Below are 46,334 nucleotides of genomic sequence, written 5' to 3' on the forward strand. Positions count from 1 at the left end.
GTAACTTTAGAGTAGATTACCATAGATAGATTTTTAGATTAATGAATTGAATTTCAACACTTTAATTTACTGAAAATCTATCTTTTTTGTTGCATAATAATCAAATATTATTAATCGAACTCAGGTTAAAAGCAACAACATCTGCAACCGAGCTAACTTTCACCAATTTCGAATTTGAGTTTGTTTTCAGATAAGCAGGCAAATCATTACGCATATCAATGTTCAAAATGCTTAGAAACCCATCCATATCCATTTCTGGCGGAGTAAACTCTATTATAGTGGCTCCCGCAGCTTTTAAGTTTTCTATAGTTTTCTTATAAATACGATCACTTTCCATTAATTCGGCAAAAGCCCCAAGCTTCATTTTCTTAAATGGCTCAGGATGCAAACCTGCGGATAAAATTCCCGGAAAATCTTCGTCTACCGATTTTGAGTCAGATACATCATAACCTAGCATAGCGGATAATAAAATAGCATTATCTACCACATTTTTTGTCATTGGACCAGGAGTATCTAACGTACTAGAAATAGGAACTATCCCAGAGCGACTTAACAATCCGATTGTTGGCTTCAAACCTACCACTGAGTTTTGACTACTTGGTGATAATATAGAACCTGAAGTTTCTGTGCCAACTGCAGCGACAGCATAATTAGCAGCAACAGCAGTACCACTACCTGAACTTGACCCACCAGTTTCAAAAACTCGACGACCATAAGGGTTCAACGTTTGACCACCATATGCGCTATACCCAACAGGACAGCCAGAACATAAAAAATAAGCCCATTCACTCAAATTGACTTTACCCAAAATTAGCGCACCATTCTTTTTTAACTCCTTTACTATAAAAGAATCCTCTACTTCATTATTCATTAAGGATATTGATCCAGCAGTGGTTTTCATACCAACCGTGTTGATGTTATCTTTTAATAAAATAGGCATGCCATAAATAGGATGTTGTATTTGTGAAGCTGTTCCCATCTTTTTTTCTACATCTAACTTACGTGCTGCATCTACTACATCTTTATTTAATGCTATAATCGTATTCAAGGTGGTAGCATTGTTTAATTCATATTTGTAAATACGATACAAATAAAATAGCACCAAGTCTTCATACGTAAGTTCATTCTCTTCAATATGATGACGAATAGTGAAAATATTCTGTTCCAAAATCATTGGAACCAATGCTTTATACTTTTCTTCACTTAACTTAGAAACCTCATCATATAAAGGCCTAAAGATTTCGTTTTTATCAAGCACTTTAGATTGAATCAATTTATACTGCATACGCCCCTTTTCATGATCTGCATTTGCCGCAACATCGACAGAATCATTATATGGAGTCCATAAAACAAGTTTTTCTTTCATAGTATTTTGCTTATCCTTGCAAGCACTTAACAAAATGATAGCCACCAACCCTAAAAGCTTTTTCATAAAGTTCATTTATTTTTTAATTGAATAATTTTTCCAATCGTTTAAGTTGTTCGTATTTAATCGCACAAACTCATCTTTCTTCTCTTTTTCCACTAATTCCATTGAAGCTTTAGCTGCTTCAATTGCACCGGAATAGTTATACATATCGGCTAAAATTAAAGATTTTACTCAATAAAAATAATACGTATCACCACACATTTTAATGGCTGTATTTACAAATTTCAGAGACTCGCCTTAACTCATTCCATGTTCCTGATAATACCTTGCTATTTCATAATAGGTCTAGGCCATTGGGGCAGTATTTATTTTAAATCTGTGCCTGCATAAACAACTGCGTATCCACTTTAATCAGAATAAATACTTTAGCTCCCCCTACTTCCAAACGATTTTGATTTCATCATAATTAATGGAATCAAACGAAATCAAAAAATACAATTGAAATGCTAAAGATTCAATCGGTGCCATACCTATTCTTAAGGCATCGCCCTTTTCATCATAAGTAGTTCTCCCATCTCCCCAATGCCTAGTATTTTATGGAATACAATTTGCCATTCTTTTTCTTTAGGAAAAGCATATAAGGCATACGTACCTTTTAGAAGTTTTTGGTCTCCAAGACGAACATCTGTGTCAAACGTTTTTTTGTTGATTCATTAGCGCTTAACCTCCAAATAGTACTATAAGGCACCAAACTAGGCTTGCCATTTGGCTGATAACCAAACAATAAAAGCTCTCGCACAGCTGTTCTAGAATATTCAACTGTAATTTTCGAGAGGCCAACTTCCTGTTCCATTACAGAAAAAAAATTGCTTTGGGGTGGCTCATCTGCGACCAGCAAAAGCAAAAAAGGGAAGAATGAATCTAACCAACTTAAATTTTAAAGAAAGAATCTACAAATTCGTGCTTATTGAACACTTGTAAATCTTCGATTCCTTCACCAACACCAATATACTTAACCGGAATTTTAAACTGGTCTGAAATACCTATCACCACCCCTCCTTTAGCGGTACCGTCTAATTTTGTAATGGCCAATGCTGTTACCTCTGTAGCCTTCGTAAACTGCTTAGCCTGTTCAAAGGCATTTTGACCTGTTGAACCATCCAACACCAATAATACTTCATGTGGTGTATTCTCAATAACCTTTTGCATTACGCGCTTAACTTTAGTCAATTCATTCATTAAATTAACCTTGTTATGTAAACGACCTGCCGTATCTATGATTACTACATCTGCATCTTGAACTAGGGCAGAACTCAACGTATCAAAAGCAACCGAAGCTGGATCACTACCCATCTGTTGTTTTACTATCGGTACATCTACACGATCCGCCCAAACCTGTAATTGGTCTATAGCCGCTGCCCTAAACGTATCGGCAGCACCCAAAACAACTTTTAAGCCTTGCTTTTTATATTGATATGCAAGTTTACCTATCGTTGTAGTTTTACCAACTCCATTTACACCAACCACCATAATCACATAAGGTTTCTTATCTGTTGGTAATTTTAAACCTGTATTGTCGTTGTCATGATTAGTTTCAGATAAAAGACCTGCAATCTCTTCACGTAGAATTCCATTAAGTTCATCGGTACCTACATACTTATCACGAGCTACTCTCGCTTCAATTCTTTCAATTATTTTCAATGTAGTATCTACTCCAACATCTGAAGAGACTAAAACTTCTTCTAGATTGTCCAGTACGTCATCGTCAACTTTAGACTTACCAGCAACCGCCTTTCCTAATTTTGAGAAAAAGTTGGTTTTGGTTTTTTCCAAACCTTTATCCAAGGTTTCTTTTTTCTGTGTAGAAAATATTTTTTTAAATAAGCTCATTGTCAAAACTATGGTTACTCAAATATAAAACTTAAAAAGCCCCTTTCGTATGAAAGGGGCTCACAATAACTATAAAAGTTATTTCTCTTATTTCTTGGCAATCCAAGCATCCACCGATTCTGGTGCCATTACTTGTTCAACAAAAATATAAGCACCAGATTTTGATGACTTAACCATTTTTATTGCTTTTGTCAATCTTTTCGAACTTGTCTGTAAACTTGCTACGGTCTTCTTAGCCATGACTTATTTTTTTATGATTTTCGCTAAACGAAAATCTATTTAATTTCTTTATGAACGGTCATTCTCTTAAGAACAGAGTTGAATTTTTTAATTTCCAACCTCTCAGGAGTGTTCTTCTTATTTTTGGTAGTAATATATCTTGAAGTACCTGGTTGTCCAGATTCTTTATGCTCAGTGCATTCTAATATCACTTGTATTCTATTGCCTTTCTTTGCCATCTTACGCTATATTTTCCAGATTACTTAATAACTAATCCTTTTGCTTTTGCTTCTTTCAAAACAGCAGATATACCTTTTTTATTGATACTCTTTAAAGCTCTAGTAGAGACCTTAAGCGTTATCCATCGGTCTTCTTCTGGAATGTAAAAACGTTTCTTTGATAAATTAACATCAAATCTTCTTCTTGTCTTATTGATTGAAAATGATACATTGTTTCCAAACATCGCCTTCTTCCCCGTAATTTCACATACTTTTGACATCGTGCTGACTTTTTCTTTTAAACAGGGTGCAAATTTATATTATTTTTATCGTTCAGGCAACATAAAATATCACATTTTTAAAATTTCTTTTTGAAGCATCTCAAACGCCTTATTTACAGCCTTTTCCACAATGCGCTCTCGATTGCTTCCCATTTGAAATTCTTGCACCACATGCAACCCCGCACCTTCAACGGCAATAAATATAGTTCCAACCGCTGCATTCGAATCACCTTTCGTCGGGCCAGCATTTCCTGTAGTAGCTATTGAAAAATCTGTTTTCATCAATTCCCTCACCCCCTTCGCCATTGCTGTCGCCACCTCTGCACTTACCACAGAATACTCCTCAATAACCTCAAAAGGGACCTTAAGAACGTCGATTTTTGTTTCTGTAGCATAACTTACCACACTACCTTTAAAGTACTTAGAAGCGCCCGAAATCGATGTTATGCTTTCCGCAATCTTACCACCCGTAAAACTTTCGGCGGTAGAAATCGTCAAATTCCTTTTTGTGAGCAATTTTGCTATTACTTCCGGTAGGGTTTCATCATCTTCTAAACCAAACATTATGTCTTTGATAAGCGGATAAAGCTTTTCACACTCTGTATCAACAGCAGCTGCCAAAACGGCATATTCAGGGCCTTTTGCCGATAATCGCAGTCTCACTTTTCCTAAATTAGGCAAATAAGCCAATTTTATATTCGGTGGAAGACTATCTTCCCATGACTCGATACGTTTTGCAATTGAGCTTTCACCCAAACCATAGGTTACGATTGTTCTATGAATGATATGTGGTCTTTTGTAAAATGCTGAAAGTTTCGGAATTACCGAGTCTACCATTAAACGCTTCATCTCGAAAGGAACCCCAGGCATAGAAATAAAGGTGACATTATCTTGATGCATCCACATACCAGGAGCAGTACCATTCGTATTATGCAATACCTCTGCCCTACTAGGCACCAAGGCTTGTTTTCGATTAATATCCGATATTGGGGTAGAAGTAATATATTTAGCAAAAAGCTCTTCGACATGAGCCAATACCGAAGCATTTTCAACAAGTTCATCATTAAAAAACTCACAAAAGGTATGTTTGGTAATATCATCCTTGGTTGGACCCAGCCCACCAGTTACGAGCACAATATCAACCCGCTTTGCAGCATCGCTAAACGCATTTAAAATATGGGTACGTTCGTCTTGAACAGAAGTTATCTGATATACTGAAATCCCAATCTTATTAAGCTCTTTAGCTATAAATGCAGAGTTGGTATCAACAATTTGACCAATGAGGATTTCATCGCCAATAGTTATTATCTCTGCAAACATTATAAATTGAAGTCTTTTTTCAACTCGGAAACAACCTGGTTGATATCGGTTTTAAGCAATGGAAACATTTTTTCCATTTCAGCCATATTACCTTCTTCCTTACCTAAAGATTCTAATTCTAAAGCAATTGCACGGGTTTGCTCCATTCCCAACAAATCAACGTTAGGCTTTATTTTATGCGCTAGCTGATACACTTGACCATAGTCTTTGGCAAGCAATGCCTTTTCCAATAAATCTAAATCCTCAGGAACTTCTTCTAAAAAAACAGATATTACAGAATTTATAAAATCCTGATCACCCTCTGCCATCTCATTAATTTTATCCAGGTTATAAATCATTATTTAATTTTTAAGGTAAAAAGCTCCTTGTTCTCCAAGCTACCCGAAAGATAGTCATTTGGACTTATTTTCCCAACACCGGCAGGAGTTCCAGTAAAAATTATATCTCCTTTTTTTAGCATGAAGAAAGTTGAAACGTAGGCGATAATCTCATCTATCTTCCAAAGCATCAAACTTGTATTTCCTTGTTGTACCACTTCATCGTTCTTTAACAACTTAAAATTTAAGTTATTAATATTCTCAAAAAGGGTTTTTGGAAGCCACTCACCTATCACGGCAGCACCATCAAATCCTTTTGCCTTTTCCCATGGCAAACCTTTTTCCTTTAATTTCGCTTGTAAGTCTCGCGCAGTGAAATCAATTCCCAATCCGATTTCATCATAATAAGACGGCGCAAACGCTTCACTAATATGCTTGCCTACTTTTTTTATTTTCACTAAAACCTCAACCTCATAATGAATATCATTTGAAAATTCAGGAATATAAAAGTCTTGTTTCTTAGGTAATACCGACGAGTCTGGTTTTATAAAAATGATTGGCTCCTCTGGTCTTTCATTTTCAAGTTCCGCAATGTGTGCAGCGTAGTTTCTACCGATACATAGTATTTTCATTGGGCGCTATTATAAAATTCAACTTAATTTATTATTGAGTTTGCTCAACTTAATTTGAGTAAGGATTTTTTTGGTGTACAATGGAAAATCAGCATTTAGCATCCAACCAAAATAACCAGGCTCTTTTTCAAGTACATCATGTACTTTTCTACCTTTATGTTTACCAAATGAAAAGACCTCTTCGCCATCTTCGTCCATGGCGATAAACCCTGCAAAATCTACCGATAGTTTTCTTCTTGAGAATTCAGAAAGTTTCTTTATGTTATTTTCCAAATCAGGATATCTATCCAATTGAGAAAGCAACACCTCATACGTTGCATTAGTATCAGCTGCAGCACTATGCGCATCTATCAAATCCTTATCACAATAAAATTTATAAGCAGCTTCTAACGTACGTTTCTCCATTTTATGGAAAATTGTCTGCACATCTACCGAAACCGTATTTTTCATATCGAAATCGATATCTGCACGCAATAACTCTTCTGCTAACAATGGAATATCAAATCGGTCAGAATTAAATCCGCCTAAATCAGCATCTTTAATTATCTGATAAATTTCTTTAGAAAGCTTCTTAAACGTTGGTTCATTTGCAACCTTTTCATTCGTTATGCCATGCACCGCAATAACCTCATCAGGTATCACCATTTCTGGATTTACCAACCACGTTTTACTTTCCTTATTTCCATTCGGATATACCTTTAATATTGCTATTTCAACAATACGATCCTTTGCTACATTGATACCAGTTGTTTCTAAATCAAAAAAACAAATCGGTCTGGTAAGTTTTAATTCCATACAAGTTTAACTTTTGACAAAGATACCTTTTCGTTCCTTGAACGCTAATAGGCTACATCTGTTTAAATTTATTTTAAAAATACAATTAATAGAGTGATAAAAATACCTAACAATTTATAGACGGGTATTAATTATGTTATTAAAGGCGGAACCAAACGTATAACTAATCCCTACTCGAAACCCAAGTTCATAATCTGTAGCAATTTGCTTTTGCTGTAATAATACATCTTCAATAGATGCATCACCTGCAGGCAAATTAATTTGATCGCGTATCACCTCAAAATTACCAGAAAAAGTGACTGCCAAACCCTTAAATACCCTTACAGACAATCTGCTGTACAACTGAATCCTGTTTTTCTTAAAATCCTCTAAAAAAGTGGAACCTCGCAATCTACTATAGACATTTCCCCATGGTTGCCTATACCTAAGTTGCACATCTAACGAGTGATTGAAAATCCCCTCTTCTTGCAATCCAAATACGGTGGCATCTATATAATCATTATAAAAATACCCAATACGATAGGCAAAAACAATCTCGCGGCGCAACACCTCTCGGTAAGGGAAAATATTATATTCTAAAGCCGGATTTAGATAGCCCCGAAAATTTAAATTAGTAAATGTATTATGAGTTGTACCACCAAAAACACCAACCGACCAATGATCCGTTAAACTTCGCACTACACTGGCGTCACCAGAATACCTTAAACGCTCACTGGTAAAGGTTTCACCATCTTGTTTGAACTCGCTTCTTGCTTCGTTCATTTCCAAATCTACCCTTATTCGCCATTTTTCAGTTACCCGATCACTTTCAAAACCCAGTTCATATTCAAACGCATTTCTACTCGTTTCCTTGTCCAACTCAGCCTCACCGTATACTTCAAAGAGCCAATTGTTCCAAGGATCTTCAATTTCAATATTCATGATTTCACCAATACCATCTGTATTAACAGAATAGGTGATTTCTTCAGCCACATTAGATTCCAAAAGATACTTTAACAATCCCGACTTAATTTTTGCCACTAAACCCTTTCTCACCTCATCGGAAGTCATGGTTGCAGTTGTTTCGTAAGCTAAGGTTCCAACGATATTTTCGAAAGTGCCTATTCCTTTAAAGTCCAACGAATAGGTTCTTCCCCCGCTACCGTTTGCTACATCGTAAATAAATAGTTGAACATTTGCTTGAGATTGGTCGCGTACGTGATTCACATAGCCAATTTCTTGACGTATATAATTTTTTTCGCAGTTACAATCGGTAAAAAGACGTACAGGTTCCTTTTCCAATTCTTGTGATCGAACTGAAATAGTGGATATAATGCAAAGTAATAAAAAGGTAATTGTACGATAAGAGTAAGAGAGCATAGGAAACAGATAATTAAAAAGTCGTAAAGATAATTGTATTCCAAAACGCAGCAAATACTACCACCGCTAAATAAGTCGACTTTAATTAAATTTCACGGTTTACATCCCAAGCTTCTAAATAATCTGCTATTGCTTTCGCAAACATACTACCTAATGCCCCATTAACAACTCTGTGGTCGTAACTGTGCGATAAGTACATTTTACTACGGATACCTATAAAATCACCCTCTGCCGTCTCAATAACGGAAGGTATCTTTCTAATCGCCCCTAATGCCAAAATACCTACCTGTGGCTGATTGATAATCGGAGTACCAAAAACACTACCAAAAGTACCTACGTTGGTTACTGTATAGGTTCCTCCTTGTACTTCATCTGGTTTTAAGGCATTGTTTCTTGAACGATCCGCCAAGTCATTTACAACCTTAGCCATGCCCACCAAATTTAATTGATCCGCATTCTTAATCACTGGAACTATAAGGTTACCACTGGGAAGTGCCGCGGCCATACCAATATTTATATTTTTCTTTTTAATAACGGTATCTCCATCAATCGAAATATTCATCATTGGGTATTTCTTCAGCGCTTTGGCCACAGCCTCTAAAAAAATTGGGGTAAATGTTAATTTTTCCCCCTCCCTTTTCATGAAATCATCTTTCATCTTATTACGCCAATTCACAATATTGGTGACATCAACTTCGATAAAACTTTGAACATGTGCAGATGTTGACACACTATCTGTCATATGCTTAGCTATTAACTTGCCCATTCTGGTCATGGCGATCACCTCATCACCGCCAGAAGTCTTTACTTTAGGTTTTTCAGAAGCAGTTTCAACAGATTTTACCGGTGCAGGCGCTACACTATCTGAAACAATTAGAGGCGTTTTTTGTTTTTCTGGAGCCGCAACTTTGGCAGAAGCTGAACTGCCTCCATTTTTCACATATCCTAAAATATCATCTTTAGTAACCCTATCATCTTTTCCTGTGCCCGAAATTGACTCTAACTCTTCGAAAGAAATACCTTCTTCTTTAGCGATATTTTTAACCAACGGTGAATAAAATCGATCTGAATCTCCTATAACTAATTTTGGTGCCAAAGCACTATCAGCCTTGGCTTTGATTACTGCTTCTTCAGCTGCAGTTACCATCTCTTCCTGTACTGGCTCTTCTTCTTTTGATTTATCTACAATTGCTGAGACATCTGTCGCATCAGCATCCCCATCAATCTGAATAATAGCTACAGTCTGCCCTACCCTAACAATATCATCAACTTTAAAGCATCGCTCTATTAATACACCTTCAACCTCACTAGGTACCTCACTATCGACTTTATCTGTAGCAATTTCAAAAATGGCCTCATCCATCTCAATAGTATCCCCTACCTCTTTCAACCAAGTCGTTAATGTTGCTTCTGCAACACTCTCTCCCATGCGCGGCAGTTTCAATTCAAATTTTGACATATCGATAATTTATAGCTTCTATTATATGTATATTTTGCAAAAATAATAAAATTAATGCCCATTAACTGATATTATAACTCAATTACAAGAACTAATCTTGCCGCAAGGAACCTTCAAAAGGTACCCGGTTCAAGATACTTCTACCTAAAGTAACCTCATCTGCGTACTCAAGTTCATCACCAACGGCAATACCTCTGGCAATAGTAGATGTTTTCACCTTCAATCCTTCAATTTGTCTAAAAATATAGAAATTAGTTGTATCCCCTTCCATTGTAGAACTCAACGCAAAAATCAGTTCTTTTATTACTCCTTTTTTAACTTTCTCCACAAGGGACCCGATTTTCAAATTTTGAGGTCCGATACCTTCCATTGGTGATATTTTACCCCCAAGCACATGATATTTTCCTCTAAACTGTCCGGTATTTTCTATTGCCATTACGTCCCTAATATCCTCCACAACGCAAACCAAAGCATCATCCCTTTTTGGATTCGCACAAATTTCACATACACTAGTATCTGAAATATTATGGCAATTATCGCAGAACTGTATCTTACTTCTTAAATCAACCAATGAGTTAGAAAGATTCTCTGTACGTTGTTCTGGTTGTTTTAATAAGTGTAATACCAAACGCAATGCAGTACGCTTACCAATACCTGGCAATTGCGATACTTCATACACTGCGCTTTCTAATAATTTTGATGAAAAATCCATAGGCTATATTGGGTATAAATTTACGATTAAAGTTGAAAAATATACCGAACAGCTCACACAAAAATTAATTTTGAGAAAGTAAACAAAATGAACTACTGTCTTTGAAATCTCAGTAGCACAATAAAATTAATAAACGGTTTAATCGAGAATATTTATACTTACTCCTTACCGAATTATTTGTCATAACCAGCTTCGGCTACCGTCAACAACAAGGCTAATTTAATTGCCTCTACCCCATTCTTATTAAGCCACCATTCATTTAGGGAATGGGCACCGCCCCCTATACCGCCTCTTCCAATTGTAACTGCGGGAATGCCTATGGAAATAGGAATATTACTATTGGTCGAGCCTCTAGTAAGGCTTGGGTCATAACCAAATAGCATTGTTGCACTAATTGCTCGTTGCACTAGTGGAGTATCCAATGCAAGTTCTCCTGATGGCCTATCCCCTATTTTAATTAACTCCATAGTAATCTGGTCTTCTACGCCAGAGTTGTTATATTCCTCTAAAGCAATCTGCATAGATTCTTTAAAAATGCGATCCATTTTAATCAATCTATTACTATCTACCGATCGCATATCAACTTCCATCCAAGATTCAAAGGGAATTGAATTCACAGAAGTTCCACCACCTATTCTTCCAATATTAAAGCTAGTCTTAGGTCCTTCATCCGTATATTTTTTTGCATTTTCTGTAAACTCTTTAATAGCATAACCTATGGCGTGATGCGGATTTGCCAATCCGAAAGCACCCCAAGAATGCCCCCCTTTACCCATAAACAATGCTTTATACCTAACCGACCCTAAACCAGCATTATTTACTCTTCCTATTTCACCACCATCTATTGAAATCCACGAATCTATTTTTGGTGCATCATCTCTGAATAGATGCTTGACACCTCTTAAATCTCCCAAGCCTTCTTCACCTACCGTAGCTACAAACCAAATATCTGCCTTGGTCTTGATATTCGAATTCTTCATAGCTTTAAAAATTGCCAGCAACATCGATAGTCCTCTCGTATCATCTCCAATTCCCGGAGCAAACAACGTATCTCCTTTTTGCTGTACCATAACATTGGTCCCTTCTGGAAAAACAGTATCCAAATGCGCATCCAATACAATCACCTTTCCTCCTTCAATGCCTTTTTTAATGGCAATTACATTTCCGACTTCATCTATCGAAACATTATCGGCACCAGCATCGACAAACATTTTCTTTAAGGCTAATGCTCTTTCCGCTTCTAAAAAAGGTGGAGCTGCTATTTGTGTTAATTCAATTAAGTTTTTGTTCGTTTCCACTTCAATAGATTCTATATATTCAAAAGCATTCTTTATACTTTTATCTTTCAACAATTTAACAACTTCTTTTTCAATCTTTTTATCTACCATTAAATTCTCCTGACCAGACAATATGTTTGTGAAACACAAAAACAACACGATTAAACCTAACATTGCCTTATCCCTTAAAAAATATACTTGACTCATTTATTTACAATTTTACAGTTTGTACCATGAAAAGGTATCAAAAAATAGGTCACCAGAAAAATTAGAATGCTTTATTATCTAAATTCAGGAATTATACATTCAAGCACAACCTTTTCATCTTATCCTAACACGTCCTGTAACTTTTTGTAATTTGCCGCCAAATTATAAACAATGAATGCCTCCCACATTTTACTATTGATATCCGGATACTTCGTTCTGCTTTTGATTATCTCCTATTTCACCGGTAAAAACGATTCGAATGAAGATTTCTTTAAAGCAGGAAAACAATCGCCTTGGTATTTAGTTGCCTTCGGCATGGTGGGCGCGTCATTATCTGGTGTCACTTTTATATCGGTTCCTGGCTGGGTAGATGCTTCCCAATTCAGTTATATGCAAGTCGTTTTCGGGTACTTTCTTGGATATATGGTTACCGCATTTGTCCTCCTCCCTATTTACTACAAACAAAACGTAACCTCTATTTACGAGTATTTAGATGACCGATTTGGATTCGTAAGTTACAAGGTTGGTGCAATTTCCTTTTTCATATCTAGAGTGCTCGGAGCAGCATTCCGTTTATTTTTGGTCGCTATCGTACTTCAACAATTTGTATTTGATGCATGGAACATACCTTTTGAGATTACGGTGACACTTTCCATTTTACTTATTTGGGTTTATACCTTTAGAGGCGGAATAAAAACAATAGTCTGGACAGATACTTTACAGACCCTATTCATGCTTGTATCTGTTGGGCTTTCCATTTATTTTATACTGGATAAAATGGACTGGACTTTCATGGAGTTTTTAAATTCTTCAGAATTGGACCAATACAGTAAAACCATATTTACAGATGATTTTTTCTCTAAAAACCACTTGGTAAAATCCTTTTTAGGCGGCATGTTCATCACCATTTGTATGACGGGACTTGATCAAGATATGATGCAAAAAAACTTGACTTGCAAAAATTTAGGAGAAGCACAGAAAAACATGGTTAGCTTTAGTATTGTGTTGGTGGTGGTAACTTTTGTTTTTATGTTGCTTGGTGCTCTATTGTTCATTTATGCTGATGCCCATCAAATCGCATTGCCGATGATGGATGGCACACCAAAATCTGACTTACTCTTTCCAGAAATCGCATTAAATAGTGGTTTGGGTATTACTGTCGCCGTAACCTTTATGTTAGGTTTGATAGCTGCAGCCTATAGTAGCGCAGATAGCGCATTAACTTCGCTCACAACTTCGTTTTGTGTCGATTTTCTTAACACTGAAAAAAAACCACAGAAAGAAGCAAAAAAAATTCGTCGAATCACGCACATTGGTATGAGTGTGATGCTAATTCTTGTAGTTATTTCCTTTAAATATATTTTGGATAGAAATGTAATAGATGGCCTACTTACTGTTGCCTCTTATACCTATGGCCCTTTATTAGGTTTATTCTCATTTGGTATTTTCACAAAGTACAAGGTTAAAGATAAGTATGTATGGTTGGTAGCACTAATTTGCTTGTCTACAATTCTCGTTTTAGCCAAAATACCAAGTGAATATATTGGAGGCTATATGTTTGGATATGAACTCTTACCATTAAATGGACTACTGACATTTATTGGTCTTTGGCTTATTCGAGAAAAGCGACCTGTAGTTATAAATTAAGGTGAGTTGGAAGTCTTTTACGATTAGTATTGACCTGTACTCAAAAGAACCAATGTACAGGCAACATCAACCTCTATACCTTCATTTTTAAGTAGGGTATAAAATTCGGGGTTTTCCGTACCTGGATTAAAAATCACCCGCTTTGGAGCCAGAGCTATGATTTTATTGTAGTATTCTTCTTGCCTTTTAGAGTTTAAATACAGTGTTATTGTATGAATATCATTACTTTTGTCAAAACTAGTACTGATGTCAACTCCAGAAACACTTCCTGTTTTTAATCCGAAAGCAAGTGTTTCTACACCTGAGGCAACAAGTTTTACTATAGCCAAATTGCTATAACGGTTTGGTTTTAAGGATGCTCCAAAAACTAAGGTCTTTTTCAAAATAATAAAAGGTGTTAAAATTTGCTTGAATTGGTACAAGTTGCGCAATATTTCATCTATTCGCAAAGTTAAATACTCTTTTGAGTATTTAAAAAAAATTGTTGATAACGCTATATGTTTATAGTTAATGGTTAGTGTTTAGTATAGCCTATCAGCATTTGAAGCCCGGCTTCCAATTTATTTTGGAATGTTCGGGCTTCAACTTTTAAAACTATCAACTCTTAATATATAGGTTATAAAAAAATAACCCATCGAAAAATTTCACATGTAATACGTAACAATCTATACGTAATTGCGTCTATTATAGTGTATAAGGATATCTAGTGCAGAAGATTGGTTGGTTTTTTCTTATTAGGTAAAATTATATAGGACCCATGGCAGTGCCATGGGTTCTTCATTTACCATCTTATAATTACGCTACCCCAAGTGAAACCGCTACCAAATGCTGCCAAGACAACTAAATCACCCTCATTAACTTTACCGGCCTCCCACGCTTCAGTTAGTGCAATAGGAATCGATGCAGCTGTTGTATTACCATATTTCATGATATTGTTAAATACTTGATTATCAGATAACTTAAATTTCTTTTGAATAAATTGCGCTATTCTAAGATTGGCTTGATGTGGCACCAATAAATCAATATCAGTAGCTTTCAAGTTATTTTTTTGTAATCCTTCAACGATAACCTCGCTAAAACGAACTACTGCATTTTTAAATACAAATTGTCCATTCATATAAGGAAAGTACGATTCATCATTAGGGTCATTATCTTCAATAATATCAGTCACCCATCTATTACCCATACCTGGTGCGATTAATGACAGTTCTTCGGCATGCTGACCTTCAGAATGTAAATGTGTCGATAGAATCCCTTTTGAAGCATCTTCTTCTCTACTTAATACGGCTGCGCCGGCTCCATCTCCAAAAATAACAGAAACGTTCCTACCCCTTGTAGTCATATCTAAACCATGAGAATGTAGCTCCGAACCGATTACTAGTACGTTAGTGTACATTCCACTTTTAATATACTGATCCGCAACAGAAATAGCATATATAAAACCCGAACATTGATTACGGACATCTAAGGCTCCTACAGTTTTGATTCCTAAATCTCGCTGCACCAAAACTCCGGGGCCAGGGAAATAATAATCGGGACTTAACGTAGCAAAAACGATAAAGTCAATATCGTCCTTATCAATCCCTGCTCGTTCTATGGCAATCTTAGCAGCTTTAACACCCATTGTCGTTGTTGTATCACCATCGCCACTTATTACATGCCTTCTCTCTTTAATGCCGGTACGTTCTTGAATCCAAGCATCATTCGTATCCATCTTTTTTGACAAATCATCATTCGTCACTACATTATCAGGAACATAATGACCTAGACCAATTATTTTTGAATTATACATAGTCGCGTTTTTAACCTGATGGATTTCAGGCCGAATTAGTATTGCAATATAAACAAGAATTAAGAATCAGCATTAAAAATGTAACAAACACTATCAACAAGGATGTTTTCTGAAATTTTAGTTCAAATATTTCTTGTAGTTGTTTACGTTAATATTCGCTCTTAGGTCGTGCAGTAGATTATAAAGTCCAAAAAAAGTACGATTCATATAAAGAAAGTGCTTTGACCCTCTATTACCATTCATCTTTCGAATCTGTTTGTCAGAAGCTAAATGTTCACCCAAATCTGCTAGTTGACCCCAAAATACCTCATTTCCAAAATCGAACTCCTCTTTATGAAAAGGTGATGTAAAGAGACTTAATAGCTCATGAAAAAGAGATTTAAAAAATATAATATCGTCTGGTTTATCGGTAGCAACCAAAATTTCCAACTCGTATAACTTATCTGTAAAAATAGTATCGTTAGATAAGCTCGCAGGTTTTGCTAGTTCAAAATAGGGTATGTAAAATGAATCTGGCACTTCCTTAATACACCCGAAATCGATTGCTATTAATTCTTCGTTATCATTTACTAAAAAATTACCTGGGTGAGGATCGGCGTGTACTTTTCTTAAACCATGAATTTGGAACATATAAAAATCCCAAAGTGCCTGACCTAATTTGTTTGCCGTTTTCTGAGAAAAATCTGTTTTGGTAAATTCCCCTAAATGTATACCGGTCATCCAGTCCATCGTAATTATTCGCTCGCTTGAAAGATCCTCATAATAATTTGGGAATTTCATATGAGCTATAGCCTTACAAGCTTCCGTGATTTCTTTACTTTGAGTTAGTTCTAACCAATAATTAGTTTCCTCAATTAACTTGTATTCAACTTCCCTAAAGTATTTATCAGAGTCTTTCCCTTTAAGGTTAAACATACGCATAGCAATTGGTTTCACTAATGCCAAATCACTACTTATGCTTTGTGCAATACCTGGATATTGAATTTTCACCGCCAGATTTCTACCATCTTTTGTTGCTTTATGCACTTGACCAATACTTGCGGCATTGATTGACTCCTTTTCAAAGGTATCAAAGACTTCTTCTGGATATTTGCCTAAATATTTCTTGAACGTTTTACGAACCAAAGGTGCAGATAAGGGAGGAACAGAAAATTGAGAAAGTGAAAACTTGTCTACATATGCAGTGGGAAGCAAGTTTTTCTCCATGCTCAACATTTGGGCGACTTTTAGTGCGCTACCCTTAAGTGATTTTAATCCATCATATATATCCGTAGCGTTATTCTCATTCAACTCATCTCTAGTAATTTCTGGATTGATAATTTTCTTGCTAAAATATTTAGCATAATTACCCCCTATTTTAGCACCAGTGCTCACCAATTTACTGGCTCGCTCAATCTTTCCTGTAGGTATATTATCTAGTGTTTTCAAATCGCAAATCCTAAGAGTTAAACAAATGTTTCTTTATAGAGAAATTTTCCAAAATCGAGTAAATTTTCCAACGGTGTGTTATCGAACACATCGAAAATAGTATTGACCGATTTTTCAATAGCAATATCTGTTTTTTCAAAACCGGCAGAATCATCAGACTTCCAAAAATTCAATAAGAACATAAATTGAAGCCATGCTCCTTCCGAAAACAACTGAGGATTATGCTTTATCAACTTCAAGTTTTTATTCTCATTACCGGCATCGATTAACTCTTTCGCAAATACCTTAATATCTTTTCTAAGACCTTTCAATTGACCAATATTCTTAAGCGAATTATTGGAGTTTTCGATAACGAACAAAACATAACTTCTATTTAATGTCAATACCTCAAAAAAAGTGTAAAAGAAGGTGAGCATTTTATCCCTATTGGTAAAATCATGATACTCTTCATTCTTTTTCATTACTGTTATAGTGTTGACAAAGAAAGATGACCAAATACCTTTTTCAATGGCACTGATTGAACCAAAATGAAGATAAAAATCTGATTCAACTATTTTATTGACCTTACAAAACTTATATACCGATTTTGGAACTTTCTCATGTTCCAAAACATAATCCATAAACATAGACACTATTGACTCTTTAGTTATTTTTTTTGTTTTAGCAGACATATGACATTAATTTTTAAAGTGCGATGCCGATGGCATATTCAACAGTGTTTTTTAACATTAATTAGTGTTAAGCAAAAGCGTGCTATTAATTAATAGCACGCTTTATAACAACCCAACCAATAAATAATCAACATGTGATTATGTGTTAAAAATCTTTTTCATTGCAATTTTTATAACCACACTACAAATATACATTATGTTTAATCTTTTTAATCAATTCATAAACAAAAATTTTTGTTAAACTTTAATAGCGCGTATTACTGTCAGTTTGTCACAAACTGTAAGTGTGGTATTTTTTTTGACTCTCTAATTCTATATTAATTAATATAATAGAATAACCACAAGCATTGTGGCGTAAAAAATATAACATATGGCAACAGGTAAAATTAATGTGTCGGTAGACAACATTTTTCCACTCATCAAGAAATTCTTGTATAGTGATCATGAAATTTTTTTAAGAGAATTAATTTCAAATGCAACAGATGCGACGATAAAATTAAAGCACTTAACGACCATTGGCGAGGCTAAGGTTGAATACGGCAATCCACTTATTGAAGTTAAAATTGACAAAGAAGGTAAAAAACTACATATTATAGATCAAGGTCTTGGTATGACCGAAGAGGAAGTGAAAAAATATATTAACGAAGTAGCTTTTTCTGGAGCTGAAGAGTTTTTGAATAAGTATGAAGATGCTGCAAAAGATTCAGGTATTATAGGCCATTTTGGATTAGGTTTCTATTCTGCTTTTATGGTTGCTCATAAAGTTGAAATCATAACAAAGAGTTATAAAGATGAACCAGCAGTAAAATGGTCATGTGATGGCTCTCCTGAATTTATTATGGAGGAGGCTACTAAGGAAGACCGTGGTACTGAAATTATTCTTCATATAGCAGATGATTGTACGGAATTTTTAGAGGAAGGTAAAATTAGTAGTTTGCTGAACAAGTATAATAAGTTCATGCCTATTCCAATTAAGTTCGGTACTAAAACTGAAACTTTACCAAAACCAGAAGGCGCTAAAGAAGAAGATAAAGCACCTACTGAAGAAGTAGACAACATCATTAATAATCCTAATCCGGCTTGGACTAAGCAACCTGCAGATTTAAAGGAAGATGATTATAAAAGTTTTTACAGAGAGCTTTATCCTATGCAGTTTGAGGAACCATTGTTCCACATACATTTGAATGTTGACTATCCTTTTAACCTTACTGGAATTCTCTATTTTCCGAAACTTTCAAATGATCTAAACCAACAAAAAGATAAAATTCAATTATATCAAAACCAAGTTTTTGTAACTGATAATGTTGAAGGAATTGTTCCTGAGTTCTTGACTATGTTGCGTGGAGTAATAGATTCGCCAGATATTCCATTGAACGTATCACGATCCTACCTACAAACCGATGGTGCAGTAAAGAAGATATCTTCATACATCAGTAAAAAAGTAGCCGACAAATTGAACTCGTTATTCAAAAATAACCGAGAAGAATTTGAAGCAAAGTGGAACGATATTAAAATCGTTATTGAATATGGTATGCTTTCTGATGATAAATTCTTTGAAAAGGCAGATAAGTTTGCGCTTTACCCGACGGTAGATGGAGCGTTCTACACTTTTGATGAGTTGCAAGAAAAACTAAAGGACACCCAAACCAATAAAGATGACAATTTGGTTCTTCTTTATGCGTCTGACAAAGAAGCACAGCACAGTTATATAGAAACTGCAACGGCTAAAGGGTATGAGGTACTTTTATTGGATTCTCCTATCATAGGCCATTTAATGCAAAAACTAGAAGGTTCTAAGGAGAAAATATCCTTTGCCCGTGTAGATGCAGATCATATTGATAAGTTGATTCAAAAAGAGGAAACTCAGATTTCCAAATTGTCTGATGAAGAAAAGGAAACTTTAAAAACCGAATTAGAAAAAGTAATAGGAGAAAAAAGCAGCTATACCGTACAATTAGAAGCTATGGATAGTGATGCATCACCTTTTACCATTACAGAGCCAGAGTTTATGCGTCGTATGAAAGAGATGCAGCAAACCGGTGGCGGAGGTGGTATGTTCGGCATGGGTGCTATGCCAGAAATGTATAACCTTATCGTTAATACAAACCATGCGTTAGTTAGTGAAATATTAACTACAAAAACAGCCAAGAAAAAGGAACGTTTGGTCAATCAATCATTAGACTTAGCCAAACTAACTAAAGGTTTACTTAAAGGTAAAGACTTGACAGAGTTTATTAAACGAAGCTACGAGATGGTGAAATAACGTGTAGTAATATTCAGTGAATTAAAAAACCGCTTCATAACTGAAGCGGTTTTTTTAATTATTTTTTTAATCGGACTACCAGTATATTGGTCCGCTACCCAAATATTTTTCAGCAATTGGCCGATAGTAATCAAGCACATCTTCTAAATTATAAATCTTCTGGCTCTTAGTATAAAGATCGTATGTATTGAAATCTTTGATGATTTGTAAATACCCGGCATCTTTCTCATTTACAATTTCTTGATAAGCTCCACCAGAATGCCATGGATAAAAAGAGTGGTAACGTATCATCACCATTGCCTCTGCAGGTAATGTATTAGTTTTATGATTGTTTAGAACCTGATACAAATATTCATCGTGGCCCCACGCTAAATCAACATTATCTATACCACAACCTTTTTGGTAAATTCCTGTTGGTGTATTGTATTTTTCATTGTGCATATCTTTATTCAAACTATTGAATTCCGGATAAACACAGGAGTCCGGTAATTTACAACCTACAATGAAAACATCGCCAACCATACCCCATTGCTCATCTTGACTGGTACCGTCTTCATCACAACCTTTTAAAAACATTACTTTCCCCAAATCATGAATCAAACCTGTTAATTGCATCCAATCGGGTCTACCATCTGCTCGTATAGCTTCGGCACTTTGTATTAAATGCTGAATGTTAGGTAGATTAATATCTGGATCACTAACATCAATAAGATTATTTAAATGCCGCATAGCATCCCATAGTCCCATAGGCTTATCGAACGCTAAATATTTCTTATGCATATGCTGCACATAATCTAACGTTTGGTTTTTCCTCATTTTACGGTAATGTTCTTTTACCGCAACAGATATATCTGGTGCATCATAGTCTCTAAATATTTTTTTTTCCATGGTTTTCAAATTAATTTAATGATTCAAATAATACTAAAATTTTAAACACTACCCAAAAGAACATACAGAATCACTGTAAATACCACTAAAAATAAGCTAAATGGCTTAGCATATTTCCACGGTTTTAAATCCAGTTTTCCAGCGTCTTTCATTTCAAATTTATCCTCTTTTGAGAAAAAGTATGAAACCAAATGCATGACTATTATGTTAAGAACAAATTCTAAACCCCAAATATGTACAAAATGAAGATTGATTTCGAAACCAAAATTCATGATAACATAAAACAGTAAGCCGAATAATAAACCAAATTTAGCACCAGTGGCTGTAACCCTAGGAAATAAGAAACCTGCTATAATAACACTCGCAATAGGAATAAAGAAAATTCCATTTAGTTCTTGTAAAAGTTGATAAAGTCCTTCTGGTGCATTGGCAACAAAAGGCGCAATGGCGATAGCAAATATGGCAAGAATTGCCGAAGTCAACTTTCCAATTCTTACTAATTTAAGTTCACCAATATTCTTATTTATATACCGTTTAAATATACCCAAGCTGAATACAGTTGCAGCACTGTTCAAAGCACTATTGAACGTACTCAATATTGCACCCATCATAACTGCCACGAAAAAACCTGTGAGCCATAAGGGCATTACTTTTTTAACCAATAGCGGATATATACTATCTTGATCATCGAAGTAGGTTTCTCCGAAATAATAAAATGCAATCAATCCTGGTAAAACGATAATCAGTGGAACCAATATTTTTAGTAGACCAGTAAACAACAATCCCTTTTGAGCTTCCTTTAAATTAACAGCTCCCAGTACCCGCTGTATAATAGATTGGTGCATGGTCCAAAAATAAAGTTGGTTCACCATCAACCCAGTAAATAAAACTTCAAATGGCAATATCGCAGTACGCGCCCCCTCACCAACCCCAGACTCATCACTTATAACATTAAACTTTTCTGGACTGTTATTAAAAACCATTTCTAAACCGCTTAACATATTACCTTCACCAATACTTAATAATGCCAGTATAGGCACCAATAAACCGGCGACTAATAATCCAAAACCATTAATTGTATCGGTATACGCTACCATTTTCAATCCTCCGAATATCGCATAAACCGCTCCTAAAACCCCAACGATTAAAATGGTTATAAATATTCCTTGTTCTTGACTTACATTCAATAGGGTTGAAATCTCAAAAATCGCCTCGATATTAAGCGCTCCGGTATAAAGAACTATGGGTAATAATGTAGCTACAAAAGATATAATTAACAATAATGCTACCAACGTTCGGGTCAACCCATCAAAGCGTTTTTCTAAATACTCGGGTATTGTAGTCAACCCCATCTTCAAATACTTAGGGGCAAAATACAAAGCACCTATCACCAATGCTAACGCCGAAGTCACCTCCCAAGCAACAATCATAGCTCCATTTTTATATGCCGAACCATTCATACCTACTAAATGTTCTGTAGATATATTGGTCAACAATAATGACCCCGCAATTACAATTCCGGTTAAAGACCTACCTCCTAAAAAGTAACCATCTTGAGTATCGAGTTTGTCTCTACGTAATTTCCATGTAGCATAAAAAGCAACAAAGCCTGTAAATAGTATAAATGTTAAAAATGCCATTGTATAAATGTAAAAAATACTTTTTTAACGATACCCTTTTTGTTGAAGTTGGTATAAATATATTTAAATCATTGTTTAGTATATTTAGGGCATGAATATTATCTCTACTAACATCGGAAAACCGGTAACTTTTGAATGGAACGGTACGGTCGAACAAACAGGAATCTTTAAATATCCCACAGAAAAAAGCCTTTTCCTTACCAAGGATGATGTTAAGGATGATACCATCATAGACCGTGTACACCACGGTGGCATAAATAAGGCATGCTATCTATTTTCATCTGATTACTACGATTATTGGAAGAATTTATACCCAGAACTAAAATGGGATTGGGGAATGTTTGGTGAAAACCTAACGATTGAAGGTCTCGATGAATCGACAATACGTGTCGGCGATATTTATGAAATTGGCGATGCCTTGGTTCAGGTATCCCAACCACGAGAGCCTTGTTATAAATTGGGTATACGTTTCGGAAGTCAAAAAATACTAAAAGAATTTATAGCGCATAATCACCCTGGCACGTATGTAAAAATAATTAAAGAAGGCCATGTTAAAAAAGGTGATGAAATGATTTTAAAAGAGAAATCAAAAAACTCACTCACCACTCAACAATTTTATGAACTGATGTTTGCCAACATAAAATCGAAAGAACTTCTCGACCTGTTTATGGCAAATGAATCTGTACCACAATATAAAAAAGACAGATTCAAAAAATACCTATCATAATTTTAAACTAACAATTTTAATGAAAAAGATACTACTAATTTGCGCTCTAATTTCTGGGCTAATAACCATAGCACAAACAAGAAACAATCCTAAAAAAATAGCAAACCCTACCATGCATAATATTGGGTTCAGTTCTTTGTTAACCAATTATTACGAAGATGGGCTTAAGCTAAATCCCTTAAACGCTACATTTCAAGGAGACAATAGATACAACGATACATTACCCAATTTCCTATCTAAATCTTACAAAGAAAAACTAAAGCGGTATTATACCAGCTATTTGGCGAAATCAAAAAAGTTTGAAGCTACCAGACTTTCTGAAAGTGAAGAAATGTCCAATGCCATTCTAAAATGGGAGTGTGAAGTAAACCTAGAAGGGCTTTCTTTCAAAAATTACACACCGATAGACCAAATGTGGTCAATGAATTTAATGATTGGACAGTTAGCTGGAGGAAGTAGCGCCCAACCTTTTAAAACTGTCGAAGATTATGATAATTGGTTAAGCCGATTAGATGATTATGTGGTTTGGCTTAATTCGGCAAAGAATCAAATGATAGCTGGTATTAAGGCAAAAAACGTGCTGCCAAAATCTTTAATATCTAAAGTTTTACCACAATTGGAAAGCGTTATAAAAAATGAATTGGAGTCCAATTTATTTTACACACCTATTAAAAATTTCCCGCCAGAGTTTTCTCCATCTGATCGTATGCAGTTAACATCAGACTATGTGACCATGATTAATAATAACATTATTCCGGCCTATAAAGACTTGTATGATTTTATGGCTAATGAATATTTGAATGCTGGTCGTGAATCAAGCGGAATACAAGGCATACCAAATGGAGATGCTTACTACGCACATCAAATAAAATTATACACTACAACAACGTTAACTGCAAAAGAGATCCATGAAATTGGATTAAAGGAAGTTGCTAGAATCAGTGCTGAAATGAAGAACGTAAAGCAGGAAGTTCGTTTTTCTGGTACTCTAAAAGAATTTTTTGATGAAGTTCGTACTAAAAAAGAATTGATGCCTTTTACAGAACCTCAACAGGTAATTGACAACTTTAATGATATCCATCAAAAAATGATTCCCCAAATAAATGCCTTGTTCAGTAAACAACCTAAAACTCCTTTTGAGGTTAGGCGTACTGAATCTTTTAGGGAAGCTTCCGCTAGTGCTGAATATAATCCTGGTTCTTTAGATGGCACCAGACCCGGTATATTTTATGTCCCCATACCAGATGTAACATCGTACAATACATATTCTGATGAAGATTTATTCTTACATGAGGCTATACCTGGACATCATTTTCAAATTTCCTTGACTCAAGAAAACAAAAACCTTCCAGAATTTAGAAAAACCTTGTGGTACAGTGCTTATGGTGAAGGTTGGGCATTATATACAGAATCATTAGGAAAAGAACTAGGGCTTTACAAAGACCCTTATCAATATTTCGGAATGTTGGGTGCTGAAATGCACAGAGCCGTTCGACTGGTAGTCGATACAGGTTTACATTCTAAAGGATGGACCAGAGAACAGGCTATTCGATATTCATTGGAAAATGAAGCAGAATCTGAAGCCAGTATTACGGCAGAAATTGAACGCTACATGGCAAACCCAGGTCAAGCTTTATCTTATAAAATAGGTCAATTAAAAATTCTAGAACTACGCTCAAAAGCAGAAGCAAAATTTGGTAATGATTTTGACATCAGATTATTTCATGAAAAAATTCTTGAAGTTGGTTGTGTTCCCCTCGCTATTTTAGAGGGTAAAATGCTGAATTGGATTAATTCTGATACGAAGTCTTAAATTACAACGCACTTTTAAATCAACTCTAAATGATATTTCCTTGGCATCTATATCTAATGGCCGCAGTTTATATATTGGCAGGTATAATGCATTTTATAAAACCGAAAGTGTATTTGAGAATTATGCCTCGATACCTTCCCTTTCATAAGCAATTGGTATTACTGAGTGGTATTGCCGAAGTAGTATTGGGTATTGGTCTTCTTTTTAGACCTACACAAAATAGCGCTATATATGGAATAATTACTATGCTAGCTGTATTTCTACTAGTTCACTTATACATGTTATCTAGTAATAAGGCTGCTGCCGGTTTTCCTAAATGGGTATTATTACTGAGATTACCACTTCAGTTTGTACTTATGTTTTGGGCTTTTTGGTACGTAAAATAGTAAACAAAAAAAAGGGGACGCTCCCGTCCCCTTTTAATGAAATCAACTTAAATCAATTTAATTAACAACAAACTCTTCGGTATACGTTTTGCCTGCAGACTTAACAATTACAGTATAAACACCTGGAAAAGCATCTGTAAAATTGAATGCTTTTTCAACAATCATTTCATCTGCTACTTCATGTGAAAATACAGTTCTACTTTCAGCATCAAATATTTTAATAGACAACTTAGATTTATCCAAGTTTAAATAGTTCATAAGAATCATATTGTCAGTCTTTCTAAAAACAGGCTTAATATCTTCAGCAATAGCAACAATTTTTAGATTATTGTTCTCTAAAACAATTGTGTATGAATAATTTTTCAAATTATCCTCGGCTGATAAGAAATAAACCCCATCTGTCAAATCTTTAAGATTTAATTTCTTACTGAATAGACCCGCAGACATTCTTTCTGAATAAATAACATTCAAGTCTGCATCCATTAACTTTACCTGTACACCTTTAGAAGATGCATCCATTGTCAAAACCACACTCTTGGCTTTTCCTGCAGATAATAAGTTCAATTTTGGCTCTCTTGCAATGCCGGCTACTGTAGCGAACATAAAGGCAACTACTGTAGTGATTTTTATAATGTTTTTCATTCTAAATTCTTTTAAAGGGTTAATGATAATTTACACTACAAACATACGGTCGTTATCTAGCGCTCACTACATCATATTTTTCCGATTTATGTTCTATTTTAACCATCATACTCGACATTCGCCCTTCCTATGTTAATAATACACATATTTTGGTTAATTTCGCAGAGATTAAGGGTATAACGATTATCTAATTGTTATGTGTAAACTTATAGTATCATGGTAAAACAGAAACCTACTTTTGAAGCCATCGAACCAGATTTCGGCCATTCTTTTACATACCAGAAATTTGATGAGCACAGACTGAACAAAAACAATGTATGGCATTATCACCCAGAACTAGAATTGGTTTATGTAAATGGTGGCTCAGGTAAGCGGCAAATAGGCAGCCACGTATCTTATTATACCAAGGGAGACCTTATATTAATAGGTAGTAATCTACCACATTGCGGATTTACCGATGCCCTTACCGGCAACACAAGTGAAACGGTTGTACAGATGAAGACCGATTTCTTAGGAACCAATTTCTTTAAACTTCCAGAAATGAAGAAGATCGAAAGCCTCTTCAATGTAGCTAGTGGAGGTATTGCTTTTTCGGGTAAAACAAAACGAAAAATAGGTGATAAAATGGAGGTGTTGGAATATCAAACAGATTTTCAACGCTTATTATCCATTCTTAATATATTAAATGAGTTGGGCAACTCAGACGATATGCGATTATTAAATGCAGAGGGATTTTCTTTTGCAACCGATGTAAAGGATAATGACCGTATCAATATTGTATTTAACCATGTTAAGACTAATTTTCGGGAAGAACTTACCCTGGAAAAAATATCGTCTATGGTTAGTATGACCATACCTTCATTTTGTAGATACTTCAAAAAAATCACGAATAAGACCTTCGTTCAATTCGTAAATGAATATCGATTGGTGCATGCCTCTAAATTATTGGCAGAGAAACCAATGAGTATAACAGAGGTTTGTTTCGAATGTGGTTTTAATAATTTTTCACATTTTAATAAATCATTTAAGGCGTTTACAGGACAAAATCCATCTGAATACAGGAAGGAATTAAAAACAGTTGTAGTCTAATGCATAATCTTTTCAATGATGTTCGAATTTTGAAGCTACCAGATAGTGAAATCAGTTACCATCCTAGCTTTATTTCACCTACCAAAGCCGATGACTATTTTCAAAATCTAAGAGATACAACTCCCTGGCAACAAGATGATATTACCGTTTTTGGCAAAAGCTACCCACAACCAAGGCTAACCGCTTTATACGCAAATAATAACAAGCCTTATTCCTATTCGAGCATTTCTATGCAGCCCAGCGTATTCACTAAAGAATTGCTTGAAATAAAAAATATGGTTGAGAGCGTTGCCCGAGTAGAATTCACGACCTGCCTAATCAATAGATATAGGACCGGAAGAGATAGCAACGGTTGGCATGCGGATAATGAAAAGGAACTAGGAAAAAACCCAGTAATCGCCTCTATAAGTTTAGGTACCGAACGTTTCTTCAATTTAAAACACAGTACAAACCCAGCTTTAAAACACAAACTTTTATTAGAGCACGGTAGTCTTTTAATAATGAGGGGGGAAACGCAGCATTTCTGGAAACACCAAATAGCGAAAACTGCAAAGGTGATCGGAGAACGTATCAATCTAACTTTTAGAATTATTAAATAATACTTAAAGTCGATTAGTCTTTAGCCTAAATAATAGCTAGTTAGTATCTTTACCTGGTTATGATAAAAGAATTTAACGAACGAGAATTAGACCGAATTATTGAAATGGCCTGGGAAGACCGCACCCCCTTTGAGGCCATCACTTTTCAATTTGGTATTACTGAACAAGAAACCATCGAAATTATGCGCCGAGAAATGAAGGCAAGTAGTTTTAGAATGTGGCGCAAACGAGTTCAGGGTCGGGCAACCAAACATGCTAAATTAAGAACAGATGAAACTGACCGATTTAGATGCTCAAGACAAAGAACTATTTCGGGCAATAAAATATCAAAAAGGTAATTATTTAAACACGTCGTTCAAAACTGATGCAAGGCGTATACCTCCTTTTTGCAATTGGTCGGCTACGGTATCCCACCAGTCGTAACTATATCTATATCCTAATTTCTCCCCAGTCGCTACAGATTCATATACGCTTTCGGCCAATTGATGCGACTCTTCTACCCAATCCAACAATGTGCCATCTTGTAAATAGCGAACCTGTTGTTTACTCATTTCTGGATATTCAAAAGCAAGTTCTGTAAAACTCATACCATTATCGGTAATCATATTAGAGTCCCATACTCTATGCAAGTTTGTGCCTTTCCCAAACCATTGTAGCTGTATATCATTACCTCCCTTGTCTTCTTCCCTGCCAACATGCATTGGTTGATGAAGGTCTCCTATCAGATGTACTAAAAACTTCAAATAGAAAACTTTATCTTCTCTACTGCTTGTTTCATCCTTAATAATGTCAATACATGAATTTATGCCTTGCACTAAATCGCCATATTCGTTTGGCTCTACATCAGCATATGTTTTATCAAAAGGAATATTTACATAATGCCAAGCACTGAATTTACTATAAGCACGATCCGCTTTTATTTCATCACCAAAATTTGCGACCGCCGCTAAACTTTTTCCATCCAATAAATTTGAAATGGCCCGTTTCGCCTTTTTACTAAGATATTGCTCGGCTACTTCACCAACAACCCTATGGCCCGTTTTAGACCAAACCATGTCGTTGGCAAAAGTGAAATTTGCGACTAAGACAACTAAAATCAGAATACTCTTCATCATTAAAAATTTGCTCAAAAATAGGATTTCATATTTTAAGGTATTGTTAAAACTTCGGTAAGGTTAAATTTATAGTAGAACTTGCGGCAATGAAGAAAAAGTCATCTGTAAAATCAATACGTAAACTAAAAGTTCTAAAAATTATTGGTTTTGGAATTCTTGGCTTTTTTGCCTTTTGTATCCTATTTATTGGCAGTGTTAATGTGGGCATATGGGGGCAGATTGCATCAAAAAATGAACTTTCAAATTTTCAATATCAAATTGCATCCGAAGTATTTACAGCCGATAGTGTACTTATTGGCAAGTATTATCTGTACGACCGTCAACCTGTAACCTACGCTGATTTTCCCGAACATTTAAAGCAAGCCTTAATTTCTATCGAAGATGAACGATTCTATGACCATTCTGGAATAGATTTTAAAAGTTTGTTACGTGTTGGTTTTAAAACACTACTTATGGGTGATAACTCATCTGGTGGCGGTAGTACCATCACCCAACAATTAGCAAAAAATCTGTATCCTAGAAAAGAACGAAATTCAACCAACCTAGTAGTTAATAAGGTTAAGGAAATGATCATTGCCAAAAAACTAGAGAAAATTTTTACAAAAGATGAGATATTGACGAATTACCTCAACACCGTATCCTTCGGTGATAATACCTTTGGTATTGAAAGTGCCGCCCTCAAATTCTATAATTCACGCACCAAAGATATCACTGCACCTCAAGCAGCTACTCTAGTAGGAATGTTGAAAGCTACCTATGGCTATAATCCAAGATTGTTTCCTGAAAAAAGTCAAAATAGAAGAAATCTGGTATTGAATACGATGAATAGCAATGGCTACCTTTCTGATATACAAGTAAAACAATTTACGCAAGAAGAATTAAAACTTGACTATCGGGAGTTTGATTATAATGCAGGTATAGCTCCTTATTTTAGAGAAGAGGTACGTAAAGAAATGCTGCGATGGGTAGCGGACCATGATAACAATGGAACTGACTATAATATCTACACGTCGGGTCTAAAAATATACACGACACTAAATTTTAAAATGCAAAAATTAGCAGAAAATACAATGGTTGAACATATGACCAAACTGCAAGGTGATTTTGAAAAAAGTTATGGTAAAAATGCTCCATGGCTAAAGGATGAAAATCTGATACAAAAAATTGCAAAAAGAACTATTTCCTATAAAAAGTTGCAAAAATCGGGTCTGTCGCACGAACAAATCGTTGATAGCTTATCTAACGATAATCGAGAACGAACTTTTAATACTTGGTATGGTGACGAAGAAAAAGTAGCTAGTACGATGGATAGCATACGGCACTATACCAAATTTTTGAACACGGGCTCCTTAACAATTAACCCTACAAATGGTGAGGTCCTAGTTTGGATCGGTGGAATAAATTTCAAACAGTACAAGTACGACCATATTTCACAAAGTAAGCGCCAAGTAGGCTCCACCTTCAAACCAATTGTATACACTACCGCCTTAGAGCAGGGTATTAGACCCTGCACCTATTTTTCTGCAGAAGAAGTAGAATATGACAATTTAAAAGGATGGACACCCGGTAATTCTGGAGATAAAGATGAAGCATACCTTAATTATTCTATGGAAGAGGGGTTGAGCAATTCTGTAAATACTATTGCAGTTAAAGTTTTGGAAAAGGCAGGTATTGGCAATGTTACAACTATGGCGAAATCAATGGGTATTACCGAAAAACTTCCCCATGAACCTTCTATCGCCTTAGGAACGGGGGAAATTAAAATTCTTGAACTGGCTCAAGCATATACCAGCTTTGTGAATAATGGAAAACATCACAAACCTATTTTGATAAAAAGAATTACGAATCAAAAGGACTCTGTTCTGGCAGAATTTAAATCTGAACTGAGTAAGCAATCTGCTTTCTCTAAAGAAACTGGGCAAATAATGATTGAAATGTTGAAGTCAACCGTTAATTCTGGAACTGCATCAAGATTGCGAAGTACGTATGGACTCAAAAATGATATAGCCGGAAAAACAGGTACAACCCAAAATAATAAAGATGCTTGGTTTGTGGCACTTATGCCAAAGTTTGTTCATATTACTTGGGTAGGCCTCGACCAACATGAAATCGGCTTCAGTAATACAAGCATCGGTCAAGGAGCCAATGCCGCTCTACCATTATTTGGGCTTTGGATGCAACAATTGAATAAGAACACCCATTTTGACCCTTACACAAAAACTACTTTTCCAAAGCCATCATCTTCGGTAATAGAAGCTTTGAATTGTGACCCTGTAAAACGCGATGGTTTTTTCAAACGCTTATTTAAGAATCCGAATAAAAAGAAGACTAAAAAATTTAATGGTTGAATTACTTGCTTTTCCACTTTAACAAGATAAACATATTTTAATTTAAATTATTTTGATATATTTATGATATCATTTTAATATCATAAATTATGGAAATAGAAAAAAACCACAGTGCAAAGAATGGCTATGTAATGCTTTTTGTTCTCATAGCTTTATTAATAGGAGGAATAGCGCTACTCAGAGTTTACGTAGGTGCCTTTATGATATTTGCAGCCCTAATAATGTGTGCAGGTTTTGTCCTTGTAAACCCAAACAGCTCTAGGGTTTTACTCTTATTTGGTAAATATGTAGGTACTATTAAAGATAATGGACTTTTCTGGGTAAATCCATTATACACGAAAAAAAGAATTTCATTAAGGGCTAGTAATTTTGACAGTGAACGATTGAAGGTTAATGACAAATTAGGAAACCCTATCATGATAAGTACCATTTTGGTTTGGCGGGTGACAAATACCTACAAAGCGGCTTTTGATGTAGATGATTATCAAAATTTTGTACGTGTTCAGACCGATGCCGCAGTTCGTAAATTAGCAAGTATGTACCCTTACGATAATTTTGCAGATGAAGGTCTTGACGAGGATATCACCTTAAGATCTAGTGTTAACGAAGTAAGTGATGCACTAGAGCAAGAAGTTCAAGAACGCCTATCCATGGCAGGAATAGAAGTGCTTGAAGCACGTATAGGCTATTTGGCTTATGCGCAGGAAATTGCAAACGCCATGCTAAAGAGACAACAAGCCACTGCTATTGTTGCAGCAAGACATAAGATAGTTGAAGGTGCCGTTAGCATGGTAGAAATGGCTTTGGAAGAATTGAGTAAAAAGGATTTGGTAGCTTTGGACGATGACCGGAAATCTGCCATGGTCAGTAATCTTATGGTTGTATTATGTTCGGATAAGGATGTATCGCCAATAGTAAACGCAGGAACGTTAAACCACTAATTCATAATACTTAGGTAATCATTGTTCCAAGGGTTATAAACTAAAAAGTTTAATTTCTAAATGAGTAAGAAAAAACCTTTTGCATTGCGGGTAAATGAAGAAATGCTGCAAGCTATTGAAAAATGGGCTGCAGATGAGTTTCGCAGCACCAATGGGCAAATTGAGTGGATGCTTATGAAAAGCTTAAAAGAAGCTAAAAGGGAGCCTAAACAGAGTAACCCAGAATAAATTTAGCATTTTTTTAACGAAACAAAAACTTAGATTTGGTCAATCAATAAACAACCCCCCAAAATGACCAAGTACATCAGCACGCTAGTGCTTTTACTTTTTTGCTTCCATATAAAAGCCCAAACATCAAACAGCTCTTTTATAGTAAAGCAAATTAATGCCTCAATTGATCCAGATGGAATTCTTGATGAACCAATTTGGGAAACTGGGGATTCAGCTAATAATTTCTGGGAATATTTTCCATTAGATTCTATACAGGCCAAAAAGCAAACCGAAATAAAAATGTTGTATGACGATGATAATCTTTATGTCGGTATAACCGTTTATACTGTTGGTAATGATTACGCCATACAATCTTTAAAAAGAGATTTTAGAGCTGGTAATAGCGACAACATAACGTTACTTTTCGACACCTTTAATGATGGTAATAATGCGTTTCTTTTTGGAATTAACCCTTACGGAGTAAGACGTGAAGGTCTGGTATCTGGTGGTGGATTAAATTTAAATGGATTTACCATTTCATGGGATGTTAAATGGAGAGGTAATGCTAAGATATATGACGGATATTACACTGCTGAAATGGTAATTCCACTAACTGCATTCAAATTTAAGGAAGGTGAAACAAAATGGAGATTCAACAGCTATAGATTTGACACCCAATCTAACGAGAATAGCACGTGGATGAATATTCCCCAAAATCAAAATATTTATGGTCTTACCTTTATGGGAGACATGATATTTGAAAAGCCTTTGGGTAAATACAGGACTCCCCTAGCCTTCATTCCCTATGTCAATATGATTTCTCAGAAAGACTTTGAATTAGATGAACCTAATACTACTATTAAAGTTGGAGGTGACGTCAAAGTTGCTATTGGGAATAGTATGAATTTAGATATAACGGTGAATCCAGATTTCTCTCAGGTAGAAGTAGACAACCAAATAACCAACCTTACACGTTTTGAAGTATCCCTACCCGAAAAAAGACAATTTTTCATAGACAATAGTGACTTGTTTGGTAGTTTTGGAGGAAGTAGGGATGCTAATCCGTTCTTTTCTCGAAGAATCGGTATCGCAAAAGATACTGCCGATAACTCAGTAGAAAATAAAATTATTGGAGGTGTTCGTTTGAGTGGAAAAGTCACTAAGTCCCTTAGATTAGGATTCTTGAACCTACAAACCGCTGAAGACCTTGACTTGAACATAGCTTCAAATAACAATACCATGTTGGCGTTACAGCAATCTGTATTTGGACGCTCTAATATTGGCATGTTCTTCATTAATAGAGAAACTTTTAAAGAATATGATTTTCAAAATCCAGAAGACCGTTATAATAGGGTTGCCGGAATAGACTATAACCTAATTTCAGATAATAATGTTTGGAACGGTAAATTTTATCTACATAAATCTTTTGCTCATAACTCAGGCGATAAAGCCTTTTCATCAGGAGCTTTTTTACAGTATAATTCTAGAAATTGGAACTTTTTTGAGGATGTAGCTTATATAGGTGAAGATTTCAGATCGGATCTTGGTTTTATTCGCAGAACCGATATTTTTAAAACTGCAACGATGGTAGAGCGTATTTTTTGGCCAGAAGATAGTGCCGTGCAAACCCATAGTTTTAAATTTTTTCCGATAATAACATGGAGTCCAGATAATGATTTTTTGAATACAGACTTTGAATTGATGGGTTCTTGGGAATCAAAATTCAAAGATCAATCAGAAATCAGTGTTGATTACAGTAAAACCTATACCTACCTCTTTGAAGAGTTTGATCCAACCAATATAGATGGTGCCATACCATTACCAGGTGAATTAGGGTATCATTACAATAGCATTTCCTTAGAATACAAATCAGATAGTAGAAAACGATTTGCATATGCAATTCAACCGGCCATAGGAAGTTTCTTTAACGGAGACCGTTTTTCAATAGAGGGGGAACTGTTTCTGAGATTCCAACCAAAGGTATTTTTATCCTTGGCCATGAACTACGATAAATTAAAACTACCTGCTCCCTACTCTAGTGCAGATATTTGGCTCATAAGTCCTAAAATCGACGTAACATTTAGTAAGTCAGTATTTTGGTCCACACTGGTTCAATATAGTAATCAACGAGACAACCTTGGCTTCAATTCAAGGCTGCAATGGCGTTTTGCACCTTTGTCAGATTTGTTCATTGTTTATAATGACAACTATTTTGTCAATTCCTTTGAACCAAAATACAGATCCATTAATTTAAAATTGACATATTGGCTAAATATCTAGTCTAAAAAATAACTCTAATTTAACGGGCCAATAAATCAATTTACGCTACCAACCATTTAGATTTGAGAACCAACAAGCAATACTCCTATGACAAAAGTTTTACTTGCCTTTATTTTCCTGATTACAACCACCCTTTTTTCTCAAAAAGAGCCTAAATCATTTATCGTAAAACATATTTCTGAAGGTATTATTGCAGATGGCGTATTAGACGAGCCTATTTGGGAAATGGCCGAAAATGCTACAAATTTTTGGGAATATTTCCCTTTAGATTCTATTCAAGCTAGGGAGCAATCAGAAATTAAGTTACTCTATGACGACAAAAACCTTTACATAGCCATTAAGGCACGTTCTGTTGGAGAAAACTATTCATTACAATCTTTAAAAAGAGATTTTAGGGGAAGTGGTAGTGATAGTTTTTCACTTGTTTTTGACACTTTTAATGACGGTACAAACGCATTTTTGTTTGGCATAAACCCTTATGGCGTTCGTAGAGAAGCACTAATTTCGAATGGCGGTGGGGGTCCACAAGACTTTAATCTTTCTTGGGATGTGAAATGGAAAGGTGATGCCAAAATGTATGATGGTTATTTTACAGCAGAAATGATTATCCCTTTTACTTCCCTTAAATTTAAAGAAGGTACGACCAAATGGAGATTTAATAGTTACCGCGTAGACACCCAGTCTAATGAACGCAGTACTTGGACAAGAATTCCCCAGAACCAATCGATTTATAATTTGGCATTTATGGGAGACTTGGTTTTTGAAAGGCCTTTGGGTAAATCAACAACCCCATTAGCAATCATACCATACATCAACACACTATCACAAAAAGATTTTGAGAATAATGAAAGTCTGAACGATTTTAATTTTGGGGGAGATGCAAAGGTATCAATAGGGAACAGCCTTAACCTAGACATTACGATAAATCCAGATTTTTCACAAGTAGAAGTAGATAATCAAGTAACAAACCTAACCCGGTTTGAGGTTTCCCTACCCGAAAAACGACAATTTTTTATTGACAATAATGATCTTTTTGTAAGTTTTGGGGACCAACGAGATGCCAACCCCTTCTTCTCTAGACGTATTGGGATTGCAGAAGATAGTGCTGGTAATGCCATAGAAAATAAAATTATTGGAGGTCTAAGATTAAGTGGAAAACTCACAAAAAATTTACGTGTTGGCATACTGAATATTCAAACTGCTGAAGACCTTGAAAATGAAATTGCATCAAACAATAATACCATGATTGCTTTGCAGCAAAAAGTCTTTTCTAGATCAAACATTGGCATGTTTATCATTAACAAACAATCCTTTAAAGGATACGACTTTGTTAGTCGAGAAGATGAATACAATCGTGTTTTAGGTCTTGACTATAATTTAGCCTCAAAAGAAAATCGATGGAACGGCAAGTTCTTTGCCCATAAATCATATAGTCCAGATGATAATGAGGGTAATATAGCAAGCGGCATGAATATGCGTTTCAATTCTAGAAATTGGAACTTTTACAATAAAACGGTTTACGTTAATGAAGATTTTTCATCTGATTTAGGCTTTGTTCGCAGAACAGATATTTTTAAGGGAATTTTAAGTGCAGAACGCGTATTTTGGCCCAAAAGTGGCCCTATTCAAAAACATGCGTTTCAAGTATTTCCCATATTTATATGGAGTCCAAAAAATAATTTTCAAAATACCGACTACGATTTTAGAAGTAATTGGTCTGTAAATTTCAACAATCAATCGCAAGCCGAAATTGGAATTTCTAATAAGTACACCTTTCTATTTGATGATTTTGACCCCACTGATACAGATGGAGCTATTCCAATACCAGGAAATCAAGGTTATCATTACAATAATGCCACAGTAAACTATCAATCTGATATGCGTAAAATTTTTTCCTATAGAGTAGAGTCTAACGTGGGTAGGTTTTTTAACGGAAATAGATTCTCATTAGAAACGATGATGACCATGCGCTTCCAGCCAAAAGCCTTTGTTTCTATATTATTAAATTATGATCAGATAACCTTACCAAACCCTTATCCAAGTGCAGATATTTGGCTCATAAGCCCTAAAATAGATATCACTTTCAGCAAATCTATATTTTGGTCAACTTTGATTCAATACAGTAACCAACGAGATAATCTTGGTTTCAATTCAAGGCTACAATGGCGTTTTGCTCCACTGTCTGACTTATTCGTGGTATACAACGATAACTATTTTGTGAACAATTTTGAACCCAAGTATAGATCTATAAATTTAAAACTTACCTATTGGTTAAATATTTAATATGAATTTTAAACTACTTTGTTCAGATTTGGATGGCACTTTATTAACGACAAAGAGTGATGTTTCCAATTTTACGATTACACAAATAAACCGCATTAAAAATGATATGCGTATAATTTTGGTTTCGGCCAGAATGCCAAATGCAATGCGATATATTCAAGAAAATTTAGGTATTTCAGATCAGCCTATTGTATGTTATAACGGTGCACTTGTATTATCCGGAAATAAAGAATTAACCTCTGTATTTATCTCTGTGAATATATTAAGAAAAATTTTCACTATCTGCACCGAATTGAATGCAGATCTAGGTCTATATTATAATAATGAATGGTATGTTCCCAAAACTTCAGAACGGGTAGAAATAGAAACAAAACACACACAAACAACGCCCACCCTTCAATCAACATCCACCACATTAAACAATTGGGAGCAAAGAGAAGTTGGAGCGCATAAAATCATGCTAATGTGCACTAAGTCTAGTGCCGATGTATTAATGCCACTATTGCAAGAAAAATTTACCCATATATTAAATCTGTACCGTTCTAACGACACCCTCATTGAAATTGCTCCAAAATCCGTTTCAAAACTCTCAGCTATTAAACTGTTGATTGGTAAAGGTGAATCATTAGAAGATGTAATAGCATTTGGAGATAATTATAACGACATAGAAATGCTAGAAAATGTTGGCTGTGGTGTTGCCGTTGCCAACGGTAGAGATGAAGTTAAAAAAATTGCCGATCATGTTACTTTAAAAAACACTGAAGATGGAGTAGCCATTTTTATACAAGAGAACTTGGTTATTTGATTATATTTGAAAATAGCAACTCACCAAATTTCATATGTACCACCTTCTTTCACAACCTCTAATCACCAATGATACAGTAGTCTTTGGACTTCTGGCACTTTGTTTAGGTTTTATTTTTTATACCTCAAGCTTAAAAACCGGTTTTTGGAGAAAGTTTTATTCTGTTGTACCTGCAGTACTAATGTGCTATTTATTACCTGCTATTCTTACCAGTACAGGTATAGTCTCAGATGAAATTTCCAATTTATATTTTATGGCCAGCAGATATCTACTACCTGCAGCCTTAGTATTGATGACATTAAGTATTAACATTAAAGCCATATCTAATTTAGGTTCAAAAGCCATTATAATGTTCTTAACAGGTAGTATTGGAATAATCATCGGTGGACCAATTGCTATTCTTATCGTTTCAATATTTTCTCCTGATACCGTTGGTGGGAATGATTTTGATGCTATTTGGAGAGGTCTTTCAACCATCGCAGGTAGTTGGATTGGTGGTGGTGCCAACCAAGCAGCTATGTTAGAAATATTTCAGTACAATCCAGAAAAATATGGCGGTATGGTTCTGATAGATATCGTAGTTGCCAATGTTTGGATGGCCATTATATTATTAGGAGTAGGGAAAACGAAACAGATCGATAAATGGTTAAAAGCAGACACCTCGGCCATTGAAACCCTGAGAATTAAGGTTTCTGAGTTTACCGAAAAAATTACCAGAGTACCCACTTTGAAGGATTATATGATGATGTTATCCTTAGCTTTTACCGCTGTTGGTCTTGCTCATTTTTTTGGTGACCACATCAGCGCTTACTTAACCATAAGTTTTGATGCTGTTAGCAACCAAAAAAGCTTTCTTTCATTTTTAGGCTCAGGTTTCTTTTGGATGGTAGTCTTTGCCACTGGAATAGGAATTGCACTTTCATTTACGAAAGCTAAAAATTACGAAGGTGCTGGCGCTAGTAAAATTGGTAGTATGTTCATTTATATATTGGTTGCTACCATTGGAATGAAAATGGACTTGGGTAAGGTACTTGAAAATCCAGGCCTTATAGCTGTAGGTTTTATTTGGATTACCATTCATGCCGGACTGTTAATCTTAGTAGCTAAATTGATTAGAGCACCGTATTTCTTTTTAGCAGTCGGTAGTCAAGCAAATGTGGGTGGTGCCGCATCCGCACCTGTAGTCGCAGCTGAGTTTCATCCATCGTTGACTTCTGTAGGGGTATTATTAGCTGTTTTAGGATATGTGGTGGGTACAGGTGGTGCTTTACTCTGTGCTTATTTAATGGAAGTAGCCTCCACTTTTTAACACTGTTTTTTACTAACAATTTAATGGTTGGCTCCTATATCTATTAAAATTTATAGATATTTGCGCCCTAAAATATACGAATGAAAAGATTGATATTTGTTTTTACAGCATTACTTGTATTAGGTTCATGCAGTGACAATCCAGAAGAAAATTTAATAGTTACTGGAAAAATAAAAGGCCTTAAAAAAGGTATGGTATACTTACAACATATACCAGACACAGTTTTAATTTCTGTGGATTCAGTAGCAATTAACGGTGATGGAAATTTCACCTTCAAAACCAATCTAGAAAGTCCAGAAATATATTATTTGTATTTAGATAAGAATGATAATAATGATATCAATGACCGAATCACTTTTTTTGCTGAACCTGGTACGATTACAATCAATACAGATTGGAATACTTTTGATACCACAGCAAAAATATCTGGCTCTAAAACTCATGGAAAGTTAGATGATTTCAGAAAAACAATGTCTAGCATCAATAAAAGAAACATTGAAATAATGATGAATGCTGCGCAAACTAATAATGAATTGAATCAATTAAGTATTGATTCGTTGCAAAAAATTAGCAATAGAAATACCCAAAGGGGTTATGCTTTTGCTATTAATTTTGCAATCAACAATTCAAACTCATTTATAGCTCCCTACATCGCTGTGAAAGAAATATCAGATGCGAATACCAAATATTTAGACTCTATCTATGGTTTACTTCCTCCAGAAGTAGCAAACTCCAAATACGGTGAGGAACTAGCCGTATTACTTAAAAATAAATGAATTTACTCAACAACTAGTTTAAACTAAAAAAGCATCCTATAAATAGGATGCTTTTTCGATTTCGTTTAGAAGTCCTGAACTAAGTAAGTTCGTTAAGGTCATCGACCAATTTGGTAGCCTTTGTTTCTAAATCCTTTCGTACTGATTTGAAATGTGCCTTTTTATTTTCAACCTTACCTTTGTTGACCTCAACTATAAGCTCATCAAATATTTCAATTGCATTATCTATGATAGCTGCACCCTCTTTTGAGTTATTCTTTCCGTTAGCAGCATCTACTACATAAACGCCTTCTATAATGTCACCAAGAACATTATTAATGTCTTTTTTTAAATCTTTTATACTTGCCATTACTAAATATTTTTTGCAAAAATACGGTTTTTGAATTGCTGAACGCTTAATTCCAGTTAAATAGTCACTTCTAAGAGTTTAGCTCCCGTTGATTGTAATTCTATTTTTTCCATAGAAGCAGGTATTAAAGCTGTTTCACCCTTCCTTATCGATACTTCACCTTTAGGTGTTTTTATTATAGCTTCACCACCAACACACATAAATATAGTAAAAGAATCACGTTCTGTGGTGTCTAATTCAACATTCTCTGTGAGTTGAATAAAATTGGTTTTAAAATAAGGACAATCTACCATGGTACTTATCTTATTCAGATCTTGACGATAAGCAACCTTAAAATCATCTTTCTTGTCATAATCTACAGCGTCTAGGGCCAACGCTGTATGCAACTCACGCAGGTTACCATCCTTGTCTTTTCTGTTAAAATCAAAAACACGATAGGTGACATCTGATGTTTGTTGTATTTCAGCCAACATTACCCCAGCACAAATGGCATGAATTTTACCCGTATTAATAAAAAAGGTGTCTCCTTCTTTTACCTGCTCATAATTTAACAAATCTAAAAGAGTATCTTTTTCTATACTTTCTGCATACTCCTCTTTCGATACATTTTTATTGAACCCAACTATTAATTCAGCTTTTGGGTCTGCATCCATTATATACCACATTTCAGTCTTACCAAAAGAATCATGTCGTTCTTTGGCTAGTTTGTCATTGGGATGTAATTGTATCGACAGATCTTGTTTAGCGTCAATAAACTTTATTAAAATCGGGAACTCCTTTCCAAATCGTTCCACAACACTTTTTCCTAATAGCTCCTCTGCATTAGAATCAATTAAACTTTGAAGTGATTGACCCTCTAAGCTACCATTGGCTATAATCGAAATATCTCCCTTTACGGTTGAAAGTTCCCAGCTTTCGCCAGTGATATCACTTTCAATAGGCTTCCCTAAAACTTCTTTAAGTTTGGTGCCTCCCCAAAGTCTTTCTTTTAAAATCGGTTTAAATTTTAAAGGATATATCATAAACTAAAATATTAACGGTAATAATAGCTGCTTAGCAACGGTAAATATTAACTTTTCTTTTACCCCTTAACAGAAACTCAAGAGATCTTAACCAGAAAAGGTTACAAAATTTCGTGGTGTTTCATAAAGTACAACCTCCAAATCACTAATATCCGAAATGTGAGGTCTTAATTTTTTCCAAATGATAACAGCGATATTCTCTGCCGTGGGATTTAGATTTTTAAATTCAGCCACGTCTACATTAAGGTTTTTATGATCCAAATAGTCTTCAACCTCTAGTTTGATTAAATCTTTTAGAATCTTCATGTCTATAACAAAACCAGTTTCAGCGTCAATTTCCCCAGTCACACTTACGATTAATTCATAATTGTGACCGTGAAAATTAGGATTGTTGCACTTTCCGAAAACATCGGTATTCTTTTTGTCATCCCAATCTTTTCTGTATAATCTATGGGCTGCATTGAAATGTGCTTTTCTACTGACCTTTACCTTCATTTGCTTTCTGATGTATTAAATAAATGTTGGTAGAATTTTTCGAAAATAATTTTAAACCAAGCCGTGTATTCGTCTGGATTATCTGCCATGTCTTTATTGACAAGTTCTGGTGACATCCATTTCCAAGCTTCTACTTCTTTTGGGTTTATCATAGGCTCTGTATTGAAACGCCCTAACATAACATGATCATACTCATGCTCGGTTAGACCATTATCAAATGGAGCTTTATAAATAAATGAAAATAGCTCTTTTAATTCTGCCTCAAAACCCATTTCTTCTTGAAGTCTCCGTTTACCGGCACTTATATTCGACTCTCCTACCCTTTGGTGACTACAACACGTATTGGTCCACAACAATGGTGAATGATATTTTGACGCAGCTCGTTGTTGCAACATAATCTCTCCATTATCATTAGTTATAAAAACCGAGAATGCCCTGTGTAGCAAAGCCTTTTCATGGGCCTCCATTTTAGGCATGATACCAATCTGCTCGTCTTCTTGATTTACAAGAATTACCTCTTCTTCCTTCATTCTGTAAAAATAAGGCGTTTAACTTATTTTACAAAAAGTAGAACATATAATAATACGTTAATAGAATTGGTCTAAAAGAATCGTGGAGATTTCAAATTATTCTTGACTGAAATAAAATCATATCTAAAAATCACTTCAAATGAACCATCATTAAAGGCGGCATTTCCAAGTTCGGTGGTATCCTTATCATAAGCGATGCCTATTAAGAATTTATTAGAAATATTAAATCCTGCCATACCACTAAAAGCTGCACCCCATCGATATGCTGCGCCGACTATAAACTTTTCATTAAACATGAAATTCGCCGACAAATCAACTTGCAGTGGGGCTCCAAGTACAAGTTTGGTTAGTAAAGTTGGCTTGAATTTCACAAACTCATTTAAATCCCATACATAACCTGTTATCAGGTAAAGATTCATTTGCTCTTTAGCTGTCGATAAATTTGTCTTTTGAAAATGTGTTGTTTCTAAAAGACGTGGTATCGATAAGCCTAGATAGAATTTATTGGTATGGTAATAAACTCCAGCTCCAATATTGGGTGACAACCTATTATCTATATCCTGTTGTAAAATTGGATCTGTAGAATACTGATTTAACTCTGAAAAACGTATATCTAGTAAGTTAGCACTTGCCTTAAGACCAAAGCTTAATCTACCCTCACTCGATGTCCAGACAGTATATGAAAAATCTACATCGAAATTAGTTTCTGAGGTCGGCCCTATTTTATCATTAACAATTGATAAACCTAAACCTACTCCCCTATAACCTATGGGCGAATGAACATTTAAAGTTTGTGTAGTCGGAGCTCCTTCTAAACCTATCCATTGCGAACGATGCAATGCTGCGATACTTATATGCCCTCTAGAACCTGCATAAGCAGGGTTCACACTTACCGTATTATACATATACTGGGTATATTGTGCATCTTGTTGTCCATAAGAAAACACACTAAAGACCAGTGCTAGAATAGCGACGACCTGTTTTATAACATGTACTCTTTTAATGTCTATATATGATTTCAACATTCTCCTTATCTCCTTATCTATTAATATATATGTAACCAGAAAGTGACTTTGTTTCCCCGTTTGGTAATTCGTAATCTAGAATATAAAAATATGTACCTACAGGAAGTTTACGATCTACATCAACAGTAATTCTACCCTCAGATGTTCCATCAAAAACATTACCCTCGGTATCATATGCCCTAGTCATATATACCGAAACACCCCATCTATTATAGATTTTCAATGTATTGTTCGGATAATTTTGTAATCCTGTTATTCGCAATATATCATGTATACCATCGCCATTAGGTGTAATTACATTAAACACTTCGATTTCTTCATCCAATTCACCTAAATCTGGATCTAAGTAATTAGGAATACCATCATCATCCGAATCATCATCGATATAATTTCCATTTTGATTTATATCCTCATCAATTGTTTCAATTCCGTCATCATCATCATCAGTATCACGATAATCAGATTCTTCATCACCATCTGTATTTGGCAATTGCGTATAAGGATCGTTTATTTCGTCGTTCACATCTACATCTACAGATATTGAACCTTCAAAGCCATCATCTAGGCCGTCATTATCCTTATCTGACCCTATTCTAATAACGTCTGCAATACCATCTTGATTGAAATCATGTCCTTCGATTTCATCAAGTATATTGTCATTATCACTATCCTCATCCAAATAATCAGGAAGGTTATCACCATCTGTATCTACAGGAAATATTCCCATTAAACCGTTTGACTCGTAGGCATCATCCATCCCATTACCATTAACATCTATTCCTGATGGAGTAATATAATCTGTCGTCGCTTGAGCTTCTACATTATCTGGTATCCCATCGCCATCGCTATCAATATCCATGTAATCTGGGAATCCGTCTCCATCACTATCAGTAGCGTTTGTAGATGGGTCATTATCGCCATCTAGATTTAAATCCTCAAAACTATCAACAATACCATCATTATCACTATCCATATCAACGCCTAAAGGACTGATTAGAATAGTTATAGTTGATGTACTGCAATTACCTAAAGAATCACATACCGTATAATCAAAAACGTCTGTTCCTATATAATTATTATTTGGAAAATATGTAGGTACATCATCTGATGGATTATTAGATGTACCATTATCATCAAGAGTTACTGAACCACTTGTAGGCTGGGTTACACTAAAAGTTCCCGAATTAGGTAAGTCGTTATCGTTAACCTGCCAAGTATCAATGACTCTAATTTCATTACTATTAATAGCGATAGAATCATCATTCGTATCTACAATCGGTAACACCTCTATGGTGACCGTAGCTGCACTACAATCTCCAAAACTATTACAAATTGTATATTCAAAACTATCCATACCGTTAAAATCCGGATTCGGAGTATAGGTAACTATATCATCCAATGGATTATTTGGTGTTCCTCCGTCATCAATGTTTACGGTACCATTTGCAGGGTTCGTAGTTGTTAATGCGCCAAGGCTCGGTAATTCTGTATCATTGCCATAAATATCAATAATCACCGGAATTTCCTCATCAGTTATCACTAAATCGGCAACTAAATTAGCAGCCTGAGGTAAACAGACTACAGTAAAATTAGGTAGACTAAAATTATTACCTGCCTTAGTAACCGTTGCCGTATATTTTACAACAGCATTGGTAGCTATAATCATTGGTCTTAATTGATCCCCTGTTACTGTAGGGTTCCAACTAACGGTGGCGTTATTAGGCACATTCGCTGTTATATCCATCGTTACTTGATTATCTGGATTAGTACAATCTGTTACAATAAAATAGCCTGTCGCATTAGATCCACATAATGTACCGTCATACGTAGCGAAATATATACCAGGTGAGGTAACTTCTAAATAGGATTCTGTTCCCAAAACCGAACTTATATTGGAGGCTTCATACCAGCGATAATTATTTTCATCGCTTAAGTTAGGTGCCTGCAATAAGAATTGGGCATTGGATACTATAATTCCCAGCATCGTAGTCACGATACTGAGAAATATGGTTTTATATATATGGGTTTTTTTCAAATCGATTTGGGATATATTCTTTAATAAGCTATTTATTTAGCTACAAAAACAACATTTATTAATGTATTATAGTCGTATGGTCTGGCTATAACATCATAAGTCATTTCACCATTAGCATCAACACTTACATTTGCAAAAACTGAGCTGTCAAAATAGGTGACATAATAATACAGTTCGTTATTTGCATAGGTTGGTATTGCTGCGGGCGCTCCTGCACTTACTACATCTGGCGTACCATATTGGTCAAGGTATTCTGCGTGCAAATCAATAGTTCTACCTGTACCCGTTGTTGATACATCTACTGCTATAGATGGTGGATAAAATATATCAGGTCTAACATTGGCAATAACATAAGGGGTAGTCAAACTACCATCGCCTGTTACACTAATATCGGTTCCAGCAGTTACAACAGTTTCAGACCCATCTGCAGCTACTACTGATAAATCATAATTAATACCGCTTGGGGTTACAATTACTGAACCGTCTACTGAAGCTATAGTCTGTATTTCATTTAAAGCATTAGTATCGTCATCTGCTGTATTACTTGCTGCCAATTCAGCCAATGCGCCCTCAACTTCAATTGATGTAAAGTTGCCCGCTGCATCTGCAATACTTACTTCAGTAGCTGTTTGGTCATCCGTGCCTGCTGCCGCCAATACCGTAGTGAAGTCCACCGTTTGTGTGCCTCCATCTTCTAAGGTCAGAGTCAGTACATCCGTCGTATCATCAAGGCTGAATGTCGTAATCGTTTGATCGTCCGTATTATCCAAGAAGGTAGACAGGTTTACTGTTCCACCATCCTCTAAGGTTAGTATGTTGCCTGTTGCCAAACTCAACCCCTGGTCGTCCGTGCTGCCAACAGCTAATTCAGCCAATGCGCCCTCAACTTCAATTGATGTGAAGTTGCCCGCTGCATCTGCAATACTTACTTCAGTAGCTATTTGATCATCCGTATTATCCAAGAACGAGGTCAGGTTTACTGTTCCACCATCCTCTAAGGTCAATATGTTGCCTGCTGCCAAGCTCAACCCCTGGTCGTCCGTGCCCGCTGCCGCCAATACCGTAGTGAAGTCCACCGTTTGTGTGCCTCCATCTTCTAAGGTCAGGGTCAGTACATCCGTCGTATCATCAAGGCTGAATGTCGTGATCGTTTGATCGTCCGTATTATCCA

Annotated in this window: 45 protein-coding genes and 1 pseudogene; 16 read left to right on the forward strand and 30 right to left on the reverse strand. The window is 35.4% G+C overall.

The window, feature by feature from the left end; genetic code table 11:
* Positions 1–100: 100 nt before the first annotated feature.
* The 15 genes and pseudogenes from ES765_RS17035 to ES765_RS17105 form a co-directional block, all read right to left on the reverse strand.
* Complete coding sequence (locus ES765_RS17035; RefSeq protein WP_138115552.1) at positions 101–1,432, reverse strand: amidase family protein; 1,332 nt, start codon at positions 1,430–1,432, stop codon at positions 101–103.
* A gap of 9 nt (positions 1,433–1,441) precedes the next feature.
* Positions 1,442–1,576 carry a hypothetical protein gene (locus tag ES765_RS22615; RefSeq protein WP_262710693.1) on the reverse strand — a complete coding sequence of 45 codons (135 nt, stop codon included), beginning with the start codon at positions 1,574–1,576 and terminating at the stop codon, positions 1,442–1,444.
* A 329-nt stretch (positions 1,577–1,905) separates the two neighbouring features.
* Positions 1,906–2,222 (reverse strand): annotated as a pseudogene (locus tag ES765_RS22990) (DUF2911 domain-containing protein).
* Between the two features lie 77 nt (positions 2,223–2,299).
* Entirely contained in the window at positions 2,300–3,259 is a 960-nt protein-coding gene (gene ftsY / locus ES765_RS17050) for a signal recognition particle-docking protein FtsY (RefSeq protein ID WP_138115554.1), read from the reverse strand.
* A gap of 87 nt (positions 3,260–3,346) precedes the next feature.
* Positions 3,347–3,499, reverse strand: a complete 153-nt coding sequence (locus ES765_RS17055; protein ID WP_138115555.1) for a DUF4295 family protein — start codon at positions 3,497–3,499, stop codon at positions 3,347–3,349.
* Positions 3,500–3,534: 35 nt separating this feature from the next.
* Complete coding sequence (gene rpmG / locus ES765_RS17060) at positions 3,535–3,717, reverse strand: 50S ribosomal protein L33 (RefSeq protein WP_138115556.1); 183 nt, start codon at positions 3,715–3,717, stop codon at positions 3,535–3,537.
* Positions 3,718–3,737: 20 nt separating this feature from the next.
* A complete protein-coding gene (rpmB, locus tag ES765_RS17065; protein WP_079512565.1) occupies positions 3,738–3,977 on the reverse strand; it encodes a 50S ribosomal protein L28 in 240 nt (79 codons plus the stop codon).
* 69 nt (positions 3,978–4,046) lie between these two features.
* Positions 4,047–5,297, reverse strand: coding sequence for a competence/damage-inducible protein A (locus tag ES765_RS17070; protein WP_138115557.1), 1,251 nt, complete (start codon positions 5,295–5,297; stop codon positions 4,047–4,049).
* Positions 5,297–5,635 carry an Hpt domain-containing protein gene (locus ES765_RS17075; RefSeq protein WP_138115558.1) on the reverse strand — a complete coding sequence of 113 codons (339 nt, stop codon included), beginning with the start codon at positions 5,633–5,635 and terminating at the stop codon, positions 5,297–5,299. The genes ES765_RS17070 and ES765_RS17075 overlap by 1 nt, the downstream gene beginning before the upstream one ends.
* Positions 5,635–6,246, reverse strand: a complete 612-nt coding sequence (locus ES765_RS17080; protein ID WP_138115559.1) for a fumarylacetoacetate hydrolase family protein — start codon at positions 6,244–6,246, stop codon at positions 5,635–5,637. Before ES765_RS17080 ends, ES765_RS17075 begins: the two co-directional genes overlap by 1 nt.
* Positions 6,247–6,264: 18 nt before the next feature.
* Positions 6,265–7,041 (reverse strand): 3'-5' exonuclease, encoded by a 777-nt coding sequence (locus ES765_RS17085; RefSeq protein WP_138115560.1) that lies wholly within the window; start codon positions 7,039–7,041, stop codon positions 6,265–6,267.
* A 114-nt stretch (positions 7,042–7,155) separates the two neighbouring features.
* Positions 7,156–8,322 carry a DUF481 domain-containing protein gene (locus ES765_RS17090; RefSeq protein WP_171017346.1) on the reverse strand — a complete coding sequence of 389 codons (1,167 nt, stop codon included), beginning with the start codon at positions 8,320–8,322 and terminating at the stop codon, positions 7,156–7,158.
* A gap of 163 nt (positions 8,323–8,485) precedes the next feature.
* Positions 8,486–9,859 (reverse strand): dihydrolipoamide acetyltransferase family protein, encoded by a 1,374-nt coding sequence (locus tag ES765_RS17095; protein WP_138115562.1) that lies wholly within the window; start codon positions 9,857–9,859, stop codon positions 8,486–8,488.
* Positions 9,860–9,950: 91 nt separating this feature from the next.
* Complete coding sequence (gene recR, locus ES765_RS17100; RefSeq protein ID WP_138115563.1) at positions 9,951–10,571, reverse strand: recombination mediator RecR; 621 nt, start codon at positions 10,569–10,571, stop codon at positions 9,951–9,953.
* Positions 10,572–10,744: 173 nt separating this feature from the next.
* Positions 10,745–12,055, reverse strand: coding sequence for a M20/M25/M40 family metallo-hydrolase (locus tag ES765_RS17105; protein WP_212744257.1), 1,311 nt, complete (start codon positions 12,053–12,055; stop codon positions 10,745–10,747).
* Positions 12,056–12,226: 171 nt separating this feature from the next.
* Between ES765_RS17105 and ES765_RS17110 the strand changes: the two genes are divergently transcribed.
* Positions 12,227–13,702 carry a sodium:solute symporter gene (locus ES765_RS17110; protein WP_138115564.1) on the forward strand — a complete coding sequence of 492 codons (1,476 nt, stop codon included), beginning with the start codon at positions 12,227–12,229 and terminating at the stop codon, positions 13,700–13,702.
* A 23-nt stretch (positions 13,703–13,725) separates the two neighbouring features.
* On the opposite strand, the gene ES765_RS17115 is transcribed toward ES765_RS17110, so the two are convergent.
* The 4 genes from ES765_RS17115 to ES765_RS17130 all read right to left on the reverse strand — a co-directional run bounded on the left by ES765_RS17115 (position 13,726) and on the right by ES765_RS17130 (position 17,593).
* The gene (locus ES765_RS17115) at positions 13,726–14,085 is read right to left on the reverse strand and encodes a CoA-binding protein (protein ID WP_138115565.1); all 360 of its coding nucleotides are present in this window, start codon (positions 14,083–14,085) and stop codon (positions 13,726–13,728) included.
* Positions 14,086–14,483: 398 nt separating this feature from the next.
* Positions 14,484–15,494: a 3-oxoacyl-ACP synthase III family protein gene (locus ES765_RS17120; RefSeq protein WP_138115566.1), complete on the reverse strand. Its 1,011-nt coding sequence runs from the start codon at positions 15,492–15,494 to the stop codon at positions 14,484–14,486.
* Positions 15,495–15,611: 117 nt separating this feature from the next.
* Positions 15,612–16,922: an ABC1 kinase family protein gene (locus ES765_RS17125; RefSeq protein WP_138115567.1), complete on the reverse strand. Its 1,311-nt coding sequence runs from the start codon at positions 16,920–16,922 to the stop codon at positions 15,612–15,614.
* A gap of 17 nt (positions 16,923–16,939) precedes the next feature.
* Entirely contained in the window at positions 16,940–17,593 is a 654-nt protein-coding gene (locus ES765_RS17130) for a TetR family transcriptional regulator C-terminal domain-containing protein (RefSeq protein WP_138115568.1), read from the reverse strand.
* A gap of 370 nt (positions 17,594–17,963) precedes the next feature.
* Here ES765_RS17130 and htpG point away from each other — a divergent pair, with 370 nt between their 5' ends.
* On the forward strand, positions 17,964–19,856 hold the full coding sequence (gene htpG, locus ES765_RS17135) for a molecular chaperone HtpG (protein WP_138115569.1): 1,893 nt from the start codon (positions 17,964–17,966) through the stop codon (positions 19,854–19,856).
* Between the two features lie 75 nt (positions 19,857–19,931).
* Here the strand turns inward: htpG and ES765_RS17140 are convergent, their stop codons facing one another.
* Positions 19,932–20,744, reverse strand: coding sequence for an inositol oxygenase family protein (locus tag ES765_RS17140; protein ID WP_138115570.1), 813 nt, complete (start codon positions 20,742–20,744; stop codon positions 19,932–19,934).
* Between the two features lie 41 nt (positions 20,745–20,785).
* Positions 20,786–22,384 carry a solute:sodium symporter family transporter gene (locus ES765_RS17145; protein WP_138115571.1) on the reverse strand — a complete coding sequence of 533 codons (1,599 nt, stop codon included), beginning with the start codon at positions 22,382–22,384 and terminating at the stop codon, positions 20,786–20,788.
* Positions 22,385–22,475: 91 nt separating this feature from the next.
* On the opposite strand from ES765_RS17145, the gene ES765_RS17150 reads away from it, so the two are divergent.
* From ES765_RS17150 to ES765_RS17160, 3 genes are read left to right on the forward strand one after another with little or no spacing between them, the layout of a single operon-like run.
* A complete protein-coding gene (locus ES765_RS17150) occupies positions 22,476–23,111 on the forward strand; it encodes an MOSC domain-containing protein (RefSeq protein ID WP_138115572.1) in 636 nt (211 codons plus the stop codon).
* Positions 23,112–23,130: 19 nt separating this feature from the next.
* Complete coding sequence (locus ES765_RS17155; protein WP_138115573.1) at positions 23,131–24,924, forward strand: DUF885 domain-containing protein; 1,794 nt, start codon at positions 23,131–23,133, stop codon at positions 24,922–24,924.
* 29 nt (positions 24,925–24,953) lie between these two features.
* Positions 24,954–25,310 carry a MauE/DoxX family redox-associated membrane protein gene (locus ES765_RS17160; protein ID WP_138115574.1) on the forward strand — a complete coding sequence of 119 codons (357 nt, stop codon included), beginning with the start codon at positions 24,954–24,956 and terminating at the stop codon, positions 25,308–25,310.
* Between the two features lie 57 nt (positions 25,311–25,367).
* Here ES765_RS17160 and ES765_RS17165 read toward each other — a convergent pair whose 3' ends face one another.
* Positions 25,368–25,952, reverse strand: coding sequence for a hypothetical protein (locus tag ES765_RS17165; protein ID WP_138115575.1), 585 nt, complete (start codon positions 25,950–25,952; stop codon positions 25,368–25,370).
* Positions 25,953–26,168: 216 nt separating this feature from the next.
* On the opposite strand from ES765_RS17165, the gene ES765_RS17170 reads away from it, so the two are divergent.
* From ES765_RS17170 to ES765_RS17180, 3 genes are read left to right on the forward strand one after another with little or no spacing between them, the layout of a single operon-like run.
* Entirely contained in the window at positions 26,169–27,041 is an 873-nt protein-coding gene (locus tag ES765_RS17170) for an AraC family transcriptional regulator (protein WP_138115576.1), read from the forward strand.
* Positions 27,041–27,640 (forward strand): alpha-ketoglutarate-dependent dioxygenase AlkB family protein, encoded by a 600-nt coding sequence (locus ES765_RS17175; protein WP_138115577.1) that lies wholly within the window; start codon positions 27,041–27,043, stop codon positions 27,638–27,640. The genes ES765_RS17170 and ES765_RS17175 overlap by 1 nt, the downstream gene beginning before the upstream one ends.
* A 59-nt stretch (positions 27,641–27,699) precedes the next feature.
* Complete coding sequence (locus ES765_RS17180) at positions 27,700–27,978, forward strand: TIGR03643 family protein (RefSeq protein ID WP_138115578.1); 279 nt, start codon at positions 27,700–27,702, stop codon at positions 27,976–27,978.
* Here ES765_RS17180 and ES765_RS17185 read toward each other — a convergent pair whose 3' ends face one another.
* Positions 27,979–28,770, reverse strand: a complete 792-nt coding sequence (locus tag ES765_RS17185; protein WP_317131435.1) for a S1/P1 nuclease — start codon at positions 28,768–28,770, stop codon at positions 27,979–27,981.
* 71 nt (positions 28,771–28,841) lie between these two features.
* On the opposite strand from ES765_RS17185, the gene ES765_RS17190 reads away from it, so the two are divergent.
* From ES765_RS17190 to ES765_RS17225, 8 genes are all read left to right on the forward strand, one after another.
* Positions 28,842–31,103, forward strand: a complete 2,262-nt coding sequence (locus ES765_RS17190; RefSeq protein WP_138115579.1) for a transglycosylase domain-containing protein — start codon at positions 28,842–28,844, stop codon at positions 31,101–31,103.
* An 89-nt stretch (positions 31,104–31,192) separates the two neighbouring features.
* Positions 31,193–32,044: an SPFH domain-containing protein gene (locus ES765_RS17195; RefSeq protein WP_138115580.1), complete on the forward strand. Its 852-nt coding sequence runs from the start codon at positions 31,193–31,195 to the stop codon at positions 32,042–32,044.
* A 60-nt stretch (positions 32,045–32,104) separates the two neighbouring features.
* Positions 32,105–32,272 carry an Arc family DNA-binding protein gene (locus ES765_RS17200; protein WP_138115581.1) on the forward strand — a complete coding sequence of 56 codons (168 nt, stop codon included), beginning with the start codon at positions 32,105–32,107 and terminating at the stop codon, positions 32,270–32,272.
* Positions 32,273–32,335: 63 nt separating this feature from the next.
* Positions 32,336–34,534: a DUF5916 domain-containing protein gene (locus ES765_RS17205; protein ID WP_138115582.1), complete on the forward strand. Its 2,199-nt coding sequence runs from the start codon at positions 32,336–32,338 to the stop codon at positions 34,532–34,534.
* 87 nt (positions 34,535–34,621) lie between these two features.
* Complete coding sequence (locus ES765_RS17210; RefSeq protein ID WP_138115583.1) at positions 34,622–36,817, forward strand: DUF5916 domain-containing protein; 2,196 nt, start codon at positions 34,622–34,624, stop codon at positions 36,815–36,817.
* Position 36,818: 1 nt separating this feature from the next.
* On the forward strand, positions 36,819–37,622 hold the full coding sequence (locus tag ES765_RS17215; protein ID WP_138115584.1) for a Cof-type HAD-IIB family hydrolase: 804 nt from the start codon (positions 36,819–36,821) through the stop codon (positions 37,620–37,622).
* 34 nt (positions 37,623–37,656) lie between these two features.
* The gene (locus ES765_RS17220) at positions 37,657–38,931 is read left to right on the forward strand and encodes a DUF819 domain-containing protein (RefSeq protein ID WP_138115585.1); all 1,275 of its coding nucleotides are present in this window, start codon (positions 37,657–37,659) and stop codon (positions 38,929–38,931) included.
* 80 nt (positions 38,932–39,011) lie between these two features.
* Positions 39,012–39,707 carry a DUF4369 domain-containing protein gene (locus ES765_RS17225; RefSeq protein ID WP_138115586.1) on the forward strand — a complete coding sequence of 232 codons (696 nt, stop codon included), beginning with the start codon at positions 39,012–39,014 and terminating at the stop codon, positions 39,705–39,707.
* A gap of 79 nt (positions 39,708–39,786) precedes the next feature.
* Here ES765_RS17225 and ES765_RS17230 read toward each other — a convergent pair whose 3' ends face one another.
* The 7 genes from ES765_RS17230 to ES765_RS21860 all read right to left on the reverse strand — a co-directional run.
* A complete protein-coding gene (locus tag ES765_RS17230) occupies positions 39,787–40,056 on the reverse strand; it encodes a hypothetical protein (RefSeq protein WP_138115587.1) in 270 nt (89 codons plus the stop codon).
* A gap of 56 nt (positions 40,057–40,112) precedes the next feature.
* Positions 40,113–41,075 carry a type I phosphomannose isomerase catalytic subunit gene (locus tag ES765_RS17235; RefSeq protein ID WP_138115595.1) on the reverse strand — a complete coding sequence of 321 codons (963 nt, stop codon included), beginning with the start codon at positions 41,073–41,075 and terminating at the stop codon, positions 40,113–40,115.
* A gap of 90 nt (positions 41,076–41,165) precedes the next feature.
* Positions 41,166–41,573: a 6-pyruvoyl trahydropterin synthase family protein gene (locus ES765_RS17240; protein ID WP_138115588.1), complete on the reverse strand. Its 408-nt coding sequence runs from the start codon at positions 41,571–41,573 to the stop codon at positions 41,166–41,168.
* Positions 41,570–42,103 carry an isopentenyl-diphosphate Delta-isomerase gene (gene idi / locus ES765_RS17245; RefSeq protein ID WP_138115589.1) on the reverse strand — a complete coding sequence of 178 codons (534 nt, stop codon included), beginning with the start codon at positions 42,101–42,103 and terminating at the stop codon, positions 41,570–41,572. Before idi ends, ES765_RS17240 begins: the two co-directional genes overlap by 4 nt.
* A gap of 71 nt (positions 42,104–42,174) precedes the next feature.
* Positions 42,175–43,128: a type IX secretion system membrane protein PorP/SprF gene (locus tag ES765_RS17250; RefSeq protein ID WP_138115590.1), complete on the reverse strand. Its 954-nt coding sequence runs from the start codon at positions 43,126–43,128 to the stop codon at positions 42,175–42,177.
* 13 nt (positions 43,129–43,141) lie between these two features.
* Positions 43,142–45,112 (reverse strand): gliding motility-associated C-terminal domain-containing protein, encoded by a 1,971-nt coding sequence (locus ES765_RS17255; protein WP_138115591.1) that lies wholly within the window; start codon positions 45,110–45,112, stop codon positions 43,142–43,144.
* 83 nt (positions 45,113–45,195) lie between these two features.
* On the reverse strand, positions 45,196–46,334 hold a 1,139-nt coding region (locus ES765_RS21860; protein ID WP_171017347.1), incomplete at its 5' end, for a hypothetical protein.

Origin of the sequence: Maribacter sp. ACAM166, assembly GCF_005771495.1 — a bacterium.
Lineage (GTDB): Bacteria > Bacteroidota > Bacteroidia > Flavobacteriales > Flavobacteriaceae > Maribacter.

What these genes read in the sequence shown, in the direction of transcription:
- ES765_RS17180 (WP_138115578.1), top strand. Translation starts at nt 27,700, where the DNA reads ATGATAAAAGAATTTAACGAACGAGAATTAGACCGAATTATTGAAATG.
- recR (WP_138115563.1), bottom strand. Translation starts at nt 10,571, where the DNA reads ATGGATTTTTCATCAAAATTATTAGAAAGCGCAGTGTATGAAGTATCG.
- ES765_RS17035 (WP_138115552.1), bottom strand. Translation starts at nt 1,432, where the DNA reads ATGAAAAAGCTTTTAGGGTTGGTGGCTATCATTTTGTTAAGTGCTTGC.
- ES765_RS17155 (WP_138115573.1), top strand. Translation starts at nt 23,131, where the DNA reads ATGAAAAAGATACTACTAATTTGCGCTCTAATTTCTGGGCTAATAACC.
- ES765_RS17190 (WP_138115579.1), top strand. Translation starts at nt 28,842, where the DNA reads ATGAAGAAAAAGTCATCTGTAAAATCAATACGTAAACTAAAAGTTCTA.
- ES765_RS17130 (WP_138115568.1), bottom strand. Translation starts at nt 17,593, where the DNA reads ATGTCTGCTAAAACAAAAAAAATAACTAAAGAGTCAATAGTGTCTATG.
- ES765_RS17055 (WP_138115555.1), bottom strand. Translation starts at nt 3,499, where the DNA reads ATGGCTAAGAAGACCGTAGCAAGTTTACAGACAAGTTCGAAAAGATTG.
- ES765_RS17160 (WP_138115574.1), top strand. Translation starts at nt 24,954, where the DNA reads ATGATATTTCCTTGGCATCTATATCTAATGGCCGCAGTTTATATATTG.
- rpmG (WP_138115556.1), bottom strand. Translation starts at nt 3,717, where the DNA reads ATGGCAAAGAAAGGCAATAGAATACAAGTGATATTAGAATGCACTGAG.
- ES765_RS17085 (WP_138115560.1), bottom strand. Translation starts at nt 7,041, where the DNA reads ATGGAATTAAAACTTACCAGACCGATTTGTTTTTTTGATTTAGAAACA.
- ES765_RS17255 (WP_138115591.1), bottom strand. Translation starts at nt 45,112, where the DNA reads ATGCTGGGAATTATAGTATCCAATGCCCAATTCTTATTGCAGGCACCT.
- ES765_RS17095 (WP_138115562.1), bottom strand. Translation starts at nt 9,859, where the DNA reads ATGTCAAAATTTGAATTGAAACTGCCGCGCATGGGAGAGAGTGTTGCA.
- ES765_RS17140 (WP_138115570.1), bottom strand. Translation starts at nt 20,744, where the DNA reads ATGGAAAAAAAAATATTTAGAGACTATGATGCACCAGATATATCTGTT.
- ES765_RS17210 (WP_138115583.1), top strand. Translation starts at nt 34,622, where the DNA reads ATGACAAAAGTTTTACTTGCCTTTATTTTCCTGATTACAACCACCCTT.
- rpmB (WP_079512565.1), bottom strand. Translation starts at nt 3,977, where the DNA reads ATGTCAAAAGTATGTGAAATTACGGGGAAGAAGGCGATGTTTGGAAAC.
- ftsY (WP_138115554.1), bottom strand. Translation starts at nt 3,259, where the DNA reads ATGAGCTTATTTAAAAAAATATTTTCTACACAGAAAAAAGAAACCTTG.
- ES765_RS17240 (WP_138115588.1), bottom strand. Translation starts at nt 41,573, where the DNA reads ATGAAGGTAAAGGTCAGTAGAAAAGCACATTTCAATGCAGCCCATAGA.
- ES765_RS22615 (WP_262710693.1), bottom strand. Translation starts at nt 1,576, where the DNA reads ATGTATAACTATTCCGGTGCAATTGAAGCAGCTAAAGCTTCAATGGAA.
- ES765_RS17105 (WP_212744257.1), bottom strand. Translation starts at nt 12,055, where the DNA reads ATGAGTCAAGTATATTTTTTAAGGGATAAGGCAATGTTAGGTTTAATC.
- ES765_RS17145 (WP_138115571.1), bottom strand. Translation starts at nt 22,384, where the DNA reads ATGGCATTTTTAACATTTATACTATTTACAGGCTTTGTTGCTTTTTAT.
- ES765_RS17225 (WP_138115586.1), top strand. Translation starts at nt 39,012, where the DNA reads ATGAAAAGATTGATATTTGTTTTTACAGCATTACTTGTATTAGGTTCA.
- ES765_RS17070 (WP_138115557.1), bottom strand. Translation starts at nt 5,297, where the DNA reads ATGTTTGCAGAGATAATAACTATTGGCGATGAAATCCTCATTGGTCAA.
- ES765_RS17220 (WP_138115585.1), top strand. Translation starts at nt 37,657, where the DNA reads ATGTACCACCTTCTTTCACAACCTCTAATCACCAATGATACAGTAGTC.
- ES765_RS17215 (WP_138115584.1), top strand. Translation starts at nt 36,819, where the DNA reads ATGAATTTTAAACTACTTTGTTCAGATTTGGATGGCACTTTATTAACG.
- ES765_RS17205 (WP_138115582.1), top strand. Translation starts at nt 32,336, where the DNA reads ATGACCAAGTACATCAGCACGCTAGTGCTTTTACTTTTTTGCTTCCAT.
- ES765_RS17075 (WP_138115558.1), bottom strand. Translation starts at nt 5,635, where the DNA reads ATGATTTATAACCTGGATAAAATTAATGAGATGGCAGAGGGTGATCAG.
- ES765_RS17175 (WP_138115577.1), top strand. Translation starts at nt 27,041, where the DNA reads ATGCATAATCTTTTCAATGATGTTCGAATTTTGAAGCTACCAGATAGT.
- ES765_RS17195 (WP_138115580.1), top strand. Translation starts at nt 31,193, where the DNA reads ATGGAAATAGAAAAAAACCACAGTGCAAAGAATGGCTATGTAATGCTT.
- ES765_RS17170 (WP_138115576.1), top strand. Translation starts at nt 26,169, where the DNA reads ATGGTAAAACAGAAACCTACTTTTGAAGCCATCGAACCAGATTTCGGC.
- ES765_RS17080 (WP_138115559.1), bottom strand. Translation starts at nt 6,246, where the DNA reads ATGAAAATACTATGTATCGGTAGAAACTACGCTGCACACATTGCGGAA.
- ES765_RS17150 (WP_138115572.1), top strand. Translation starts at nt 22,476, where the DNA reads ATGAATATTATCTCTACTAACATCGGAAAACCGGTAACTTTTGAATGG.
- htpG (WP_138115569.1), top strand. Translation starts at nt 17,964, where the DNA reads ATGGCAACAGGTAAAATTAATGTGTCGGTAGACAACATTTTTCCACTC.
- idi (WP_138115589.1), bottom strand. Translation starts at nt 42,103, where the DNA reads ATGAAGGAAGAAGAGGTAATTCTTGTAAATCAAGAAGACGAGCAGATT.
- ES765_RS17230 (WP_138115587.1), bottom strand. Translation starts at nt 40,056, where the DNA reads ATGGCAAGTATAAAAGATTTAAAAAAAGACATTAATAATGTTCTTGGT.
- ES765_RS17110 (WP_138115564.1), top strand. Translation starts at nt 12,227, where the DNA reads ATGAATGCCTCCCACATTTTACTATTGATATCCGGATACTTCGTTCTG.
- ES765_RS17120 (WP_138115566.1), bottom strand. Translation starts at nt 15,494, where the DNA reads ATGTATAATTCAAAAATAATTGGTCTAGGTCATTATGTTCCTGATAAT.
- ES765_RS17200 (WP_138115581.1), top strand. Translation starts at nt 32,105, where the DNA reads ATGAGTAAGAAAAAACCTTTTGCATTGCGGGTAAATGAAGAAATGCTG.
- ES765_RS17250 (WP_138115590.1), bottom strand. Translation starts at nt 43,128, where the DNA reads ATGTTGAAATCATATATAGACATTAAAAGAGTACATGTTATAAAACAG.
- ES765_RS17165 (WP_138115575.1), bottom strand. Translation starts at nt 25,952, where the DNA reads ATGAAAAACATTATAAAAATCACTACAGTAGTTGCCTTTATGTTCGCT.